This is a genomic window from Streptomyces africanus, assembly GCF_030816955.1.
Lineage (GTDB): Bacteria > Actinomycetota > Actinomycetes > Streptomycetales > Streptomycetaceae > Streptomyces > Streptomyces africanus.
This window is the reverse complement of the sequence record NZ_JAUSYP010000001.1, coordinates 8536586-8594256: the sequence shown is the minus strand read 5'-3', so window position 1 is coordinate 8594256 and position 57671 is coordinate 8536586. Positions and strand designations below refer to the sequence as shown.

Here is a 57671-nt window from a genome sequence, read left to right as displayed (position 1 = left end):
AGGTCGGCTGTGGCGCCGGGCGGCACCTCACCGGTGAGGCCGACCGTCTCGCCAGGCAGCAGCGGGAACAGTTCGTCGGTGCGCACGCCGAGGACGTCCCGGAAGGCTCCGGGATAGCCGCCGAGGCGGACGTGGCAGTTCTCGTCGACCGCGCCGCTGTGGAAGCCGACGGCCAGGGTGCCGCCGCGCTCGGTGAACGCCGCGAGGTTGGCCGCGCCCGCGTCGTCCACCAGATAGAGGGACGGGGCGAGGATGAGCCGGTAGCGGTCCAGGTCAGGGGCGTCGGGGCGTACGAAGTCGACTGCGACGCCTGCCCGCCACAGCGGCACGTACCAGTCCCGTACGAGGTCCTGGAAGCGCAGTGCGCCGCTGGGCTGGGAGGGTTGTTCGAGGGCCCAGCGGGCGTCCCAGTCCCAGACGATGGCGGTGCGGGCGGGGCTGGTGCTGCCCCGTACTTCGGCAAGTGCCTTGAGGTCTGCGCCGAGTTGTACGACGTCCTGCCAGATGCGGCTGTCGGTGCCGGCGTGCGGCAGCATCGCGGAGTGCCATTGCTCGGCGCCGGCCCTGGCGGCCCGCCACTGGAAGTAGGCGATGCCGTCGGCGCCGTGGGCGACGTGGGCGAGGGCGTTGCGGCGCATCTCGCCGGGCTTCTTGGCGCGGTTGACGGGCTGCCAGTTGACGGCTCCGGTGGAGTGCTCCATCAGCAGCCAGGGGCGGCCGCCGGCCAGTGAGCGCACCAGGTCGCCGCTGAGTGCGATGTCGATCTCGGATTCCGGGTCGTCGGACATCAGGTAGTGGTCGTTGGAGACGATGTCCAGCTCGGGTGCCCAGCGCCAGTAGTCCAGAGCGTCGAAGTTGCGCATGACCATGAAGTTGGTGGTGGCGGGAATGTCCGGGGCGGCGCGGCGAAGGACCTCGCGCTCGGCGGTGCACAGCGACAGGAGTTCGTCGGAGCAGAAGCGCCGCCAGTCGAGGCCGTGGGCGGGGTTGGGGTCGGCGCCGGTGGCGCGGGGCGGCAGGACCTCCTCCCAGGAGTAGTACCACTGGCTCCAGAAGGTGGTGCTCCAGGCGTGGTTGAGAGCGTTGATGTCGTCGGCGTAGCGGGCGCGCAGCCAGGTGCGGAAGGCGGCGGCGCTGGTGTCGCAGTAGCAGGCGGCGTTGTGGCAGCCGTACTCGTTGTGTACGTGCCACATGGCGAGGGCCGGGTGGTCGGCATACCGCTCGGCCAGGGCGCCCGCGATCCGCAGGGCGGCCTTGCGGTAGGCGGGGCTGGAGGGGCAGAAGGTCTGGCGGCTGCCGTAGGAGAGCGTGCGGCCGTCCCGGTCCACCGGCAGCGCCTCCGGGTACGCCTTGAAGAACCAGGCGGGCGGAGCGGCGGTCGGAGTGGCGAGATCGGCGGCGATGCCGTTCTCCTGGAGCATGGCGAGGATCTTGTCCATGCGGGAGAAGTCGTAGACACCTTCCGCGGGTTCGAGCAGTGCCCAGGAGAAGATCCCGACGCTGACCATGGTCACGCCCGCCTCACGCATGAGGCGCATGTCCTCGACCCAGACCTCCTCGGGCCACTGCTCGGGGTTGTAGTCCCCGCCGTAGGCGATGCCCGGCAGGCGGAGGTGGTGCTTGCTGCTCACTGGTCGTGCTCCGAAGGGTGTGGGTGTACGGGGGGGTGAGGTGGCGGTGGTACGGGGGAGGTGGCTCAGCCCTTGTTGGCGCCGAGCGTGAGCCCGCTCGCGAACTGGCGCTGGAGCACGAAGCACACGATCAGCGTGGGGATCGCGGTGAGCAGGGCGCCGGCGGGCGCGTTCTGACTCCTGACAGGGCAGTCGTGCTCGGGCAGGTGGCGTCGGCCAGAGGGTGATGAGGGGAAGCGGCCACCGAAGCGACCACAATCAAACGCGACCGAACAATTGTGATCGGCGGACGCCAGGAAGAGTGAACGTTCCTGGGAGTCATTGTCAAGGCTTCCCGTTCGACCCACGTGAATGCGAAGAAGTACTGTGACATGTCTTGACGTGCGCCCTGCGGATGCGTAGACATGACCGCGCGGTCAGGCCGCGTGGTCACAAAGCTTCCTTGTTCGACGCAGGCATACGGCCATCAGGAGACGTGATGACACCAGAGGTGGGGCGGAATGTGGACTCGCCTGCGCCGCGCAGTGCGGACGTGGCCCGCCTGGCCGGAGTCTCGCGCAAGACGGTGTCGCGAGTCCTCAACAACGAGCCGTACGTCTCCGAGAAGGCCCGGACAAAGGTCCTCGCGGCCGCTGAAGAACTCGGCTACCGGCTGAACCAGGCGGCCAGGACACTGGCCTCCGGGCGTACCGGCTCCATCGGCGTGGTCGCCCTGGGCACCGCCGGGTACGGAACCGCTTCCCTGCTCGTGCACATCGAGCGGGCCGTGCGCGACGCAGGGTACGCGCTCCGTGTGGTCAACACACCGGACGGCGACCCGAAGGGTATCGCCGGCGCCGTGGAGTCACTCCTCGAACAGGGCGTGGACGGCGTCATCGTCTCCGAACCCATCGTGGAAGGGGACGTCGGCGTCCGCGTCGGCGTCCCCGTCCTCTTCCTGGGGGCACCGCCGGCCTTCACCGCTACCCGCACAGTGACCATGGATGTGGGCGCCCACGCGCTGGCTCGGGCTGCCACCGAGCATCTGCTGGACCTGGGGCACCCGACCGTTCATCACCTCGCCGGCCCGCGGCGCTGGTACGCCACCAAGGACCGCATCGAAGGATGGCGGGCGGCGCTTGCTGCGCGGGGCGCGCACGAGCCGCCGCTGCTCAACGGTGACTGGTCGGCCGCCTCCGGCCATACCGTGGGCCGAGCGCTGGCCTCGGACAGGTCCGTGACCGCCATCTTCGCGGCGGGCGACGAGATGGCCATCGGCCTCATCCACGCCCTGCGGGAAGCCGGGCGTCGTGTGCCGGAGGACATCAGCGTCGTCGGCTTCGACGGCAACCCCGTCTTCGCCTACGTCTCGCCTCCCCTGACCACCGTGCGCCAGCCCTTCGAGGCCGCGGCCCGGGAAGGCATCCGCCTTCTGGTGCACGCCATCGAGAAGCCGGACACGGACCTGCCGCCTGCGAGCGCGCCGCCGGTAGAACTCGTCGTGCGCTCGTCGACCGCGCCCCCGCCGGCCATCCGCCGCTGAGGGACGCACTGCGTCATCGGAGCACCACCACGGCTCCGGGTCATCCACCTCGGTGAAGTGAGAAGAGACCTTCTGTGAGGAAGGTCGGGCACCAACCGGCGTAACCGCAGGCCATCCGCTCGTGCGCCGGCACCGATCCCTGCCACCAACGCGGCCGTCAGCAAGCCTGCCGGCCCGTCTCCCGGACCGTCCACCGGCTACTCCCCAGCCGGTCGACGCTGCTCCCCCGGACACCCGCCGCTTCACGCTGAGCCGATCCCCAAAGTGGCGGGCAATTCACAGCACCTCGTTCCCTCAGCTTGGAGCCGCACATGTCCCCCACGCAGACAGGCGCCAGACACCGCGCCGCTCCGCGTTCCCACCCCGTCCCCCTCATGCTTGTGCTGCTGGCCCTGGTCGCAGCCGTCGGCGGGCTCGTCCTTCCCGCCGCGGGCAAGGCGCACGCCATCTCACGCCCGTCGCAGACCCTGTACACCCCGCCGTCCGGCGCGCCCTCGCCCGGGTCGCTCTACCCAAGGGGCCTGCGCCTGCAGCACAGCGGCTCGTCCAACGGCACGATCCTCGCCACGTTCGAGCAGTACACGTCGGGCACCCCCGTCTTCCCGATCTACCGCAGCACCGACAACGGCAACAGCTGGACCAAGATCTCCAACGTCGCCGACACCCAGAACGGCTGGGGCATGCGCTGGGAACCGGAGCTGTACGAACTGCCCACCGCGATCGGCAACTACCCGGCCGGGACCATCATGGCCGCGGGTGCCTCCGTCCCCGCCGACCGATCCGCGATCAAGATCGACATGTACGCCAGCACCGACCACGGTGTGACCTGGAGCTTCGTCAGCAACATCGCCACCGGCGGCGAGGCCCAGAGCAGTAACGGCCACACTCCCGTATGGGAGCCGTTCCTGCTGGTCTCCGGCAACAAGCTGATCGCCTACTACTCCGACCAGCGCGACCCCGCCCACGGCCAGAAGGTCGTACACCAGGTCACCACGGACGGCGTCAACTGGGGCCCGGTCGTCGACGACGCCGCGGTGCCCGAGTACAGCAGCCGCCCCGGTATGCCGACCGTCGCGAAGCTCCCCAACGGCAAGTACGTCATGACGTACGAGTACGGCGGTGCGCCCGAGGGCGACTTCGCGGTGTACTACAAGATCTCCGCCGACCCGGAGGCGTTCGGGTCCGCCACCGGCATCCCGCTGAAGGCGACCGACGGGACCGTCCCCACCAGCTCGCCTTACATCACCTGGCTGCCCACCGGCGGCGCCAACGGCACCCTGGTGGTCAGCGCCCACAGCACTGACGACCTGTTCCTGAACACGCAGAACGGGGCTGCCAACACCTGGACGCGCATCGGCTCCCAGGTCCCCGGCGGGTACAGCCGCGGGATGGTCCCGCTGCCGGACGGCCACAGTCTGCTGGTGCTCAGCGGCGGCCGGCTCACCAGCACCGGCCTCAACCCCGTCACCTACGGCACCATCGACCTGGGCGGCGGCATCTCCGACGGCGCCACTTACACCGCGTCCAACGCGGGCAGCAACCTGAAGCTCACCATCGTGGGCGGCACCACGACCAACGGCACCAACGCCACCCAGCAGAACGCGGACAACGCGAGCGACCAGAAGTGGCGTTTCGTCCAGCAGACGTCCGGCTACTTCAAGATCTTCAACGTGGCCAGCGGCAAGGTGCTGGGCGTGCAGAACCAGTCCACCGCCAACGGCGCCAAGGTCCTGCAGTGGGACGACAACGGCACCCTCGACCACGAGTGGGCCGTCGCCCCGAGCCCGGCAGGTGGCTTCACCGTCCTCAACCGGCTCACCGGCAAGTACCTGGAGATCCCCAGCGCCTCCACCACCGTGGGCACCGCCGCCGGGCAGTGGGACGGCACCAGCTGCGCCTGCCAGCGGTGGAACCTCACCCAGACCGCTCTGCCGAACCTGTCCAGCGGCCAGTACTTCCTGGTCAACAAGAACAGCGGCAAGTACCTGGAGATCCCCAACGCCTCCACCACCGTGGGCACGGCCACCGACCAGTGGCAGGTCTCCGCCTCCGCCTGCCAGCTGTGGACCTTCCAGTCCCAGAGCGGCGGGGCGTGGACCGTGAAGAACGTCAACAGCGGCCTGAACCTGGACATCAGCAACGCTTCGACCTCGCCAGGCGCGGCAGTCGTCCAGAACACGTCCTCCACCGCCGGCTCCCAGAAGTGGACCCTGACCGACGCGGGCGGCGGCTACTACAAGCTCGTCAACGCGGGCAGTGGACTGGTGGCCGGCGTCGCCCAGTCCTCCACCACGAACGCATCCGTCATCCAGTGGAACGACGCCAGCGTCGACGACCAACTCTGGAACATCGTCCGGGTCAACTGACACACTCAGGATCCTCCGCTCATCCCAGTGCGCCCGCCCCTTGCTGCGAGGGGCGGGCGCCCGTTGAGGCCGTTGCCGCCGAAGGGCGCGGCGAGCTTGGTCTCGGCACCGGACGCGACGTCGACGACGAGGAGATTGCCGGTGATGTCGTGGCAGGCGAGCCGTGTGCCGTCGGACGAGAGGGCCGGGTTGAGCCGGCCTCCGGTGGCCAGGACCGTGTCCTCACCGGTGTCCGGCGAGAGATGGTGGACGGCGGCCAGACCGTCGCCGCCGGCGTCTCCGTCGTACGAGTAGACGATGCTCCTGCCGTCCCTGGCCCAGGAGGGTATCTGGACATACCGCGAGGGGGGCCGCCTGGAACAGCTTGCGGGGCCGCGCGCCGATGGGCATCAGCCACAGGGCGTTGAGGGCGGCGAAACGACGGATCCACCGTCGGGTGAGACGGTCGAGGCGGGCAGGCCCAGGATCGGGCCGATGCGGGCCGGGCCGAGCTTGCGGTCCTGCCGAAGACGGCACACCCGGGCCTCGATCGCCCCCGTCGTGCGGTGCGGTGTCGAGCGCGGACGGCTGGACCGGTCATGCAGTCCCTGCTCACCCTCGGCCCGCCAGCGGCGCATCCATTTGTCAGCGGGGACGCGGGAGATGCCCATCTCGGCGGCCACATGCGCGACAGGGCGTCCGGTGCGGACACGTTCGACCAACAACTGCCTGCCGTGAACGGTCAGCCGGGCATGACGGTGGGACACGAAGACCTCCGTGCGGTGAAGACTCGACACCTCCACCACACCGGAGGTCTTCGCCGTGATCAAGCCCGGCCGGTGTCAACAACGCTCGTGATCAATACATCTGGGCCAGGCCCACGACGTTGTTGACGGCCATCGTCGGCTCGTGGCTGTGCAAGTTGGCGAACACGGCGTGGATACGTCATCTTTCTCAATACATCTCGAAAATTTCGATCTTCGCGCGAGGTGGTGCCTCGGTGTCACCGTCGGTAGCGTCGTACAGGCAACTCGTGGGGCCGGAAGGCACATAGGGCGACCTTCGCCATCGGGTCGTCATCCAGGGGAGTCTGACTGCGCATGCGTTATCGGAAACTCGGCCGCACGGGGCTGACCGTGTCCCAAATCGGCTACGGAGCCTGGGGGCTGGGCCAAGGGGCCTGGGTCGGCGCGGACGACGACTCCGGGGTTCGCGCCCTGCACCGTGCGCTCGACCTGGGTGTCACCTTCATCGACACCGCCAGGGCGTACGACCGCAGCGAGCGCGTCGTCGGCCGTGCGCTCCGGGAGCATCCGGGCGCCGGTGACAATGTGCACGTGGCGACGAAGGTCGGGCCGAAGGTCCCGGTCTCGCTGACGCCCAGCGGGCTCGACCCCATGGCGGCGTTTCCCGGCTCGCACCTCCGCGAGAGCCTGGAGACCAGCCTCCGGGAGCTGGGCCGTGATCACGTCGACCTCCTCCAGCTGCATACCTGGGAGGACGAGTGGACCGGCCGCGGCGACTGGCTGGAGACGGTGGACGCCCTCAAACAGGAGGGCAAGATCAGGTTCTTCGGGATCTCCGTCAAGGACCACCAGCCCGAGAACGTGCTCACGGTGCTGCAGACCGGGGTTCTGGACACGGTCCAGGTCATCTACAACATCTTCGAACAATCCCCGTCCGACGCCCTGCTGCCAGCCTGCGAGGAGCACGGCGTCGGTGTGATCGGGCGGGTCGCGCTCGACGAAGGCGCCCTCACGGGCTCGATCCGGGCGGGTGTCACCTTCCCCGAGAGCGACTGGCGCAACTGGTACTTCAGAGACGACCGGCCCGCCCAGGTCGAGAAGCACGTGGACGCGCTCCTCGCCGACCTGGGAATCGGGATCGAGGAACTTCCGTCCACCGCACTGCGGTTCGCGCTCGCCGGTCAGGCGGTCTCCACCGTGATCGTCGGTATGCGCTCACTGGCGAACGTCGAACGCAACGCGGCGGTCGCCGACGCACCGCCACTGACCGACAAGGAGCTGTCGGTGCTGTCCAGGCACCGCTGGCCGAAGAACTTCTACAGCTGATCCGTCCCTCGAACACCGGCCAATGTTCGATCGAGTGGATGAGGGTGGGGGGCCTGGCGGCGGATGCCAGGCCCCGGATTCAAGCGAGGTGACGCTGGGCGGTTGCCTGCAGCCCTGACGGCGTGGGCGCCGCCGGAAGGGTGCCTACTGGACGAGCTCCCAGTCCTGGGAGCCGTCCGTGACCGCGTTCTGCAGGGTCAGCTGCGCGCCGGCGGTCGCTCCGGTCAGGTAGAGGCTGGTGTTCTTGACCGACTGCAGCTTGTAGAACCCGTCGCTGGTCTTGACAAGGTTCCAGCTGCCCGTCTTGCTGTTGTCGACCCACTGGCCGATCTTCTGGCCGACCGTGGCATTGCCGGTCCAGATGGCCGCCGCGCGGCCGCCGGACTTGTTCAGCAGGCTCACGCCGCCGTTCGGCTCGGTCGTCACGTGCCAGTACTGGGTGTCCGCGTTCGCAGCCGAGCCCGGGGCCTCGAGCCGGACGTCGGGAACGTCCCCGTTGCCGATGTTGGCGTCGTTGGTCTTGTTGCCGGTACCGATCACCTGGTCGGTCTTGCGGTTCACCAGCTGGTAGTAGGCACCGTCCGAGTGGCCGAGGTCGACTTCGGCGTAGGCGATCGTGGACGTGCCCTGGTTGTTGAGGATCGCTATGCGGCCGGTGGCGTCGACGTACTGCAGGTTGCGGCTGTAGCCGGCCTGCGAGGTGGTCTGGTACTCCTTCCACGTACCGTCGCTGCGTCCGCTCTCGTTGACCCAGACGTTGCCGCTGCCCGCCGCGTTGTAGACCAGGCGCCCCCCGGGAAGCCTGATGATCACCGGGCTGCCGTTCATCGCGAGTGCGCGCGAACCGGTGTCGAGGGGCAGGGAGTTGACCCCGGTGCCGGTGGGCGAGCCGGTGTAGAACTTCAGCGGGTCGTCGGCGATCCGGTAGCGGGTGTTGGCCCCGCCGCCCCAGTACTCGTAGGTGATCATCCACTTGCCGTCGGTCGTGCGGACGACGTTCGTCATGCCCGGGCGCCCGCCGCCGATCTCCGTCTTACCGCCGCCCATGTCCTGGGTCAGGCCGGCGATGTCGACGACGGGGGCGCTCCACTGCGCACTCCGGCCGTCCCACGTCTTGTGGACGAGGATCTGGCCCATCGAGTCCGTGGCGGTGTCGTTGGCGGGGTCCAGGGTCGGGACGCCGGTGGTCGCGTTGAAGCCGGTGTAGTCGTTCTCGTCGGAGTAGTAGCAGACGAGCTTGCCCTTGTGAACCATCAGGTACGGCTCCCAGAGGGGGTCCACCTGCTTGTTCGTGTTCGCGTTCGCGATGCTCTGCCCGAGCGCGCCCGCGCTGCCGCCCTGCCAGCCTCCGGTCGCGACGACGTTGAGGACCTTCCAGGTCGCGCCGTCGTCGGTGCTGGAGTACAGGGCGATCGCCAGGTCCTTGCGGTCTCCGTCGTTGGTCGGCGTCCAGTTGGGGTCGGCCGCCTTGTGCTCCTTGTAGTAGTAGTCGTCGCCCGACACGACGCTGGCGAGGAGGAGCGTGCCCTGCTTCAGGTTCCCGACGTCCTGCGGAAGCACGTAGAAATACGGGTTGGTCCAGTTGCTCGTGTACTTCGCGTACTGGGGGTCGCTGGAAAGGTACGCCGGAGCCTTGACCTCCGACAGCGGCTGCCACGTCGTTCCGTGGTCGTCGCTCTTGTAGACCGGGAGGGTCTGCTTGTCGGCGCTTCCCGTCTCCGTCACGACCGTGGACTTCTCGAACGACGCCACCAGACGACCGCTCGGCAGCTCGGCCGACTTCGGGTAGACCGCGCAGTTGAACCGCCCCTTCAGGCACGGTTCGCTGCCGAGCTGGTACATGGTCCCGCCCGTCGGGTCGTACGCCTGCGCGCCGCTCATGGGTATCGCGAGGATCGCGGATGTCGCCGCAAGGGTTCCGAGGGCTCGTCCAAGCCTTCTTCTCTGCATGGCCCCTCCTCAGGGGATGGATCAGGATGGGTTGGCTGCTTCAGGGGCCGACGCCCGGTCGGCGTCGGTGGAGACGAGGACGCGTACGTCCCAGGCGCCGAGGTCCAGCGTCGAGCCCGCGAGGATGGAGGTGCCCGTCAGGGCGTCGGAGAGGGCGACCGGTGCGGGGACGCTCGCGGGCTCCCAGCTCCAGTTGTGAACGATGTGGACGCGGCGGCCGTCGGGCGAGGTGCCGGTGGTCGCGGTGACGGACGCGGGAAGGTCGCGCCACCCGCTGCGCGCGGCCGGAGCCAGCCACTCCGCCAGGGTCCGGGCGAGATCGCGGCCCGGCACCGTACCGACGCAGGTGACGCGGCCCTCGCCGTGGCGGCGGGTGGTGACCGCGGGCCAGTGGCCGAAGTGCGGGTGCTCGTAACCGGCGAGCACGTCGGCGTCGACGACCGCGAGGCCCTCGATCCACTGCGTCGCCGTCGCGTCCGCGGGCACCTCGAGCGGGCTGCCGGGCATGGCGCGGACCGGGACCTCGTCCGTGAGGTTGCTGAACTCGTCGTACCGCACGCCCGCGGCGGGGACGAGACGTCCGGGTGTCGGCTCGTGGCGGGCGCGTGCCTCGTGGTCGGCGTAGGCGGTGCGCGGACCGAGCACCAGGTGGCCGCCCGCCCGGGCGTAGGCCTCCAGCCAGTCGAGCAAGGTGTCGTCGACGACGTACAGGGCCGGGGCGACCAGGACCGGGTGGCGCTTTACGGCCTCTTCCGGCGTCATCCCCTCCCTCCCCCAGCCTTCGGCCGAGGGGACCCCCACGCCGCGCGGGTCGTGCAGCTGGCGGGCGTGGACAATGCGCACCTGGCGGCCCGCGTCGAAGGCGCCGCGGTAGAAGGGGTCGAAGAACCGGTGGTACGCAGCGGCGTCCGGTCCACCGTCGGCGGTCGCGAGCGGCGGGTACTTCTGCATCAGCCACTTGCTCGGCATCGAGTAGACCATCGTGATGTCGGCGTCCGGCTCCAGCCCGGCGACGAGCGGGCCGGCGGCCTCGAACTCCGCGCCGAGACGGGCTATTTCGGCGTAGGTACGGCCGTGCTGCCCGCTGTGCGGCAGGACGCCGCCCCAGTAGGTCTCCGCGCCGAAGCGCAGCGTCTGCCACTGCCAGTACTCGATCATCCGCGCCCCGCGCGCGACGTGCGCCCAGGCGGCCTGCCGCCACTGGCCGTCGTAGCCGGGCCGGTTGTCCCACGCGAAACCGATGCTCTGGGCGTTGGTCTCCGTGACCAGGAACGGCTCCTGGCGGGAGGAGAACATCCAGTCCGCCGTCTGATACATCGACCAGACCCCGGTGGTCTTCCACTTCTGCTCGTGGGTGTCGGGCGTGGGGTCGGGCAACAGCAGGCCGTCCTGCATGTCGTAGTACGGGTTGCCCGAGGCGATGTCGAGGCGGTCGGTCATCTCGTCGTCCTCCACCCCTTGGCGGGTGTAGGAGATGCACGTGGTGACGAACTGGCCGGGGCGGGCGTACTCGCGGACCAGGTCGGCCTGCCAGCCGATGAACTCCGTGACCTGTCGGGCCTGGAACTCCCGCCATGCGACGTCGTACTGGGGCTGCTCGTTGCCGTCCGGCGTCCACAGGTCGGCCCAGGTCGACAGGCGGTGCGACCAGTAGACCAGGCCCCACTCGCGGTTCAGGGTCTCGACGTCCCCGTACTTCTCCCGCAGGTGGTCCACGAAGCGCTGGAAGACACCGCGGTTGTGGAAGAGGTGCAGGCCCGGCTCGTTGTCCACCTGCCATCCGATGACCGCCGGATGATCGACGTACCGGGCCACCATCTTGCGGATCACCCGCTCGGCGTGGAACCGGAACGCGGGGTGGGTGAAGTCGATCTCCTGGCGGGCGCCCCAGCCGAGGCGCTGCCCGGTGGCGGACTCGGCGGTGATCTCCGGGTACTGGCGGGCCAGCCACGGCGGCGCGGCGTACGTCGGTGTGCCGATGATGACGGAGATGCCGCGTTCGTGGGCGCCGTCGAGTACGGGCTGGAGCCAGTCGAGGTCGAAGCGGCCGTTCTCCGGCTCCCAGGTCGACCAGACCGACTCGCCCACCCGGATCACGGTGAAGTTCGCCTCGGCCATCAGGTCGAGGTCGGTCTTCAGCCGTTCGTCAGGCTGCAGCTCGGGATCATAGGCAGGCGTGTACTCGTGGTAGTACGCGGCGCCGAAGAGGACGCGGGCAGGCAGAGCCGCCATGAAGGGAAACCTCCGAGGAACAGGGGTGGATATGAGGAATGTGCGGGCTACTGCTTGACGCCGCCGGAGGCCAGGCCGCTCTGCCAGTAACGCTGGAGCAGCAGGAAGGCCACGACGAGCGGGATGATCGAGATCAGGGAGCCGGTCACCACCAGGGCGAGCATGTCGCTGCTGGCACCGGCTCCGCCGTTCTGGGCCTGCGCGGCCCAGGAGGAGAGTCCGACGGTGATCGGGTACAGGTCGGGGTCGTTGAGCATGATCAGCGGCAGGAAGTAGTTGTTCCAGGTCGCCACGAGAGTGAACAGCAGGACCGTCACCAGGCCGGGGCCGAGCAGCCTGAGAACGATCCGGAAGAAGATCCGGACCTCGCCCGCCCCGTCGATGCGGGCGGCCTCCAGGATGCTGTCGGGTACGGCGTCCTCGGCGTAGACGCGCATGAGGTAGAGGCCGAACGGATTGACCAGTGAGGGCAGGATGACGGCCCACGGGGTGTTGACCAGGCCCGCCTCCGCGAAGAGCAGGTAGGTCGGGATCGCCAGCGCGGTGGTCGGCACCATGACGGCGCCCACGACGAGGTTGAAGGCGGCCCGGTCGCCGCGGAAGCGGAACTTGGCGAACCCGTACCCGCCTGCCGCCGCGAGCAGCGCGGCACCGACAGCGCTGACACCCGCGTACACGGCCGTGTTGAGCAGCCAGTGCACGAAGACCCCGTCGTCCTGGGTGAAGGTCTCCGTGACGTTCGTCAGCAACTGCGGGGCGTGCGAGAACCACAGACCGAAGGTGTTGAACAGGTCCTGGGTGCTCTTGGTCGAGGCGACCAGCAGCCACAGCAGCGGCAGGAGGAAGTAGGCGAGGGCGGCCAGCATGGCGATCGTCAGCGGAGTGCTGCGGCGGTCCCTGCGGCGGTGGCGCCTTCTCGGCGGCACGGTGGGAGCCTGCTCCGTGGTCGAGATGATCGACGCCCTCGGGGACAGGGGCGCTCCCTGTGCAAGTGTGGCCGAGGACTTGGGGGAGGTCGTCACGAAGTCCTCCTGCGGTTCGCGGTGAGCAGGACGGCGTAGGAGGCGATCACGATGACGAGGCCGAGGAGGAAGGACACCGTGGCCGCGTAGTTGACCTGCTGGCCGGTGAAGGCGAGGGAGTAGGCGTAGAGGTTCGCCGTGTAGGAGCTGCTGATCACGTCCGGGGCGATGTTCATCAGCAGCTTCGGTTCGTTGAACAGCTGGAAGCTGCCGATCACGGAGAACAGCAGGGTGAGCAGGAGCGTCGGCCTCAGTGCCGGCAGCTTGATGGACCGGGCGATGCGCCAGGCACCGGCTCCGTCCATCGCGGCCGCCTCGTACAGCTCCTGGGGGATGGTGCGCAGGGCGGCGTACATGATGATCATGTTGTAGCCGACGAACTCCCAGGTCACGATGTTCGCCAGGCTGCCCAGCATCCAGCCGTCGCTGAGGAAGTGCGGAACCGGCAGGCCGAGATTCCGGCTCAGCTGGGCGAACGGGCCGAAGTCCGGGCCGTACAGGTAGCCCCACATAAGGGCGGCGACCACGCTCGGGACGGCGTACGGAATGAAGATACCCAGCCGGATCACACGTGCGAGCCGCAGCAGGCCGCTGTCGAGCGCGAGCGCGAACGACAGCGCCAGCAGCAGCATCACGGGCACCTGGATCACGAAGAACAGCGCGACGCGGCCGACACCGTGGATGAGTTGGGGATCGCCGAGAGCCTGGACGTAGTTGTCGAGGCCGACGAACACCGTCCCGCCGATCAAACGCTCCTGGTAGAGGCTGAGATAGGCGGCGTAGCCGAGGGGAGCCAGGAAGAGCAGGAGGAACAGCACCATGAAGGGTGCGACGAACAGCGGCCCTGCCGACCGGCGGTGGCGCCTGCCGCCACGCCGGGGGCGTGCCGGCCCGTCCCGGCGCCGGCCCTTGGGGTAGGCCGCGGTTGTGGCAGTCATCATCGGGCCTTTCTGAGGGGATGGGTCAGGGGTGACGAGACGGGTGGACCCCACGCCGCCGCGCGGGACCCGACGAACAGGTCAGGACGTCGTGACGGTGAAGCCCTGCTTCTTGGCGTACGTGGTGAGCCGCGACTGCCAGGTGCCGAGTGCGCGGACGGTGTCGGTCTTGTCGGCGAGCGACTTGCCGACCGTTTCGGTCCAGTCGGTCGCCGCCTGGTCGAGGAACGGCGGCCACTGGAAGCGGGAGTTGACCGTGGAGCTGATGTCGGCGAAGACCTGGTTGACCTTCTGGCCCCCGTAGAAGGACGGCGCGTCGTCCACGAACGCGGGGTCCGAGAGCAGCGCCTTCGTCGCCGGGAAGAAGAACTGCTCGGTGGCGAACATCTTCGCGCTGGCCGGGTCGCCGTTGAGGAACTGGGCGAACATCGCCGCCGCGATCGGATTCTTGGTGTTCTTGATGACGGCCGTCGTCGAACCGCCCCAGTTGCCCGAGGTCGGCTTGGCGGCGTCCCACTGCGGCAGCGGAGCCGCCCGCCACTTGCCCGCGGTGGCCTTGGCCGATCCCGAGAGGAACGCCGGGCCCCACGCGGCGGTGATCCAGGTGGCGTACTTGCCCTTGTTGAGCGCGGCATACCAGGAGTCGGCGAAGTCGGGTTCGGTGCCGATGACCCCTTCCTTCGCCAGGCCGCCCCAGAACTCGCCGAGCTTCCGGGATACGGGGGCATCGACGTCGATGGTGATGTCGCCCTTGCCCGAGGTCGCATAGGGCTTGGCGCCCGCCTGCCAGAGCAGACCGTGCCAGGCGGCGGCCTCGTTCGCCGCCAGGTTCGTCAGATAGACGTCCGGATCGGCCTTGTGGAGTTTGCGGGCCGCGGCCGCGAACTCGTCCCAGGTCTCGGGCACCTTGATGCCATGCTTGTCGAAGATGTCCTTCCGGTAGAGCATGCCCATCGGGCCGGTGTCCTGGGGGATCGCCCAGATCTCGCCGTTGCTGCCGCTGACCTGCGCCCACGTCCAGTCGACGAACGTGTTCTTGAGCGCCGTGGCGCCGTACGGACCCAGGTCGAGCAGGCTGTCCGTGATCGTGAACGTCGGGATCGCCTGGTACTCGATCTGCACGGCGTCGGGGGCGCCGCTGCCCGCCTTGAGCGCGGTGCGCAGCTTCGTGTAGTGGGCCACTCCCTGGCCGGCGTTGACGGGCTTGACCTTGATGGCCGGGTACTTCGCCTCGAAGAGCGCGATCTCCTTGTCGATGTTCGGGACCCAGCTCCAGAACGTCAGCTCGGTGGGCGTCTTCATCGCCTTGTCGATGTCGGCCTGGCTGACCCGCTTGGCGGAGGTGCCGCCGCTCTTGTCGTCTCCACCGCCGCACGCGGACAGTGTGGTCGCGAGCGTCAGGGCTCCGGTCGCGGCGAGGAAGCCGCGACGGCTCAGGGCGGCCGAGGAAGGGGCTGCGAAATATCTGGGCATGGTGGACTCCGCGAAAGGGCGTAGAGGATCGGCGCACCGGGCGACGGCGCGCTGTGTGGATGCCAAGAGGTGAGTTCGGGCGTGAGGAGCGGGGCGAGGCCGTGGGGTGACGGTGTTCCGCACGGATTCCGGGTCGGCACGTCACGCTCGTTGACTGAAAGGGGGGCGCGCCGGTGAAGGCCAAGACTGGGCGAAGGTCTGGACGAACAGTCGACTCAAGGGGAGGCGTCCAGGCCGAGGCGCTGGTTTGTGGCATGAGCGACGACCAGGTGCAGGCGGGTCGGCTCGGGGCACTCGACTGCGGGCGTCGAAGCGGGTGGCACGGGTGGACGAGCTGTGGGCGGGCGGACCTCCTATCAGGATCGGGGACTGGGTTCTTGCGGAGTCAGGCCGTGGTCCGCCGGAGTTACGGGGTCGTCCGGTTCGGCGGGGGTGCGGTCGACTCACGGACGACGAGGTTGACCGGCGGCTCCTGCACCGGAATCGGGTCCGCATCGGGGTGCTCGATGGCGTGCACGAGCCGCCTGAGGCCGTCCTGCGCCGTCGCGTCGAACGGTTGTCAGGGGAGGAGACACATACGCGGCGACCGGGATGTCGTCGAGACCGACGACACTGACGTCCTCCGGTACCCGCCGGCCGGCTTCCAGCAGCGCGCGGATCAGACCGATGGCCATGTCGTCGTTGGCGGCGAAGACGGCCGTCACGCTGTCGTCGAGGGCCAGCCGGCGGCCGGCCGCGTAGCCGGAGGCGGCCGACCAGTCGCCCGCGATGACAGGCGGTTCGCGTCTGCCGTGCGCGGCCAGCGTCGCTCTCCATCCCTCGAGGCGGTCCCTGGCCGCGTACCAGCGTTCGGGCCCGGCGAGGTGGTGGACGGTTGCGTGTCCCAGCTCCAGCAGGTGCTCCGTGACGGCCCGAGCCAACTGGTGAGAGACGAGCCCAGCGGTTACCACCCGGGGGGCCTCGAACGGCGGCGGCGCCCCAAGGACCAGGACCGGCACGTCGACGCGGACGGAGAGGTCCGCACCGCCCACCTCGTCGATCGGCTCGGAGATGACGATGCCGTCCACGCCCTGGTCGAGGAGCGAGTCGACGGCACCGGCGATGCCCGCGGCGTCACCCTCCATCGTGTTGACCACGCGGAGCGCGTAACCGGTGTCCCGGACGGCGCGCTCGACGCCCATGAGCAGCGAGGCGGGTCCGTACAGGGCCGTTCCGAGCGTCACCACTCCGATGGACCGGGTCCGCCCGGAGGCCAGCGCCCGGGCCGCATGGTTCAGCCGGTACCCGAGTTCGTCGGCAGCTTCCAAAACACGTCGGCGCACGCCGTCGGAGACGTACTGCTCGCCGTTCATGACCCGAGACACCGTCTTCTGCGAGACGCCCGCCAGATTCGCCACATCTATGCTGCGCGGTGCGGCACCGGCGCTGCGGCCTGCCAGTCCTGCCATGGGTGTCTCCTGATTTCCGGCAGTTGGCAATGAGGCCAGTCCTCGTATGACTGCGCTGCCATGACTGCGCTGACATATCTACGCAGTGGAAGGAGACACGTCAAGGCTTTGCACAGCATCTCTCTCATCTGGGGCGCGCTGTCGGGGTGGGGCCGTCAGCATGGAGGCAGCCGATGAGAGGCAGGGCGACGGCACCATCGGGTGCGGCGGAGGCGGCTCCACCGGCAGCGTCAGCCGACTGGCCGACGCAAGCCCCGTCGCTCACTGATTCCGGGCGCCGGCAGCCCCGACGACCTCGGGCCGGGCACGGACATCACGTGCAACCAGGGCCGGGCGACGGACCGAGTGTTCCACCGGACCACCGCTGGGGACCCGATGCGCCCGTCCCTGACAACCCTGGGCCCCTGCCGGGAGGCGTCCTGTCGAATCCGACCACGGCTCGGGCGAGGACTGCCTGTCTGAGCACAGGCAGAATCTCCGCGGTCGACGAGATTGCGCGCCATGCCGGTCACACTCATCCTCGTCGGCGTCGGCATCCCCACTTCGGGCCTGCTGCGCGAAGGCCGCCGCGACCCCAAGACACAGGAGTGGATCTACGAGCCGGTCAAGGATATCGGCCGCAGCCCCAACGACCACGCCGCCAGCCAGCACGAACGCCGCTTCCAGGTCGTCGACCTCGGCCCGTTCAGGTACTCCACACCTGCGGAGATGGAGGCCTGGATGGTCCATCTCCGCCGTCTGGAAGGCGAGTTGCGGTTGCTGAGCAACACCGACGGCATGCTAACCGACGGCGGCATGCCCGAGTACCTATTCGCCCGCACCAATGGCGTGGTCGGCATTCTGGAGAAGCTCATCCAGCACGGCTGCCGCCGCGCCATGGAGGACAAAAGCGAAGGCCTGACCAAGGACCTGCTCAACCAGTTCACCGTCACCCCCGGCGACATGCCCGACCTCGACGCCGAATCCGGCGAACAGCCCGATATCCCGGTGCACACGCCAACGCCGAAGAGGAATCCCAAAGGCCGCAACACCGTGTTCGACGACGACGGCCCGGAGGCCGCAGGGTCGGCGGGGTAAACCGGATGGAAAGCCGGGCACTACCCCGAAGTCTGGCCCCGTTCCCGGAGGAATCGCTGCCCGGCTTCCTCCTCCGACTCGCTTACCGGCTGGAACGGTCGCCTGCCCGCATCGGTGCGTTGTGCGGGCTCAGCACCATGCACCGTCGTCTGCCCGCCGACTTTTTGATCGCCTTGCCCCCGCAGCCTGCCAGGGCGCTCGCCAAGGCCGCGCGGCTCTCCTCCCCCGAAGCACAGTCACTCACGCTCGCCGGATCGGGGCTCACCTCCACATACGCGCCACTCGTCACGACCCGTCTGGATCAGGGCCGCAACCATGCGGCGGCGCGGCGGCGTTGGGCCATCAACCTGTCCAGCCGCTTCTACCCCCAGTGTCTGGCGGGCGACGGCAGCCCCGTACAAAACACGTTCGGCAGCGCCTGGAAACTCCGCTGGCACCTTCCCGTTGTATTCGCCTGCGCCCAGCACTCAATGCTGTTGTCCAGCACCTGCCCGCAGCACGACAACCTGCCCAATCGTCCTCCCGGAACCGAACGCTCCGGCCTGCTCATGCAGCGTGCGGCAGTCGGGCTCCATCCCGCACAGTGCCGTCATCCATTGCTGGGCACGCGCTCGACAGCGGCCGAGACCCGCTGTTGCGGAGCCCGACTCGATCAGTCACGCGGCAGCCAACCGATGATGACTCCCGAGGACCTGGATCGCGTTGTCACCCTGCAACTCCGCATTGACCAGCACCTGTTTGCCACGCCTTCCCCGCCCGCAAAGAAGGATCCCTACTTCTTCCTCGATCTGGTCGCCCTGGCTCATCTGATCAAATTCAGTTGGCCGCTAGGAGCATCGTTGGTCCGTTCGGCGCATCTCGCCTCTCTGACCGACAGCAATGCCACGGCGATCGCCCAGCGGCTGGATAGGCCGCTCGGCTCCGGGCCCGGCCCTCGACCGTCCAGCCCGTGGCCTGCCCCGGACAACCCCGCCCAGTGCGCAGCCTTGCTGGCCGCAGCCGGCGAGCTTCTCAGTCACCGTGATGAAGGCGATGCAGAGTTCCGGGACCGGGTTCAACCACTGGCGCGCACGGCCTTCGAACGGCTCCCCTCGAACCAGGCCGCAGGGTTCCGGCGAATGGACTTCTCACCAGTTCTCGCCCGTGCATTAGCTCGCAAGATCAACGGTTTCTACCACGCGGGCGGTCATCGTGGCTCCAAGCTCCGTACACCGTCACGGAAGTGTCTCTTCGGCATCGAGCACGTTCCGGCGCTACTACCCACAACATGGTCGGACGGCCACTTCGCCGAGCTTCGGGAACGCTTGGGAGCCATCACAGACTGGAACACCCGCCATCTGCGCCGGGCCACATCGCTGAAACTTGTCGAGATGGTCGCAGGCGGCACATGGTCCGAGTGTGCTGAGGCTCTCGGCATGCCCTTGACCACAGCACAGCAGAGCCTCAGAATCCTCAAGCGAGTACTGGGCGCCACGGAATCATGGGCGGAATTCGACCGAGCAGTTGAGCGAATCGCCTACGCTCTGGACTCTGATACCAATCGTTCGACTACGCTAACCGGCGCCGTGCTTTGTCACCCTGGCGCCTGTCGGATGCCGCCTGGACTGAACTCCACGATGGGTTCAAGACGTTCAGAGGCGGACCGACGTCACCGAGTCCGACAGCCGCGACCGCGCTGCTCTGGGCTCACGTCACTCAAGGCGACTATCTGCGCAGCCCTGTTCTCCATGCGCTGCGGGACTCCGGAAGTGACACCACGCCCGTGGTCGCCAGCGTGAACCAGCTCCTCCGAGCCGCTTGCCGGAGTCGAGGTGAGAAAGCCCTTTTAGCCGACCGGCTTGAGCACTACGCCGGCCGTCTGGCACGCGCGTGCGACCATGCGCACGGTAGCCAACTCGTTACAGGGTCTCTCATTGCTGAACGGGACTGTACGGTCAACGGTGGATCTTCGGGCAGAAAGTCACACCTGATGAAAGACGTGACCGTCTCCGCCGAGGCCGTGGAGGAGGTGCAGCCCGTGGGGGCTGCGGACGCCCTGGATGACCAGTTCAAGAACCAGCCGTCACCGTCCGGCAGTGATACCCGTGCACCTTCGCCGTCAGCGTCCCGCACGCGGGACACGGTACCGCCGCATCCCGAGTGCGAGCCGTGACCACCACCGCGTCACCACCGTCCGCCGCGTCCACGACGACCAGCACCGACAGCCCGGAAAACACCGTGATGACAAGGGAGTTGACATCCATCACAAGATCATGATCAAGGACGGCTACCCCGCGTCACCACCGACTACGGGCCAGAGCTGATTCATGACACTCCCCCCGGGGGGGATGCGCCCGCTGCGCGGGCCGGACGCCACCGATGAGGAGCGACGCCCGGCAACGGGCGGTCAGGTCAGGGGCGGCCGAGGGGGTGGTCGGAGCCCTGTCCGACGAGGTCGCCGAGGGCTTGGTCTCCGCCTCGGAGGCGGCGGTCGCGCTGGCTGGTGCCGAACGGACCGTAGGGGTAGTCGCCGGGTGTGGGGGTGCTGACCTGGTCGAGTGCGATGGTGGCTTCGTCGTCGAGGGTGAGGTCGGCGGCGGCGATGCTGTCGTGGAGCTGGTCGAGGGTGCGGGCGCCGAAGATCGGTGCGGTGACGCCGGGGCGGTCGGCGATCCAACTGAGGGCGACCTGGGCGGGGGTGGCGCCGGTCTCGTCGGCGATGCGGACGACTTCGGCGATGGTGGCCCAGTTACGGTCGAAGGCCGAGTACTTCGCGGACACGTACCGGTACAGCGGGTTGTCGGAACCGGCGCGGGTGTCGGGGGCGGGGGTGGTGTGGCGCTGGTATTTGCCGGTGAGGAAGCCGCCGGCCAGCGGGGACCAGGGCAGCAGGCCGATGTTGTTGTGGAGGGCGGCGGGGACCATCTCGAATTCGCTCTCGCGGGAGAGCAGGCTGTACTGATGCTGGAGGGTGAGGGGGACGTGGACGCCCATGGCCCTGGCGGTGGAGACGGTCAGCTGGAGCTGCCAGCCGGTGAAGTTCGACAGTCCCGCGTAGTGGATTTTCCCGGCGCGGATCGCGTCGTCGAGGAAGGACAGCGTCTCTTCGACGGGGGTGTGCGGGTCCCAGCCGTGCATCTGGTAGAGGTCGATCGTCTCCACGCCCAGGCGGTGCAGGGAGGCGTCCAGGGCGCGGGTGAGGTGGCGGCGGGAGAGGCCGAGGTCGTTGACGTCGGGGCCGGTGGTGTAGCGGCCCTTGGAGGTGAGCACGACGCGGTCGGTGACTTCGGTGGGGCGGGCGGCCAGCCAGCGGCCGATGATCTGTTCGGAGAGGCTGCCGGAGTAGACGTTCGAGGTGTCGAGCAGGTTGCCGCCGGCCTCGGTGAAGGCGTCGAGCAGCGCGAAGGCTTCCTCCTCGGTGTTCTGGCTGCCGAAGTACATCGTGCCGAGCGCCAGCTTGGACACGGTGAGACCGGAATTGCCGAGAGTGCGGTACTTCATCGTTTAAGTTCCTTTGATCGCTTTTTTGGGAGTTGGGCGGAGTACGGCCCGGAGAGGGCCGGCGACTGCGGGGAGTGGTCAGACTCCGGCATGGCGGGGGGCCTCCGCTGCGGGCCCGTTCGCGGGTGCGCGGTCGGTGCGGGTGGCGCGGATCGAGCCGAGGGCGGCCGGCGGCGCCAGGGCGAGAGTGACCATGGCGGTGCCCACCAGGGCTGGCCCGGTCAGGCCCAGGGAGGAGTCCGGTGCACTGCCTGCGATCCAGGAGCCGGCCGCGATGCCGACGTTGAAGGAGGGACGGCCAGTGCGGCGGTGGGGGTGGGCGCGTTGCCCGCGAAGCGCACCGCGAGGGAGGTGACGACCGGAGGTACGGACATGCCGGTCATGCCCAGCAGCACCACCAGGACGATGGTCGGTGCCGAGTGGTGGGAGAGCGGTATCAGCAGGATCAGGATCAGTGCGGCGTCGATGGCTGCGCCCGTGACGGTGGTCAGCGGCCTGCGGTCACCGAGCCGTCCGCCGAGGTTCGTGCCGGTCAGGGCGCCGATGCCGTAGCCGACCAGGACCAGCGGGACCGTTGCGGCGGAGAGGTCGGTCCGCTCGGTGAGCAGCGGGGTGAGGTAGCTGAAAGCGGCCATGGCGCCTGCTGTGATCAGGGCGGTGGCGCTCATCGACAGCCAGGGCCTGCCCTGGCGCAGCGCGGTGAACTCGGAGCGGACCGAGCTGCCGGCGGGTGGAGCCAAGGCTGTTGACGTCGGTGCCGGTACCGTAACAACCCTTGGTGGCCAGGACGACGCGGTCGATGCCGTTGCTGGCGTGGGTGGAGAACCAGCGGCCGATGATCTTTTCGCCGCTGCCGCCGCCGTAGACGTTGGAGATGTCGACGAGGCTGTCGCCTGCGTCCACGAAGGCGTCCAGGAAGGCGTCCAGGAGTGCGAACGCCTCGTCTTCAGGGGTGTGGACGCCGAAGTACATGGTGCCGAAGGCGATGCGGGAGACGGCGGTTCCGGTGTTGCCGAGCTTGCGGCACTCCATGGTGCTCCTTGTCGTTGTGCGGCTCACGCCACGGTGGTGGGAGCGCTGCGGCGGACTTCTGACGACCTGGACAGTCCGTGGCATCGGCCGGAGGCGTCGATCGGCTTCTGTGGTTCGGGGGGGACCATCCCCCTGAACCAACTGGCCGTCGTCGCCTCCGCGCCGGCTTGAGCCCGCTTGGCGGATTCTGGGGCTTCCCGGGCCGCCCAGTGGTGTCAGGGGCGTGCGGTGAGGGCGTTGAGGATGATGGTTCCGCGCTGCAGTTTCGGGGCGTGGGGTGCGTTGAATCCGGCGTTGGCGATGTACAGCTGGTTACCGTGTACGGCGGTGGTGGTGGGTGAGGCGAGTCCGTCGTCGACGGTCAGGACGGTCTCGTGGGCCCCGCTCGGGTGCACGATGCTGACCCTGTCGGTCGGGTCGTTCTGCGCGGCGAAGACGGTGTCGGAGTGGTTGTTGAGGAAGGAGAAGTCGTCGACGTCGGGGAGGTTGTCGGCGACGGTGTGGACGCGGCCGGGGGTCCCGTGGGCGGTGACCGGGATCCTCAGCAAGATGCCCTGGTTGAAGTTGCTCACCCATACGGCGCCCTTGTGGAAGCGGACGCCGTTCACGCCCAGCTTCAGGGATGCCTCGGCGTCGGGTGCGAGCTCCGGGCCGGTCAGCCAGACCCTCGCCGCCCCGCCGGAGACAGGCACGGCCCACACCGTGCCGTTCACGCCGTCGGCGGCGTAGAGGGTGCGGCCGGCCGGATCGATGGCCAGGCCGTTGGGCAGGCCGTCAGCGGGCAGGGCGGCCAGACGCTGGGGGCGGCCGTGCGGGGGCAGTTTCCATACGCCGGCCCGGGAAGTGTCGTCGGAGTCCACGTTGTAGTAGACGGTGCCGTCGCTGCCACGGGTGTTGCCGGTGATCTGATCGCCCTGGTGCCCGCCGACGAGGGTGGTGCGCTGCCCGGACGAGGTGATGCGCACGAGCTTCGGCGGCTTGTTCACGGGGACGCCCAGCATGGATACGGTCAGGGAGCCGTTCGGGTTGACGGTGATGTTCTCGGGTGAGTCGCCGGAGCCGAAGTCGAACGCGGCCGCGGTCTTCACCTGAGTGATGACGGGCTCGGTACGGTCTCCTCCGGTGGCCGCGGACGCGGCCGGGGCCGGGACGAGAACGGCCGCCACAGCGGGGATGGCCGCGACGTGGGCGAAGCGAATGCGCATGGTGTTTGCTTTCTGTGAAAGCGGGGGTGACTGGAAGGGACTGCGGGTGGGTGGCTACGGGAGGGAGGCGCGGCGGCGCCTCAGGTGTCGAACCGCACCCCGCCGAGCCCCGCGACGTTTTCGGGGTCGTGGTGGTCGAAGATGTGGCTGCGGCCCGTGTCCAGGCCGGCGATGCGTGCCATCTCGTCGGCGGTGAGCTGGAAGTCGAAGACGTCGAGGTTTTCTGCCATGCGTTCGGGCCGCACCGACTTCGGGATCACGACGATCTCGCGCTGGACCAGCCAGCGAAGGGCGATCTGCGCGACGGACTTGTCGTGGGCGCGGGCGATGTCGACGAGCACGGGGTTGTCGAAGAAGCCCTGACCGCCTTCGGCGAGCGGTCCCCAGGACTCGTGCTGGACGCCGTTCTCACGCATGAGTTGCTGGTCGTCCGCGCGCTGGAAGAACACGTGCGTCTCGATCTGGTTGACCGCGGGGACGATCTCGTTGTGGGTGATGAGGTCGGCAAGCCGGTCGGGGTAGAAGTTGCTGACCCCGATCGCCCGGGTACGCCCGGCCCGGTTGAGTTCCTCCATGGCCCGCCACGCGCCGTAGTAGTCGCCGAAGGGCTGGTGGATCAGGTAGAGGTCGAGGTGGTCGACACCGAGGCGGTCGAGCGAGCGGTCGAAGGCTCGCTCGGCGCTGTCGCGGCCGTAGTCCTGGATCCACAGCTTGGTGGTGATGAACAGTTCGTCGCGGGGGATGCCGCTGGCGGCGATGGCCCGGCCGACGGCGCGCTCGTTCTCGTACGCGGCGGCGGTGTCGAGCAGGCGGTAGCCGGCTTCGAGCGCGGCCTCCACCGCATGCTGGGTCCGGTCTTCGGGGATCTGGAAGACGCCGAAGCCGAGGATCGGCATCTGCACGCCGTTGTTGAGGGAAACCTGCGGGACCGTGCTGGTCATGGCTGAGATCTTCGCTTTCTGGCTGTGGGGGACGTCGGCAGGGAAACGGCCGCCTGGTCAGCGGTGGTTGACGCCCGCCTGGGCGGAAGTGACGAGGGTGGGTTCGGTGACGGGGACGTCGCCGAGCGCCTGGTCGGCACGGCCGTGCTGCCGCCCCCCGTGAGGGGTGCGACGGCCGACGGGTCCGGTTCCGTGGACGACGGGGGAACTCACTGACGGTCCTTTCGAGAGAGCCGGCGCGCCCCCGGTGGTCCGAAGGCGTTCCGGCAAAGCTGGAGGCGCGCCGAATATGGTGCGGACGGAGCGCTTCTGGCCCGCCGCACTCCACGAAATCAGCAGCCGAGCCCGGCAGACAGGCACGCTTGTGGGGGGTAACAGCAGGGACCCCCTCATGCCGAGAACGCGAGTGCGTACACGGTGAATCGGGGTAAACGGCCGCAGCACGCAGGTATGGGCGGCGTTGAGGGCGGGAGCTGACGGGGCGCCGGGTGCCGCGGACATGAGGTGCAGCGGGCCGAACGGCGTGAGGGCGGTGCTGGGGCCCCGGAGGGGCCGGCCGGGGTCAGCGCTCGGTGTCGGCCTGAGAGGCGGTCTCGTCCCGGTTCTGGCTCGCTGCCCAGCTGGCGAGGAGCTTCAGGGCGTCCGCGGCCGGGGTGCTGGGATCGGCGCTGTACACGGTGATGGACAGCCCCTGTTCGCCGGGCAGGTTCAGGCTTTCATGAACCAGCTCCATCTCGCCCACCGCCCGGTGGTGGAACCGCTTGGTTCCCTCGGTGAAGACGTGCACGTCGTGCGCGCCCCACATGGTGCGGAAGGCGTCGCTGCGGGTGGACAGCTCACCGATCAGGTTCGACAGCTCCCGGTCGTAGGGGTTCTTGGCGACCTCGACACGCAGCACCCCGACTCCGTCGCGGGCCACGCGTTCCCAGTCGGGGTACAGCCGGGTGGCGCGGGGGTCGAGGAAGACGAACCGGCAGGTGTTGACCGGCTCCGCCTCGAACACCTCACCGAGCAGAGCGCGGGCGAGCGGATTGGCCGCCAGGATGTCCAAACGGTTGTTGCGCACGTACGCCGGCTGGTCGTGCAGGCCCTCGACGATGCGCAGCACACTCGGCCGCACGGTCGCCTTCTTCGAGCGGCGCCGGACACGAGCCGGACCGGTGTTGGCCGCCCGGGCCAGGGCGTGGAGGTGATCCCGCTCGGTGTCGTCCAGCCGCAGGGCCTGGGCGACGGCGTCCAGGACGCTGTCGGAGACCCCGGTGAGGTTGCCGCGCTCCAGCCGCGTGTAGTACTCGACGCTCATCCCGGCCAGCATCGCGACCTCCCCGCGGCGCAGCCCGGGCACCCGCCGCTGCCCGTACACCGGCATGCCCGCCTGCTCCGGTGTGATCTTGGCGCGGCGGGACGTGAGGAATGCGCTGACTTCGGCCCGGTTGTCCATGCATCCCAGCGTAGGAAAACGAAGCGACCAGTGGGGGTCCCTGACAGTACCCCTCACGGCACGGACTCCCACAGCAGGGCCGGAGGCGATTCCCTGGGGATTGCCCCACGCCGCGGATCCCCGGCGGCGCCGCACCGCGGCTGCGAGTGCACCACACCGTCCGCACGCCGGGACGCGGACGCGCCGGCCGACGTTCGACCTTGGCAGCACGTCCCGAGGGAGCCCCGAGACAGTCGTCGCCTCGGTAGAGGATGTCGACGTCGCGCGGGAAGCTGCGGCCGGGGCCGGGGGCGAATTCGTCGGCGAGACCGAGGCCAGATGACGTAGCCCGCGAACGTGGCGTTCGGGCGCTCGGGGGAGACCAGGCCCTGGGCGTAGGAGGCGTCGTGGTGGAAGACCGCAAGGTTGCCCCAGGGCGCGTAGTAGGTCAGGTCCCCCGGCCTTCGCCGCGGTTCCCTCGGGAACCTGGTCGGTGAAGAGCTTCCTGGCAGGTCACTGATCTTCTCGGAAGACGCGAAGTCGCGCGGGGTTCAGCTGATGTCGAAGCCCTGGCGGCCGAAGCGGCGGGCGACGGCGGCGCCGAGTCCGGTTCCGGCTCCGATGAGGGCGAACGTGGTCACGAGGTACTCCTTGCGAGGGACTGACTGGGTTCGGTCAGCGGGGGGTGAGCTTGAGGGTGGTGGCGCGGGCCCGGTCGGCGACCATCGGTGGGACGTAGGCGCTGGCGGCGGCGTACTTGGTGCGGTAGGCGCCGTCGATGCGGTCGTTGAGCGCGCCGTCGTGGATCGGGGTCAAGGTGACGTCCTGGTCGATGCCGCCGCAGCGGATGTGTCCGGTGCCGCTGGCCTTCGCGGTGCGGAACCAGGCACCGTCTGGGCCGTTGTAGGAACGCACGTAGAGGTCGTCTCCTTCGCGCACCACCCAGATGGTGGTGGGCGTGCGCAGCCGGCCGTCAGCCCGCTGGGGCTGGATGTGCAGTTCTCCGGTCTGCTCGATCGTGTTGAGCTGGTCGCTGGTCCAGTGCGTCATCGCGGTGTCTCCTTCTACGCGCGGTTGTCCGTGGAGGGGGGAGCCGCAGGCCGGGGAACGGCCGACGGAGCGGCGGGGTCTTGGTCTTCTGGGGCGCCCGCTGGTGTGGGGCGGAGGTAGAGGCTGGCGGTAGCGGCGGCCAGGGTGGTCAAGGCGGCGAGGACGAGGCTGATGCGCAGCCCGGGTAGGAAGTGCGCCTGGTCGGCGATGAGGGCGCCGAAGACGGCGACGGCGAGTGCGCCGCCGAGCTGGCGGCTGGTGTTGAAGACGCCGCTGGCGGTGCCTGTCTGGTGGGCGGGGACGCTGTTGACTAGCAGCGCGGTGGTCGGGGGCATGGCGAGCGGGCCGCCGAGTCCGACCGGCAGCATCAGCAGGGCCAGCGCCCACGTCGGTGTCCCGGCCGGCACCAGGGCCAGCGAGAGCAGGCCGCAGGTCATGAGGTACATGCCGCACCCGATCGGCACCCGGGGCCCGAAGCGTTCGGCGGCGCGGGCGGAGAGCGGGTTGACGAACGCGGAGAGCACCGTCATCGGGACGAACGTGAGCCCGGTCGCGAGCGCGGACAGGCCGCGCTGCTGCTGGAGGTAGATGCTGAAGACGAACACCATGCCGTAGAAGGCAGCCATGAACGCGAACCCGGCGCCGCAGGAGATCGACACGGTCCGTCTGCGCAGGAGCTCCAGCGGCACCATCGGATGCCGGCCGCGGGCCTGGGCCCGGACGAACACCGCGGCTGCGCCCACCGTGAGCAGGGCGGCGGCCCAGACCTGGGGTGCGGCGAATCCGGCGGAACCCGCTTCGATCGCGGCGAACGTCAGCGCGCCCATCGCGAGGACCGCGCTGATCTGCCCGGTGACGTCGAAGGGCACGGCGCGGCCCGGTGAGCGGGCGGCGAAGGCCAGCAGAACCAGCGCGGCGACGCCGACCGGCAGGTTGATGAAGAAGATCGTCCGCCAGCTGATCAGGCTGGCCGCACCACCGGCGACCGGCCCGGCGGCGGAGGCGACCGCGCCGCCCACTGCCCATAGCGCCACCGCCCGGCCCCGTTTGACCGGATCGGAGTACGCCTCGCGGATCAGCGCCAGGCTGGTGGGCATCATCGCGGCCGCCCCGGCACCCTGCACCAGGCGGGCGGCGATCAGGGCGGGCAGGCTGGGGGCCAGCCCGCACGCGGCGGAAGCGGCCACGAACACCACCAGGCCCAGGGCGAACGCCCGGCGCGCGCCGACGCGGTCCGAGAGCGAACCAGCCGACAGCAGCAGGGCTGCGAACATCAAGGTGTAGCCGTCGACGACCCACTGCAGGCCCGTCATCCCGCCGCCCAGGTCGGTCCGGATGGCGGGCAGGGCGACGTTGACGACCAGGGCGTCCAGAGTGATGACGAAGAATCCCAGCAGCGCCGCTGCCAGCGCCGCGCCCGGCCGCACCCGCAGCACCGGCCCCGTCCCGGCCCGGATACGCCCGTTGACCGGCTGCCCGAGGACTGAGCCTGTGTCGTCGGCCGGCTTACGCCGGCGCAGAATGGAGCTTTTCAGCATGGTTGTTGCTCCGCCCTCGGGGCGGCTCATCCCTTCTGTTCGCGGCGAGGATTCAGCGGGCGACGTACCCGCCGTCGACCGGCAGCGCGGTCCTGACGACGAAGCCTGCCCCGAGGCTGCACAGCCACGGCAACGCCGTGGATCCGGGCCGGGTGCCGACCAAGACGGGCGGACCGGACGCACCGGATGATCTGCAGCTCGGCCATCAGACACAGGAGTGGCTCGCCTCCAGCGACGACCCCGGTCCGCCGTGTCCCGCATGGTGCGGCGGGATCATCCGTTCGGGTCTACCAGGCATACGCTTCGGGGGCTTCGCCGCCGGGGCCGGGCCAGATCTCGTCGAGCTTGTCCAGCGTTTCCTTCGACAGGTGCACGTCGAGGGCGTGCCGACTGGTCGCGAGCTGTTCGGGGGTGCGGGGGCCGACGATCGTGGCGGTGAGGACCGGATTGTGCAGCAGCCAGGCCAGAGCGACGTCGGCGGGCTGTTCGCCGATCTCGACGCACAACGCCTCGTACGCCTCCAGCTGAGGCCGGTGCCGCTCAATGGCCTCCTGCGTCTTCGGCGTCGCGCGGCGGCCTTCCTGTGCCTTCTTCAGTGCTCCGCCGAGCAGCCCGCCGCCCAGGGGGCTCCACGGGATCAGGCCGAGCCCGTAGTGGCGAAGTGCCGGGATCACTTCGAGTTCGATGGTGCGGGCGGACAGGTTGTACAGGCTCTGCTCGGACACCAGGCCGAGGAAGCTGCGGGAGGCGGCGGCGTTCTGTGCGGTCGCGATCTGCCAGCCGGCGAAGTTGCTGCTGCCGACGTAGATCACCTTGCCCTCGCGCACCAACTGCTCCATCGCCTGCCAGATCTCCTCCCAGGGAGTCGACCGGTCGATGTGGTGCATCTGGTAGAGGTCGATGTGGTCGGTCTGAAGGCGCCGCAGGCTGTCCTCCGCGGCTTTACGGATTTTGTACGCGGACAGGTACTTGTCGTTCGGGCCGGTGCCCATCGGCTGGTACACCTTCGTCGCCAGCACGATCTGCTCCCGCCGGCCGCCCTGGGCGAGCCAGCGCCCGATGATCTCCTCGGACAGCCCGTATCCCTGCTCCATGTCAGGAGACTGCGGCCCGCCGTAGACGTCGGCGGTGTCGAACAGGTTGATGCCGGCCTCCAGTGCGGAGTCCATGATCTTGAAACTGGCGGCTTCGTCCGTCGCGTCGCCGAAGTTCATGGTGCCCAGCGCGAGACGGCTGACCTTCAGGCCGGTGCGGCCCAGGTGTGCGTACTGCATGGCGTTTGCCCTTCTTGTGGGGGGCCGCGGACGGCTGCGTACCCGTGCCGCGAAGAACTGGTGGGTCAGGAGTTCGCCGTCACACGGTCGATCGGTCGCCCCGTGGCGACGGTGTGCTCAGCCACCCGTTCCGAGGCAGTGGTAGGCCGACGCAAGCTCAGCGGCTCCCGTTGACCACGGTCAGCGCCCGCTACCGTGCGACGTGACGGCCGTCGGCCGGTAGGGCGAACTCCGGCGTCCGGTCAGGGCTTCAGGAGGGCCTTGACGGCTCGGGTCTCGTCCATTGCCTTGTAGAACTCGGCCGGTGGATCGGGCCGGTGATCCGGGTCAGGGGCCGGCCCGTTCCCTGGTTGGCCTGGGCGATGATCTCCGCGGTGATGGAGACCGCCGTCTCCTCGGGCGTACGGGCTCCGAGGTCGAGGCCGATCGGAGAACGCAGCCGCGCCAACTCGTCTGCCGTGACGCCCTCCTGACGCAGGAGTCGCAGGCGCTCGTCGTGGGTGCGCCGGGAGCCCATGGCGCCCACGTAGGCGACGGGCAGGTCGAGTGCCAGGCGCAGCAGGGGGATGTCGAACTTGGCGTCGTGGGTGAGGACGCATACGGCGGTGCGCTCGTCCACCTCGGCGCGTTCGAGGTAGCGGTGGGGCCAGTCGACCACCACCTCGTCCGCGTGCGGGAAGCGGGCGGTCGTGGCGAAGACGGGGCGGGCGTCGCAGACAATGACCCGGTAGCCGAGGAAGCGGCCGGCCTGGCTGAGTGCGGCGGCGAAGTCGACGGCGCCGAAGACCAGCAGGCGCGGCCGGGACGCTTGCACGTGGACGAGGACGGACAGCCGGTCGGGGCATCCGTCTCCCTCCCCGCCGATGTCGACGCGGGCGGTGCGGCCGGCCCGCAGCAGGGCCCTGGCCTGGTCGGCCACCGCCCGGTCCGCCGACCCGCCGTCCACGCGCCCGTGGGCGGCGTGGTCACCGCCGAGCACGCTCAGCGTGGAGCCGAGGAGACGCTCCGGGCCGTCCACGACCTGTGCCACGGCGACCGGTCGCCCTCGGTCGATCTCGGAGAGAGCCGTGGACAAGTGCGGCTGGGCTGCGGGATCGATGCGCTGAACGAAGACGTCGAGTTCGCCGCCGCAGGTCAGGCCGACCGCGAAGGCGTCGTCGTCGGAGTAGCCGAACCAGGTCCGCTGCGGAGCGCCCCGGTCGTGCAGCACCTGTCGGCACAGTTCGTAGACCGCGCCCTCGACGCAGCCGCCGGAGATGCTGCCGACCGCGGTGCCGTCCTCGTCCACCGCGACCGACGTACCGACCGGCAGGGGTGCGCTGCCGTGCACGTCGACGACGGTGGCCAGGGCGAAGGGGCGTGCCTCGCGGCACCAGCGGTGCAGTGTGTCCGCGATGTTGAGCATGGCGGTTCTCCATGGCAGGACAGGATCGGAAAGTGAGCGGGCCGCCGCCACGACGCCGGGGAAAACGTCATGCGGCGGCGGCCCCTGGAGGTCCGGCGGCCGAACGGGGCGCGGGCCGCCGGACGAGCGGTGTGCACCGCGCCGGGGCGAAGCGCACGGGTCAGAGCAACGCCTCCGCGGTGATGGGCAGTTCGCGGATGCGGCGGCCGGTGGCGTTGAAGACCGCGTTGCCGATCGCGGCCGCCACACCCACCTGGACGACCTCGCCGAGCCCCTTGACGCCGAGCGCGTTGCCGTCGTTGTCCTCGCCGTCCAGGTAGATCGCCCTGACGTCGGGGACGTCGGCGTTGACGGGGACGAGGTAGTCGGCGAGGTTGGCGTTGACGATCCGGCCGTCGCGGTGGTCGGTGGCCGTGTGCTCAAGGAGGGCCGTGCCGATGCCGCCCACGATGCCGCCGATCGCCTGGCTGTCGGCGAGCTTGGGGCTGATGATGCGGCCCGCGTCGTACACGCCGAGCATGCGCCTGACCCGTACGAGGCCCAGGGTCGCGTCGACGGCGACCTCGGCGAAGGTGGCGTTGTAGGCGTGGTAGGAGTGCCGCTCGGGACTGGGCGGCCCGGTGTAGGAGCCGCCCGCTTCGAGGTGGGTGCGGTTGTTGCGGGCCAGTAGCGTCCGGTACGTCTCGCCGCGGGTCGGGTTGCCCTGCACGTGCAGCCGGCCGCCGCGTACGACCACGTCGTCCGCCTTCACCCCGTACAGCGGTGACTCGCGGTCCTCGACGGCCAGCTTGATCGCCTGCTGCCGCACCTGGTTGCAGGCGTCGTGGACGGCGGTGCCGACGCTGGCCATGGTCGCCGAGCCGCCGTGCGGCGAGGTCGGCGGGTAGAGGGAGTCGCCGAGCCGGAAGGTGACCGTGCGCATGGTCAGCCCGAGGGCGTCGGCGGCGACCTGGGTCTGGGAGGTGTAGGTGCCCGGCCCCATGTCGCTGGTGGCCGCCTCGACCACGGCGGTGCCGTCGGCATCGAGGCGGGCCCGGGCCTGTGCGGGGTAACGCCCGGGGTCGTAGACACCGGCGGCCATACCCAGGCCGATCAGCCAGTCGCCCTCGCGCCTCGAACGGGGTCGGGGGTTGCGGCGCTGCCAGCCGAACTCGCGGGCGCCGACGGTGTAGCACTCGCGCAGCCGACGGGTGGAGAACGGCAGGTTGCTCGACTCGTCCTCATTGGGTTCGTTGCGCAGGCGCAGCTCGATCGGGTCGACGCCCAGCTTGTGCGCGAGTTCGTCCATGGCCGACTCGATCACGAACGACGCCGAGGCGAAGCCGGGGCCACGCATCCAGATCGGGGTGTTCACGTCCAGGGGGACCGTCCGGTACGCCTGGCTGACGTTCGGCATGCTGTAGAGCATCTGCCCCGCGCCCATCACGGCCTCGGTGAACGTCTCGTACGACGAGGTCTCGGCGTCGATGTCGTGGATCGCGGCGGTCAGCCGGCCGCGCCGGTCGCTGCCGAGGCGCAGCCGGTACTCGTACGACGGCCGGAAGCCGGTGCCGAAGTACATCTGTTTGCGGCTCAGCACGAGCTTGACCGGACGCTTCGTCTCCCGCGCGGCCAGGGCGGCGACCACGCTGTGCGGCCAGCAGCGCAGCCCGCTGCCGAAGCCGCCGCCGACGAACGGGTTGATGACGCGCACCGACTCCGCGGGCAGGCCGAACACGGCCGCGAGCTCGTCATGCGTGCCCACCACCCACTGCGTCTTGTCCCACACGGTCAGCTTGTTGCCGTCCCAGCGGGCGATGGTGGCGTGCGGCTCCATCGGATTGTGGTGATTGCGCGCCAGTTGGTACGTCAGATCCAGCCGTACGGGAGCGCCGCGCAGGCCCGCTTCCGCATCGCCGCGCGCGTAGTTCGTCGGCTTGTCCCGCTCCCCATCGTGCAGGTCGGTCGAGGGCTGCTCGGTGTCGTACTCGACCTTCACCAGGCTCGCGCCGTGCTGCGCGGCCTCCAGGGTGGTGGCGACCACGACGGCGACCGGCTGGCCGTGGAAGAGCACCCGGTCGTCCTGGAAGACCCGCTGCCGCCGGCCCGGCGGGTTGTTCGACCCGGCGTTGTCGCGGTACGGCAGCTTCGGTGCGTTGCCGTGGTGGATCACCCGCAGCACGCCCGGCTGGGCCTCGGCGGCGCCCGTGTCGATGCCGGTGATACGCCCGCGGCCGATGCTCGCGTCCACGATGACGGCGTGCACCGCCCCGTCGACATCGAACTCGGCGGCGTACTGCGCCTTGCCCGTGACCTTCAGCCGACCGTCCACCCGGGACAGCGGCGCACCCACGGCTGCCTGCGGCTGGGGGCTCACTTCGTACCTCCTACGATGCGCAGCTGGCGTTCGACGGTCCGCTGGAGCAACTCGACCTTGAACCGGTTGTGTTGCAGGGGACGGGCGCCTTCCGCCGCCTTGGCGGCAGCGGCCGTCCACAACGAGTCCGAGGGGCGCTCGCCGACGAGGTGCCGCTCGACGGCCGGCAGCTTCCACGGCACCGTGCCCACCCCTCCGGCGGCCACTCGAGCCTCGCGGATCACCCCGCCGCGCACATGCAGCGCGACGGCCGCCGAGGTCAGGGCGAACTCGTAGGACTGCCGGTCCCGCACCTTCAGGTAGCCCGACTTCAGCGGACGCGGCACCGCGGGGATCTCCACCGCAGTGATCAACTCGCCCTTTCTCAGGGCCTGTTCACGGTTCGGGGTGCTGCCCGGCCGCAACAGGAAGTCGGCGAAGGGGACCTGGCGCTCCCCGTCCGGACCCAGCAGGCGCACCTGCGCCTCAAGCGCCGCGAACGCCACGGCGACGTCGGAGGGGTGGGTGGCCACGCAGGCGTCGGAGGTGCCCAGGATGGCGTGCGTACGGTTGACGCCCTCCAGCGCCGCACAGCCGGAACCGGGCTCGCGCCTGTTGCAGTCGGCGGTCACATCACGGAAGTACGTGCACCGGGTGCGCTGCATGATGTTGCCGCCGATGGTGGCCATGTTCCGCAACTGGGCCGACGCGCTCAGCTCCAGCGCCTCGGAGATGACCGGGAACAAGGTGCGCACCTTGCGGTGGGCGGCGGCCTCGGACATGGTCACCAGCGCACCGATACGCAGCCCGCCGCGCTCGGTGACGGTGACCTCGTCCAGCGGCAGCCCGCTGATGTCGACCAACGCCTCGGGGCGCTCGACGGTCTCCCGCATCAGGTCGACCAGCGTGGTGCCGCCGGCGATGTAACGACCGCCGCGGCGACCGGCGTTGAGGGCTTCCCGCGTGTCGGACACGCGGGTGTAGGTGAAGGGATGCATGACGGCCGCTCCTTACTTCCGGGCGGCGGTCTGCTCGACCGCGCGCACGATTTTCACGTAACAGCCGCAGCGGCAGATGTTGCCGCTCATCCACTCCCGGATCTCCTCCGGAGATCCGGTGTGGCCCTCCTGGATGCAGCCGACACCGGAGACGATCTGGCCGGGGGTGCAGTAGCCGCACTGGAAGGCGTCCTCGTCGATGAACGCCTGCTGCAGCGGGTGGAGTCGGTCGCCGTCGGCCAGGCCCTCAATGGTGGTGATCTCGGCGTCCTCCAGGCGAACGGCCAGCGTCAGACAGGCATTGACCCGCCGGCCGTCGACCAGCACGGTGCACGCGCCGCAGGCCCCGGCGTTGCAGCCCTTCTTGGAGCCGGTCAGGTCGAAGTGCTCGCGCAGCAGGTCCAGCAGCGACGTGCGGTTGTCGACCGTCACGGTCCGGCGAGTGCCGTTGACCGTCAGGGACACGCGGCTGGAGGGCGGCGCCTCGGCGGCGGCCACCTCCTCCGGGGCCGCGAGGAATGATCCTCCGATCACGCCGCCCGCGACGACCGCACCACCGACCGCCGTGCTGGTGGCGATGAAGGTGCGCCGAGTGGGCGCCGGGGAGGGCTCGCCGGCTCCGTTGGGGGGTGGAACGGCAGACTCAGGGAGTTCAGTGGACATACGTACGCCTTCGTATCGCGGACGGATCGGCCGTACTCGACAGCGGGACGGGAGACTGGATCGTCGTCACCGCGGGGAACCGGGCAACCGCGCACCTTGGCAGCGGAGACCGGTCACTCGGGAGTCTTGCACCACCAGCAACGCTCGTGGCAGGGAGACTTTCCTCCCCCTTTACGCTCCGTCAGGAGCGAATGGCCGACGTCATCGGGGGCACTTTCGCGCGGGATACGGCAGGGAGGAGCCGCGTCGCCCCGTTCGTGGACGCGTCCGGGGCCGTGACGTCCTGAGTCGGCCCGGCCTGCGTGATCGAGGGGCCGGGGCTACCGGTTGCGGGTGCGGGGGCCGTTGTACTGCTGGTCGGTGACCGGCTCGGCCCAGGCGGTCTCGGGGCTGCCGTCGCCCGTGCCCTCCCACAGGGCGATGTGCTCCATGAACCGGTCGGGGACGGCATCGTGCCAGTGCTCCTCGTTCGGCGGACACGCGACGGTCTCACCGGGGTGGGCCTCGAAGACAGTGCCGTCCCGGGTGCCGATCAGGGCGATGCCGGAAACGACGTGCAGGGTCTGGCCCACAGCGTGGGAATGCCAGTTGGTGCGGGCGCCCGGCGAGAAGCGGACCAGGTTGGCGCGCATCCTGGAGGGTTCCTGGCCGGCCACGATGACGTCCCACCACACGTCGCCGGTGAACCAGTTGGCCGGGGCCTTGCTGCTGGGCTGCTGCTTGATGAATCCATGGTGTCTCTCCAGAGTTGTCGGTGCGCGGATCGTCTCTAGCGGGCGACGTAGCCGCCGTCCACGGGGAGGGCGACGCCTACGACGAAGCCCGCTCCGGGGCTGCACAGCCACAGGACGGCCTGGGCGATCTCCTCGGCGGTGCCGAGCCGGTTGATGGGCTGGTTGGCCTCGGCCTCGGCGCGGTCGAGTTCTCCCTTGGCGATCATGTCGCTGACCATGGGGGTGTCGATGGTGCCGGGGCAGATCGCGTTGACGCGGATGCCGCGCGGGGCGTATTCGAGTGCGGCGCTGGTGGTCAGACCGATCACGCCGTGTTTGGAGGCGTGGTAGGAGGCGCGGCCGGGGAGGCCGACGAGGCCGCCGAGGGAGGAGCAGTTGACGATGGCTCCGCTGCCCTGGGCACGCATGTGCCGCAGTTCGTGCTTCATACAGGCCCACACGCCGCGGAGGTTGATGGCGTTGACGCGGTCGAAGCGTTCGGCGGGTTCGTCGGCGGCGTCGCTGGGCGGGATCTGGATGCCGGCGTTGTTGTAGGCCATGTCCAGGCGACCGAAGGCCTCCACGGTGCGGTCGACCGCGGCGGCGACCTGGTCCTCGTCGCTGACATCGCAGGTGAGGGCGAGGACTTGGTGGCCGGCGTCGGTGAGTTCCTTCGCGGCCGCGTCGAGGGCCGCTTCGTCGATGTCGGTGAGGGCGACCGCGGCTCCGGACTCGGCGAACGCGCGGGCGGTCGCCAGGCCCATACCGGCGCCGGCCCCGGTGACGAGGGCGACCTGGCCGGTGAAGTCGTAGCTGGGGTTCATGTCGGGTTCTCCCTTCGAGCATTGAGCTGTGGCAGCGCGCGTGTGGTGCCGGGCTGCTTGGCTTCCGCCTTGCTGCGGTGGCGCTGCGCCTTGCCGTGGGCCGCCGTCAGACGGTTTGGCCGCCGTCGATGACCAGGGCATGGCCGGTGGCGAAGGAGGCGGCGTCCGAGCAGAGCCAGAGCACGGCGGCGGCGATCTCGTCCGGTGTGCCGAGGCGTCCGATGGGCTCGTCCGCGATCAGGACGTCGCGTCCTCCGGGTGTGCTTTCGGCGAAGCGCTGGATCATCTCGGTGTCGATGATGCCGGGGCAGATGGCGTTGACGCGGATGTCGGATGCCGCGTAGTCGAGGGCGGTGGAGCGGGTCAGGCCGATGACGCCGTGTTTAGCGGCGGCGTAGGCCGCTTGTCCCTCGAAGCCCTTGACGCCGGCGCCGGACGAGGCGTTGACGATCGCGCCGCCCCCTGCTGGAGCATGAGGGGGATCTGATGCTTCATGCACAGGAACATCCCGGTCAGGCTGACGCCGATGACCCGGTCCCACTCGTCCTTCTCGATGTCCGCGGCCGGCTTGACCGGCTGCTCGACGCCGGCGTTGTTGAACGCGGCGTCCAACCGTCCGAACGCCCGAATGGTGGCGTCCAGCGCGGACCGTACGTCGTCATCGCTGGTGACGTCACAGGTCAGGGCCAGGGCCTGGCCGCCCGCTTCCTCGATGAGCCGAGCGGTCTCCCGCAGGCCGTCCACGGACAGGTCGGCGAGGGCGACGCGGGCGCCAGCGCGAGCGAAGGCAACGGCGGTGGCACGGCCGATGCCGGAGCCGGCTCCCGTCACGAAGGCCGCCTTCCCGGTGAAGGCCGCGTTGGTCACGGTCATGGGCGGAGTCCTCTCGCTTGCGGATACGTCGTCGGTTCGCATTCGGCAGGACGCGGATCGGGGCATGGGTCAGTGCTGCGACGGCACCTGCGCGGGTTCGTCGTGTCGCGTCTGCGTGGGCGGGCTGCTCTGGGCCACGATCCGGCCCTTGCCGGAGACGCCGTGGACGGCGAGGGCGATCAGCGGGAGGAGGGTGAGGGCGGCGATGACGGTGCCGACCAGGGGCGGGCCGGTCAGGCCGAGGGAGGAGTCCAGGGCCGTACCGGCGATCGCCGAGCCGGCGGCGATGCCCGTGTTGAAGGCGGAGGTGGTCAGCGCCGAGGTGAGGGTGGGCGCGTCGCCGGCGAAGCGCATGGCGAGGGCGGTGACGACCGGGTTGACCGTGAAGCCGGTCAAGCCCATCAGGAAGACGAGCAGGGTGGCTGTCACCGGGTTGCCGGACAGCGGGATCAGCAGGAGCAGGACCAGAGCGGTGGCCGCGGCGGCCGTGATGGTGGTGACCATGGGACGCCGGTCGCCCAGGCGGCCGCCCGTGGTGGTGCCCCCCAGGGCGCCCACGCCGAAGGCGATGAGGACGAGCGGTACGGCGCCTGCGGGGATGCCGGCGCGGTCGGTCAGCAGCGGCGTGACATAGGTGTACGTCGCCAGCACACCGCCCATGATGAGCATCGCGGCGGCGAGCGCCAGCCACAGCCGGCCCTGACGCAGAGCCCGGACCTCGGCCCGGATGGACACCTCGACGCGCTGCCCCTGGGCCGGGATGAAGCGGCCGATGAACACGGCGGCAAGCCCGGAGAGGACGGCCAGGGCCCAGAAGGGGCCGCGCCAGCCGGTGAACTGACCGGCGAAGGACCCGATCGGCACGCCGACGACGTTGGCCAGGGTCAGACCGCCGATCATGACGCCCGTGGCGCGGGTGGCGTTGTTCGGGCCCGCGGCGGTGGTGGCGACGACGAAGCCGACGGACCAGAACGCTCCGGTGGCCAGGGCTGTGACGACGCGGGCGGCGAGGACGATCGTGAAGGAGGTACTCAGGGCGGCGACGAGGTGTCCGAGGCAGAAGACGGCCAGGGCGAGGATCAGAGTCCGGCGCTGGGGAAGACGCAGGGTCGCCAGGGCCATGGTCGGCGAGCCGATGATCATGCCGATGGCGAAGGCGGTGATCAGCAGGCCGGCGTGGGAGACGCTGACTCCGAGGTCACCGGCCAGCTCCGGCAGCAGGCCGGCGACGACGAACTCGGTGGTCCCCATCAGGAACGTGCCGGCGGCGAGCACCCAGACGACGAAGGGGAGCTTGCCGGGGGTGGTCCCGGATGCGGAAGGCATAGGTGTGGTCTCTCCTTGCGTGGAATTCGGCGGATCATGGTGGCGGCTGAAGCCGTCGCGGCAGACAGTGGACGGCGCGGCCACGTCTTTCACGGTTCCACGGAGCGAACCGGACGAAAAGGGGAGGATCTCCTCCCCCCTTCCTGCGGGGGGCGCCACGTGAGGAGCGGTGGGGCGGGTCAGGGCGCGGCTTCGATGGTGATCTCGTCGGCGGTGGCGAGCTGCTCGGCGCCGCCGTCGGCCATGTGCCCGAGGATGACCAGGCCGGTCGCGTACGGGGCGTCGCGGTAGTAGGTGGCGAGATGGTTCCAGGGCGCGTAGTAGGCGAGATCACCGACCTGAGGGTCGGCGCCTTCCGGGGCGCCGGTGGTGGACAGCTTCCGGGGCAGATCGGCGGTCTTCTCGGCCTGGTTGAAGTCGCGCACAGACAGGGTGAGAGGGAGCTGGGCGGCGAAGTCGCGGGCGGTGGGGCTGTCGTTCAGGGTGGCGTCGAAGCGGTGGCCGTTGATGGTGAGCCGGATGTTCATGGCGGTAGTCCTGGCGGACGGTGAGGTGGTGGCCGGGGCTGTCGAAGCCTGCGGCGACGCGGGCTTCGATGAGGAGGATGGGGAGTCGTAGTTGCAGGCGGTCACAGCCAGCAGCAATGCGGCTGCCGGGACCACGCGGGCGAGAGTTCGCAAGGGTGCCGGGTTCACGAGTTCGTCCAGGGGATTAGTCAGGCAGGGGCTCGGCGTAGTGGCGGAAGCCGTCCCGCAGCTGGTGGATGTCGAGCAGGCGCTCGGCCAGGACGTCGGGGCTGCTGTGCTCGGCGTCGGGCCGGATGGCTCCCGGGATGATCAGCTGCGCGACGTGGACGTTCTCCGGGGCGAGCGCGTCGTACAGCATGCGGGCGTAGGCGCTCTCGGCGGCGAAGGCGATCGAGGTGCCGGCGGCCTTCGGGTTGGGGCGTACGGCGCTGGCGCCGTTGACGAACAGCAGGGTGCCGCGGCCGAGTTCGCGCATGCCGGGCAGGACGGCGTTGACCGCGGTGACCGGGCCCTTGACGGAGAAGGACAGGGGCGCGTCCAGGTCGTCGGCGCTCGTGTCGAGGACCGGCTTCATGAAGTCGGCGCGGGGCACGGGGCTGTACTGGAGAATCTCGACGGTGCCCAGGTCGGCCGCGGCTGCGTACAGGGCCGAGGTCAGGGACTCGATGTCGAGGACATCGGCCGTGTAGCCGCGCGCCTGGACGTCGTCACGGGCGAGGGTGGCCGTCAGACCGTCCAGCTTCTGCGCGTCGCGGGCGATGAGGGCGACGGTGTGGCCGGCGGCGCCGAAGCGGCGGGCGGCGGCAAGTCCGAGACCGGGTCCGGCACCGATGAGGGCGAAGGTCGTCATGGTCAGTCCTTGTGCGAGCGGGTGGTTGCCGTCCTGGGGCCGCACCGCATCGGTGCGGCCCCAGGTGTGGACGCGTCTGCGCTCAGGGCTTGAGCAGGGTCTTGATGGCGCGGCGCTCGTCCATCGCCTTGTAGCCCTCGGCGACCTGGTCCAGGGGCAGGGTGAGGTCGAAGACCTTGCCCGGGTTGATCCGGCCGGACAGGACCCGGTCGATCAGGTCGGGCAGGTAGCGGCGCACGGGGGCGGGGCCGCCGCGCAGACCGACGTGGGAGAAGAACAGCTCCTGGCCGTCGATGGCCACGTCGTGCGGGACGCCGACGAAGCCGACGTTGCCGCCGGGCCGGGCGGAGTGCAGGGCCTGCCGCATCGACTCGGCGGTGCCCACGCACTCCAGTACGGAGTCGGCGCCGATGCCGCCGGTGAGGTCCTTGACGCGGGCGATGCCTTCGTCGCCGCGTTCACTGACGATGTCGGTGGCACCGAACTCCAGGGCCAGCTTCTGGCGGGTTTCATGGCGGCTCATGGCGATGATCCGCTCGGCGCCCAGTTCCCTGGCCGCGATGACACCGCACAGACCGACCGCACCGTCCCCGACCACGACGGCGGTGGAGCCGGGCTGCACTTCGGCGGCGAGGGCGGCGTACCAGCCGGTGCCCATCACGTCGGAGACGGCCAGCAGGCCGGGCACCACCTCGGCGTCCGGGTGCTCGTCGGTGGCGACCAGGGTGCCGTGCGCGTTGGGGATACGGACGTAGTCGGCCTGGCAGGTGCTCATGAACTCGCGGTGCAGGCAATTGGACTGCCAGCCGTTCAGGCAGTTCGCGCAGGTGTTGTCCGAGGTGGCGAAGGAGCCGACCACGAACTGGCCCGGCCTGACGTTGGTGACCTCGCCGCCCACCTCCTCGACGATGCCGACGTACTCGTGCCCCATCGGATGGGGTTCGCCGACGGGTTCCGCGCCGCGGTAGGGCCACAGGTCCGAGCCGCACACGCAGGTGGCGACCGTACGGATCACCGCGTCGGTCGGCTGGAGGATCTTCGGGTCGTCAAGGGTCTCGAAGCGCACATCGCCGGGGGCGTGAATGACTGCTCCGCGCATGGGGGTGCTTCCTTCGGTACGAGGGTCGGTGTGCCGCAGCCGGTGGTCGTGACCGGCTGCTCGACAGCGAGCCTCACACGCGAGGGCGGGCGCGAAAAGCGGAGAAATCCATCCCGGGAGGGGAACATCCTGGGAGTAAATTCTCCCCCCTTTCTCGAGTGGAATCGGTGTCATGCTGGGAAGCATGACCGCCAACGTCCCCCTCAATGAGCTGGGAGAATTCCTCAAGAAGCGCCGCTCGGAGCTGAGCCCGCGCACGGTCGGACTACCCGAGACCGACCGGCCCCGCCGGGTGGCCGGGCTGCGCCGCGAGGAGGTCGCCCAGCTCGCCAGCATCAGCACCGACTACTACACCCGGCTCGAACAGGGCCGTATGCAGGCATCGGCACCCGTGCTGGACGTCCTCGCCCGCGTCCTCCACCTGGACGACGACGAGCGCGGCTACCTCTTCCAGCTCGCCGGCAAGACCACCACCCGCACCCGGCGGCGCGGCCGGCAGCAGGTCCAGCCCCAACTGCAGCGGGTCCTGGACGACCTCACCGCCACCCCGGCCATCGTGCAGGGCCGGCGCGGTGACATCCTCGCCTGGAACGCCCTGGCCGCCGCCCTGGTCACCGACTTCTCCCACCTCCCGGAAAAGCACCGCAACTATCCCCGGATCATCTTCACCGATCCGGCCATGCGCACCCTGTACGCCGACTGGGAGACCTCCGCGCACATCGCCGTGGCCCAGCTGCGGATGGAGGCCGCGAAGTATCCCGAGGACCCCCGCCTGATCGAGCTGGTCGGTGAACTGTCCCTGCGGGACAAGCAGTTCGCCCGATGGTGGGGCGACCACCGGGTGGCCGCCCGCACCGTGGGCACGAAGACCCTCAACCACCCGGTCGTCGGCGAACTCGTCCTGGACTGGGACACCCTCACCGCCAACACGGACCCCGACCAGAACCTCACTGTCTGGACCGCCGCCCCCGGCTCCCCCACCCATGAACGACTGCGCATCCTCGCCTCCTGGGCCGCCGACCAGCACCTGCCCGCGTCGCCACCACTCACCTGACCCCGTCGGCCGCCTCCACGACTCCGGCGACAGACGGCCGAGGGCGTTCACCGTGCCCCTCAGCCGCTCTGACTCTCGCGCCATGAACGGGCGCTTCCCGCGCCTGAGCCGGGCTTTCGTTCACCCTCACCCGCCACCGCGCAAGGAGCACCGCGATGCACACCCGCACCCTCGGCCAGGGCCTCGAGGTCTCGGCGATCGGACTGGGCTGCATGGGCATGTCCCAGAGCTATGGCCCAAACCCCGGAGACCGGCAGGACATGATCGGTGTGCTCCGCGCCGCCGTCGACCGCGGCATCACCTTCTTCGACACCGCCGAGGTATACGGCCCCTACGCCAACGAAGAACTCGTGGGCGAGGCGCTCGCCCCGGTGCGCGACCAGGTCGTCATCGCCACCAAGTTCGGCTGGCGCATCGAGGGCGGCACGTCGGTGGGGCTCGACAGTCGGCCCGAACAGATCAAGCAGGTCGCCGACGCCTCGCTGCGCCGGCTGCGCACGGACACCATCGACCTCTTCTACCAGCACCGGGTCGACCCCGACGTCCCCATCGAGGACGTCGCGGACGCGGTCGCAGAACTCGTACAGGCGGGCAAGGTACGCCACTTCGGCCTGTCCGAAGCCGCCGCGGCGACGATCCGCAGGGCCCACGCCGTCCACCCCGTGACCGCCGTGCAGAGCGAGTACTCCCTGTGGACCCGCGACCCCGAATCCGAGGTACTGCCCACACTCGCCGAACTCGGCATCGGATTCGTGCCGTTCAGCCCGCTCGGCAAGGGCTTCCTCACCGGCACCGTCGACACCACGACCGCGTTCACCGAAGGCGACATCCGCACCACCATCCCCCGGTTCAACGAGGACAACCTCGCAGCCAACCAGGCCCTGGTCAACCACGTCATCACGCTCGCCCGCGCCAGGAACGCCACCCCCGGACAGATCGCCCTGGCCTGGCTCCTCGCCCAGCAGCCCTGGATCGCCCCGATACCCGGCACCCGCCGCATCGAACGCCTGGAAGAGAACGCCGGCTCCACCCAGGTCGCTCTGTCCGCCGACGACATGGCCGACCTCGACGCCACGGCGGCCCGCATCGGCGTGCACGGCGACCGCTACAACGACCAGCACATGCGCCTCGTCGGCAAGTGAGACGATCGCATGCTGGGGACATTGGTCGAACTCGGAGTCACGTGACGACACAACCGTGACGGGTGAGGGCCTCCGGGAGTCAGTGTGGAGCCGTCTGACGGCCTCCCACCGACCTCCAGGAGGTCCTGGCGTCCCACGCTGACGCGGCTCCGAACCCACGTGCCCGTCTGCGGCAGGCACGAACGGTCGCGACGGCGTGCGGTTGAGCCCTCTGTGGGGGTAGGGCGAGTCCTTCGTAGCCCTGGGCCGCACCCCCGCCTTGCCCGAGGAGTTCATCCGACAGTTCACCCTCGAAAACGCTGCCCTGCGCGCCGACGGCGAGGACACCGCGTACATGTGTCAGTGCGGCGCTGACCCCTCCGATCGAGCCTGTGTCGCGGCGCCTGGCGGGCCTGTGGACGTTCACGTATTTCCCCGGGGCTGAGTTCACGTAATTCCCCGGGTCTGTCAAACGAGCGGTGTAACCGGGGTTGACGGTTACTGACGGGCGGCGGGGTCAGGCTTTCGCCAGCCGCAGCAGAAGCAGTTGTTCCGGGTGGAGGTTGGGGATCTGGATGCCGACGTGTTCCAGGACTGTGCCGGGCAGGGTGATGCCGCCCTTGGCGCACCATGCGGGGGTGCCGCGTTCCATGCCGGGTGCCTGGTCGGCGGGCGGCAGCGAGCGCAGGCGGTAAGTGGCGTCGGGATCGAGGCCGCGCAGTCGTAGCGTGCCGGGCTGGGCGGAGATCGGGGTGGCCATGGCGGTGAGGGCGAAGATGGCTTCCGTGCGGTCGTGGGAGATGACGCCGTGTGCCCACAGGGCCGGGTCGGGGTGGTCGATGCGTACGACGCGGCCGGTGTGCAGCAGCCCGCGCAGCTGTTTGTACAGGGTGATCCATCTGGCCAGTTCGGTGCGTTCGGTCTCGGTTGTGCGGGTGAGGTCACATTCGATGCCGAGGTGACCGAAGAGCGCGGTGCCCGCCCGGAAGGCCAGGTCGTGGGTGCGACCGGTGGTGTGAGAACGGGCGGCGCCGATGTGCGAGCCGATGAGTTCGGGCGGCAGGAGCAGCTGGGTCCAGCGATTGATCGACTGGCGTTCCAGGGCGTCGTTGCAGTCGCTGGCCCAGACGCGGTCGGTGCGCTCCAGGATGGCGAGGTCGACGCGTCCGCCGCCGCTTGCGCAGGACTCGATCTCCAACCTGGGGTGGCGTCGGCGCAGTTCGTCCAGGAGGGCGTAGACGGCGAGGGTCTGGGCGTGCACGGCGGGCTCGCCGCCCGGTGCGTGGCCGGCGTCGACCAGTTCGCGGTTGTGGTCCCACTTGAGGTAGGCGATGTCGTACTCGCTGAGCAGGGCGTCGAGGCGCTGCAGGATGTGGGCGTACGCCTCGGGGTGGGTGAGGTCCAGGACCTGCTGGAAACGGCGGTCGGCGGGGGTGCGGCCACCGGTGCCCAGGATCCATTCGGGGTGGGCCCGGGCCAGGTCGGAGTCGGGGTTGACCATTTCCGGCTCGACCCACAGGCCGAACTCCATGCCCAGGCCGCGAACGTGGTCGATGAGCGGATGAAGTCCCGTCGGCCAGACGGTCTCGTCGACGTACCAGTCGCCGAGTCCGGCCCGGTCGTCGCGACGGTGGCGGAACCAGCCGTCGTCCAGGACGAAACGCTCCACGCCGACCTCGGCGCCGCGGTCGGCAAGGTGGGTGAGCCGGTCGAGATCGTGGTCGAAGTAGACGGCCTCCCAGGTGTTGAGCACCACCGGGCGAGGGCGGTCGGGGTGGCCGGGACGGGCGCGGAGGTGGTCGTGGAAGCGGGCGGAGAGGCCGTCGAGCCCCTGGCCGCTGTGGGAGGCGTACAGCCACGGGCCGGTGTACTCCTCGCCCGGGCCGAGGATGACCTCACCCGGCAGCAGCAGTTCGCCGGCAGCGATGACCGGACGGCCGGTGGGGAGTCGCTCGGCCAGTACGCGGTGGTTGCCGCTCCAGGCCAGGTGCAGGCCCCATACCTCGCCGGTGCCGAAGCCGAAGCCGGGTGTGCCGGCCACCAGGACAAGAGGGGCGTCGTGGCCGGTGCGCCCACTGCGAGTCTCGCGCAACCAGGTGCCGTGGGTGAAGGACCGGCGTTGCGGGACCCGTTCGCGGCACCAGCGGCCGGTGAGGTCGAGCAGTTCGGTGGCGGAGTCGGGTACCGGCAGGGCGAGCAGCAGGCCGTTGAGTGTGTAGCCGCGGTTTGGGTCGTCGTTGCGTGCGGCGGCTCGCATGCGCACGAGGCCGGACGTGGTGAGTCCGGCTTCCAGTACCAGGCTGAGCCTGGCTGCGGCGTCGGTGGCCCGCACCTTCACGGATTGTGCTGCGGTATCCAGTTCCAGTGAGTCGCGGGTGAACAGGGGTGACCAGTCGGCTCCCTGACGGTGTCCCGTGAGTCCGGGCTGTCCGGGCCAGCCGGTGCCGTGTTCGGGCAGCAGTGCGGCACGCGGTACGGCGTCGGGGAATCCCGCGATCGGCGGCATGGTGACGGCCTCGGCCAACCGGTGCAGGTCCTGGCGGCTGAGGTCACCGAGGTCGGCGCCCCAGTGCAGAACGGCGGGCAGACCGTTGCCCCGCAGGTCGAGTACCAGGCTCACACCTGCTGCGCGGAGATGAATGACGCCCTCGGCTGCGGCTTCGGTCGGAGTGGTCACGATGGCCCCTCTCGGCAGTCTCACTACGGGGATCTGTAGGTGCGGCTTCGTCACCCCACCCGGGCTCGACCACGGGGTGAGGGGTCGCTGGCGGCGGCGTGGTCGTCAGATCGGGTGGCGCGCATCAGCGCGAGTGCGGTCAGCGGTACGAGGGTCAGGGCGGCGGTCACCGTGCCGACCAGCGGAGGCCCGGCCTGCCGCAGTGGTGAGGCCAGGGCGATGCCTGCCGCCCAGGAGCCGACGGCGACGCCCACGTTGGACGACGAACTGGCCAGCGCGGAGGCGAGCGTGGGCGCGGAACCGGCGAAGCGCCTGACCAGCGCGCCGAGCACCGGGGAGGCGGCGAACGCGGTCACCCCCATGACCGTCACCAGGACGACGGTCGCCACGGGGCTCGTGGAGAAGAACACCAGCAGGAGCAGGATCAGGCTGCTCGCGGCGGCGGCTGTGATGAGGGTGGCGAGCGGCCGACGGTCACCCAGGCGCCCGCCGACCGTGGTGCCCAGCAGGGCGCCCGCACCGTAGCCGGTCAGGACCAGGGGCACGGCCGCGGCGGGGATCTGGGCCCGCTCGGTGAGCAGGGGCGAGATGTAGGTGTAGGTCGCCAGGACACCTCCCATGAGCAAGGCGATGGCGCTCAGCGCCAGCCAGACCCGGCCCTGGCGCAGCGCGGCGAACTCAGCCCGGACAGAACGCGCTTCGCGCTGCTCCTCGTCGGGGATGTACCGGCCGATGACCGCCGCCGCGGCGGCCGACAGGGCGGCCAGCACCCAGAACGGCCCCCGCCAGTTGGATACCTGCCCCAGCCACGAGCCCAGCGGTACGCCGGCGATGTTGGCCATGGTCATGCCCCCGAGCAGCATGCCCAGGGCCCGGGACGTCATTGCCGGTCCTGCCGCGGTTGTCGCCACGACTGCGGCGACGCACCAGAAGGTACCTGTGGCCAGTGCGGTCACCACGCGAGCCGCGAGCACGATCGCGAAGGACGGACTGAGGGCGGCGACCACGTGGCCGAGCGCGAAGACGGTGAGCGCGAGGACCAGCGTGAACCGCCGCGGCAGGCGCAGCGTCGCGATCGCCATCGCCGGTGCGCCGACGATCATGCCTGCCGCGAAGGCCGTGATCAGCAGCCCCGCGTGGGACACGCTGACGCCCAGATCGTCCGAGATCTCGGGCAACAGGCCCGCGATGACGAACTCGGTGGTGCCCATCAGAAAGATCCCGGCTGCCAGCACCAGGACGACGAAAGGCAGCTTGGCGGATCGGTCGTCGGTCAGGGGTGGCATCTGAGTGGTGTTCTCTTTCCGGAGCGAACCGCGACTGGCCGCGGGGAGTGCTGACGCCGCACAGCTTCGCACCGGATATCCGTTCTGTGAGGGGGAGGAAATTCTCCCTTGCCGGATGCAAAGAGTCCGCGTATGCGAATTCATCCGTCCAACAGTTACTGGGAGAGCGTCAGGGGTGGCGTCCCGCCAGGGGCGTAGCCGGGCAGTTTCGCGGCCTCTCGTGGCGGCGATCGGCCCCACACGGGAGCGTCAGGGCGCGCGTGCCCGCCCTGCGGGAAATGCCTGGAAATCCCCGGTGGCTCCACCGCCGACGGTGCGACGGCCGATCAGTGGACCTGCGACGGCGGCACGCATCAACTCTGGCGCAAGACGGCGGCGATAGGCGGTTACGTCACGTTCACCAACGTCAACAGCGGTTTGTGCCTCCAGGTCGCCGGAGCATCGACCACCAATGGAGCCGCCCTCAGTCAGTCGAGCTGCAACGGCGGCGTGAACCAGCAGTGGCTCGTCGTCGGACGATCAGGGAGGGACGTCTTCACTGCAGCAGCAGAGCGAGCGGGCCGAAGAGCACCTCAGACCCGCTCGCCCCGTTGCGGAACCGCTCGCTGTCATTGAAGGAGCGGGGTCGGTCATAGCGGCTGTCCTGTCCGTCTTTCTGTCGTCTTTCGGCTGGTTGAGGTCAGCGTGACGCACGGCCCGACGCCAAGATCGCGCGCCAGGGGCAGGAGTGTAAAGCTGTTTGCCTCGCCCCGACGCTGGGGTCACGCGCTCGACAGGCTCGGGTGTTGATGATCCCTTCGCGGGCACGCGTCCAGCCGGCGGGCTGGACGAGCCTCTGCATGGGGCGTTTCGCGACGGCCGACGGGATCTGATCAGAATGACGGCCACGCCGCCGCGGCGGAAGCCAGACCGAGAACGATGGCGCGCCGGCCGTGTCCCGGCGTGCCCATGCCGTGAGAGTCTTCGTCAGGCAGGACTTCGCCGTCGCGCAGGTCGTAGAACCCGGAAGAGCAACGGTGGACGAGGTCCAAAGGGCTTCTGGACCTTCCACCAGGCATGGCTCCAGATCGAGGCCACAACCGTCGCAGGCCCCTACGCAACCCTCGTGGCCACGGCGCGAGCGGAGGCCGGCGCGCAGATGAGCCTCGCCTGGCAGCAGCCACCGATCGACGCAGACAGCGGCATGAACCTCGGAAACCCGTACCCCCGGGATCGATCGAACGCGGCCCGAGCCAGGTGCATCGAAGTGATGCGCCGTCACCTCTGAGAATGACGGTGATCTTGATGCCAACTATCCCTCTTTTGTGCCAACTATAAATCCTCGTCACAGGTCGTCAGCGTCGCACCCGCGGCATCCCCAGCCCGATCCACGAGATGATCTCCCGCTGGATCTCGTTGTTGCCGCCGCCGAAGGTGAAGATGACCGCCGAGCGGTAGCCGCGTTCCAGCTCGCCGTGCAGGACCTCGCCCGCCGAGCCCTCCTTCAGCGCGCCGGGGGCGGCGACGATCTCCATGAGCCAGGCGTAGGCGTCGCGCCGGGCCTCGGAGCCGTAGACCTTGACGGCGGAGGCGTCCTGCGGGGTGAGGGTGCCGTCCTGCACCGCGCCGACCATCCGCCAGTTGAGCAGCTTCAGCGCGTCCAGCCGGGCGTGGGTCCGGGCCAGGAGGCGGCGTACCCAGGGCAGGTCGGCGACCCGGCGGCCGTCGGCGAGCTTGGTCTCCATCGCCCAGCGCTGCACGTCGTGCAGGGCGCGGATCGCCATGGTGCCGTGGGCGGCCAGGGTCACGCGTTCGTGGTTGAGCTGGTTGGTGATCAGCCGCCAGCCCTGGTTCTCGGCGCCGACCCGGTGGGAGACTGGGACGCGGACGTTCTCGTAGTAGCTGGCCGTGGTGTCGTGCGAGGCGAGGGTGTTGATGAGGGTGCAGGAGTAGCCGGGGTCGGTGGTCGGCATGAGCAGCATGGTGATGCCCTTGTGGGGCGGGGCCTCCGGATCCGTACGGACCGCCAGCCACACCCAGTCCGCCGTGTCACCGTTGGTCGTCCAGATCTTCTGGCCGTTGACGACGTAGTCGTCGCCCTCCCGTACCGCGCGGGTCCGCAGGGACGCGAGGTCGGTGCCCGCGCCGGGCTCGCTGTAGCCGATGGCGAAGTCGATCTCGCCGGAGAGGATCCGCGGCAGGAAGTACGCCTTCTGCTCGTCGGTGCCGTACTGCATGATCGTCGGGCCGACGGTGTTCAGCGCCATGAGCGGCAGCGGGACGCCGGCCTGGGCGGCCTCGTCGAAGAAGATGAACTGCTCCATCGCCGTCAGGCCGCGCCCGCCGTACTCCTCGGGCCAGCCCACGCCGAGCCAGCCGTCCGCGCCGAGCCGCCGGATGGTCTCGCGGTAGAACCGCTTCCGGGCGGCCGGGTCGCCGTGCCGGGCGTACGCGTGGTCCGGGACCAGTTCGGCGAAGTAGCCGCGCAGTTCGGTGCGCAGCCGCTGCTGCTCGGGCGTGTATTCGAGGTGCACGGCGCCTCCAGGCTCCCAAGGCCGGTCCTGTCGGCGCACACCGTAGAACGTGTTACAGAAATTGGGAATGGCGAGCGACGGGGAACATCCCCGGGCCGGCCCGCTGCAAAAAGCCTCCTCAGTTCAACGTCGAGAGGAAGTCCGTGCACGCCCGCGCGCACGTCCGGCACGCCGCCGCCGAGTCCTCCGCTCCCGGCTGCCGGTCGAAGACATGCGCGGCCTCCAGGCACACGGTCCGACACCACTCCACCTGAACGCGGATGGTCGACTCGTCCACCTGGTTCTGCTCGGACAGCACACGGCAGGTCGCGTCGCAGACCTCCGCGCACATGATGCCCTTGCGTCGTACGAGTTCCTGGTTCTCGGTGCCGTCGGGGTCCACGAGGCTCGCACGCAACGCGCACGCCCGGGCGCACTCGGTGCACGCCTGGGCACAGGCGAAGCGGTCCTCCAGGAACCGGAACAGCTCCTGCTGGGATGTCGTCACACCGCGCGGGTAGCCCCCCCGACGCCGGTCAAACCCGGTGCCGCCAAGGGTTCCGTACGGTTTTCCGGCCTTGCCGACCGGGCACCCGGCAGCCCGGGAACGACGACGCACGGAGGTGAGTCACATGCCCGGGCGACAGGAACTCCCGTCGACCCTGGAGCGGTCCGCCGAGGAGGCGCAGCGCACCTGGATCAAGGCGCACGACTCTGCCGTGGAGCAGTACGGCGAGGGGGAGCGCGCGCACCGCGTGGCCTTCGGCGCGCTGAAGCACACCCACGAGAAGGTCGGCGACCACTGGGAGCGCAAGGAGGGCGGCCGGAAGGCCCCGTCGGACCCGCGCTCGGCCCGGCCCCGGCAGCAGGGCGGCCGCAGCGGCGAGGGCGTCGACGAGCGGGCCTCGAAGGAGCACCTGTACGACCTCGCGAAGCGGCTGGGCGTCGAGGGGCGGTCCCGCATGTCGAAGGCGGAGCTGCTGGACGCCGTCCGCAAGGAGAACCGGTCGAAGACCCGGTCCGCCCGGTCGGGGTGAACAGGTTCATGGTGAGGACCAGGGGTACTCGCGTGCCATGACTAGCGCATGGATGGAGATGGCCGCGGGCCGCGGGGCCCTCGGCATCGGGCTGATCGTGGCGGGTGTGGTGGTCGTGGTCCTACTGCTGGGGGCCTTCGTCCTCGGCGTGCGCGTCAAGCGCAGGGAGCTGCCCACGCCGCGGCCCGACGAGCAGCCGCGACTGCCCGACGGCGGCCCGGTCCGTGAGACGAGTGAGCGTCGGGAGCCCGACGAGGTGCCGAGAAGCCAGGACCGTCTGACGCCGCACGAGCTGAAGACCCACGGCAACCAGAGCGACCGCAGGAGCGCGACCCAGGAGCGTCCCCGCTGGAACGAGGGCAGCAGCGGCTCGTTCGGCAGCGGCGGCCCCGGCGGCCGCTGAGCCCCGCTCCCCAAGGCACTGCGCTCCGTACCCCAGGTCGTACGTGAACACGCCGGACCCACGTCGTACACAGGGAAGTGAGAACCATGGCCGATCCCGCCCGCAACACGCTGCCGCTGCCGGACTACGACCACCTGCCGATCGGCGGCCTGGAGAGCCGTGTGCGGTCGCTGTCCGCGGACGAGGTGGAGGAACTGCTGGCGTACGAGCGTTCGCACGCCGACCGGCTGCCGGTGACCGAGCTGCTGGGCTCCCGCCTGGAGCAGCTGCGCGAGGGCGCGGAGCCGACGTCCGGCGATCCGGGCGCGCTGCGTCCCGAGGCGGGCGAGGGGCACGGGGGCTCTCCGGTGTCGCCCGCCACGTCTCCGCAGCCGTTCAGCCCGCCGCCGCACGGCACGCCCGACCAGCGGGGCAAGCCGAAGGGCGACCGCACGTAGGCGTCACCGCCGGACAGAGCTGACCAGAAGGGCCCGTGCCTGTGCACGGGCCCTTTTCGCGCGCAGTGCGTCTTTTCAGTGGTGCAGGGGGTCACTGAGACGCGGGGCGACGCGTCCCTCTACACGGCCCTCGCCGCATGGGCCTGTCACGCCGTCATGTCCCGCCGCTGGCTCACCGCGGGGCTGCTGACCTGCGCGGCAGGACTCTGCCGGCCCACCGCCGCCGCGCTGGTCGCCGCCCTCGCGGTCGCCGCCCTGCTGTCCCTGCGCCGGCGCGAGGACGGGGTCTGATGGCCGTCCCTGGCCGCGGTGCTCGGCACGGCCGCGCTGGCCTCCGGGTCGTACGCGGGGTATGTGCTGTTCGAACTCGGGGTGCCGTAGAACGGCCTTCGGCCCTCGCGCGATGCCACCGAAACATTCCCTTCACGCAGGAAGTATTTAGGGGTAACGACCGCTGCCTACCGTGCCTGCCTTGTCAGTCCCCAACCCGCAGCAAGGAGGCGTGGCATGAGTACCGAGCCACGACTGGCCGAGGTCACCGAGCCGGAACCCGCGCAGAAGGCAGCACCGGGCGCCGACCAGGCCGTCAAGGAGACCCTCGAGGACTACACGCTCCGCTTCGCGCCGCGCAGTTACCGGCGCTGGACCCCGATGGTGGTGGCGACGACCGCGCTCGGCGGCATCGCCTACATGGCCGACTTCTCCATCGGCGCCGGCATCGGTCTGGCCCACGGGACGGGCAACGCGCTGCTGGCGATCGCCGTCGCCGCCGTCGTCATCTTCGTGACCGGCTTCCCGCTGGCCTACTACGGGGCCCGCTACAACATCGACCTGGACCTGATCACGCGCGGCTCGGGCTTCGGCTACTTCGGCTCGGTCCTCACCAGCGTCATCTTCGCCAGCTTCACCTTCATCTTCTTCGCCCTCGAAGGCTCGATCATGGCCCAGGGCCTGAAACTTGGCCTCGGACTGCCGCTGTGGCTGGGCTACTTGGTGTCCACGCTCATGGTGATCCCGCTGGTCGTCTACGGCATGACGGCGCTGAGCAAGCTCCAGGTGTGGACCACCCCGGTCTGGCTGCTGCTGATGGTCGGCCCGCTGGTCTACCTGGTCGCCACCGACCCGGGGACCGTCGACCGCTTCCTCGCCTACGCGGGCACCGACGGGGACGGCGGCGTCAACACCGCCTCCGTGCTGCTGGGCGCGGGCGTGTGTCTGTCGCTGATCGCGCAGATCGGCGAGCAGATCGACTACCTGCGTTTCATGCCGCCCAAGACCGAGGCGAACAAGCGGAGTTGGTGGACGGCCGTGGTGATGGCCGGCCCGGGCTGGGTGGTGCTGGGCGCGCTGAAGCAGGCCATCGGCGTGTTCCTCGCGGTCTACATCATCGCCGAGGTCGGCCCCACCGCCGCGCCGGAGCCGATCCAGCAGTTCAAGCACGCCTTCGACGCGATGATGCCGTCCTGGCTCGTCCTGCCGCTGGCCGTTGCCCTGGTCGTGATCAGCCAGATCAAGATCAACGTCACGAACGCGTACTCCGGCTCCCTCGCCTGGACCAACTCCTTCACCCGCCTCACGCGGCGCTACCCGGGCCGGCTGGTCTTCGTCCTGGTCAACCTGGGCTTCGCGCTCGCCCTGATGGAGGCCGACATGTTCAGCTTCCTCAACAGCATCCTGGGCTTCTACTCGAACTGCGCGATCGCCTGGGTGGTCACCGTGGCCACCGACATCGGCATCAACAAGTACGTGCTGAAGCTGTCCCCGCACGCCCCCGAGTTCCGCCGCGGCATGCTCTACGCCGTCAACCCGGTCGGGGTCGTCGCCTTCGCCGCCGCCTCCGGGCTGTCCATCGCCATGTACTTCCACGCGCTGGGCGACACGCTCCAGCCGTACTCCCCCGTCGCCGCCGCCGTGATCGCGTTCGTCCTCACCCCACTGATGGCCATGGTCACCAAGGGCAGGTACTACCTGCGCCGCACCGACGACGGCATCGCCGAGCCGCTGCTCGACGAGGACGGCAACCCCAGCGCCGTCACCTACGAGTGCCATGTGTGCCGGCAGCAGTTCGAGCGGCCGGACGTGGCCGCCTGCCGGACGCACGATGCCGTGGTCTGCTCGCTCTGCCTGAGCACCGACAAGGTCGGCGACCACGTCCTACCGGAGGCACCCGCCGTCGTCTGACCACCGAGGGGGCGGAGGCCGCGTAGCGCCTCCGCCCCTCGACGCGTACTCCCGCGGCGACTGCGCTGCCCTCTGCACGCCGGGGCCCGGAGGGGCGAGGGCGTCCAGGGCCGCTCGCCCGCCCCGGCGGCCTTCGTCACCGGCGCGCCGGACCCTCCTCACCCCGCGCACGGGGGTACCAAGTCGGTCTCGGACTCCCTTCGCCGGCCCCCCGTGAAGGGGCGCTCTCGCGCACCGGACGGCATACTGATCTTGTGTTGCGCAGTGCTGCGGGCCGATGGTCGGAGAGGAGATGACGGGACGTGACCAGCGAAGGACCGGGCGGCGGACGGGGAACGCCCGACGAGCCGGTCGGCACTCCCCCGGTCCCGGACGACGTGTGGCTGAGGTTCCTCACGGACAGCGAGCACGCCATACGCGCCTCCGCGCCCAGGGAGCCTTCCGCGCAGGAGCGGGCGGCGGGACGGCGGCTCCAACCCCCGTACGCCGTCGGTGACCTGTGGCAGCCGGAGGACCTGTGGATCCGCGTGTCCTGGGGCGACCTGGACCGCCGTGCCAAGGTCCGGCGCGTGGGACGGGTCGTCGCCACCGCCGCCGCGGTGGCTCTGGCGCTGGGAGCCTGGTCCCAGTTGTCCGCCGGCGCGGGCACGGACACCCGGCCGGGGACGGGCACCGTGCGGCAGGTGGAGGGGGCGACCGCGAGGCTGCCCACGGCCACTCCCTTCCCGTCCGGATCCCCCGTCCCGGCACCCTCCAGGTAGCGCACGCGAGACGGGTACGGTCCCGCACGGCCGCCTAGGATGAGCTCACAGGCCTGATCCGGGCGCTCGTCCGGGCGCGGCCCCCGCAGGCGAGTCATCAGGAACGCGCACGCCGACGAAAGGGGGACAGACATGAGCGCGCCCCGCCTCAGCAGTACGCCGTTGCCGGGCATAGGTGTCCGCTACGACCTGACGACCCGGGAGAGCCGCCGGCTGTCCGTGGTCGCCCACCGCGACGGCCACCGGACCATCAGCGCCTACCGCGAGGACGACCCGGACGCCTGCGACCTGTCGGTGCGTCTGACGGCGGAGGAGGCGGCGATGGTCATCGACGCGATGATGCCCGCGCACCACACGCCGAACCTGCTGTCCACCACCGACCTGGGGCTCGTCGCCGAGCGGATCGAACTGTCCGGCACCTCGCACTGGAACGGCCGGCTGCTGGGCGAGTCCCGGATCCGCACCGACACCGGCGCGTCCATCGTGGCGGTGCTGCGCCGGGCCGAGGCGATCCCCTCCCCCGCGCCGGACTTCCGGCTCGCCGGCGGTGACACGCTCATCGTCATCGGGACCCGCGAGGGCGTGGAGGCCGCCGCCGCGATACTCGGGCGGGAGTGACCCGCCATGCACTCCTCCGCGGTCTTCCTGATCGAGTTCGGCTGCCTCATCCTGGGGCTCGGGCTGCTCGGCCGCCTCGCCGGGCGCTTCGGCTTCTCGCCGATCCCTCTCTATCTGCTGGCCGGGCTGGCCTTCGGCGAGGGCGGACTGCTGCCGCTCGTCGCCAGCGAGGACTTCGTCGCCATCGGTGCCGAGATCGGTGTCATCCTGCTGCTGCTCATGCTGGGCCTGGAGTACACGGCCGCCGACCTCGTCTCCAACCTCAGGACCCACTACCCGGCCGGGGTCGTCGACGCCGTCCTCAACGCCCTGCCCGGTGCGGTGCTCGCCCTGCTGCTCGGCTGGGGACCGGTCGCGGCCGTCGTACTGGCCGGGGTCACCTGGGTCTCCTCCTCCGGCGTCATCGCCAGGGTCCTGGGCGAGCTGGGGCGGCTCGGCAACCGCGAGACCCCGGCCATCCTGAGCATCCTGGTCCTCGAGGACCTCTCCATGGCGGTCTACCTGCCGATCGTCACCGCCCTGCTGGCCGGGGTCGGCCTGGCCGCGGGCGCCGTCACGCTGGCCATCGCCCTGGGCGTGGCCACGCTCGTGCTCGTCCTCGCCGTGCGCTACGGCCGCCATGTCTCCCGCTTCGTCTCCAGCGACGACCCCGAGAAACTGCTGCTGGTGGTGCTCGGCGTGACCCTGGTGGTCGCCGGGCTCGCGCAGCGACTCCAGGTGTCCGCGGCGGTGGGCGCCTTCCTGGTGGGCATCGCCCTGTCCGGCGAGGTCGCCGAGGGCGCGACGAGCCTGCTCGCGCCGCTGCGGGACCTGTTCGCCGCGGTGTTCTTCGTCTTCTTCGGCCTGCACACCGACCCCGCCAGCATCCCGCCCGTGCTGGTGCCGGCCCTCGCCCTGGCGGCCGTCACCACCGCGACGAAGATCGCCACCGGCTACTGGGCCGCGCGCCGCGCCGGGATCGGGCCCAAGGGGCGCTGGCGCGCCGGCGGCACGCTCGTGGCCCGCGGCGAGTTCTCCATCGTCATCGCCGGGCTCGCCGTCACGTCCGGCATCGAGCCCGCCCTCGGCCCGCTGGCCACGGCGTACGTCCTCATCCTGGTCCTGCTCGGCCCCCTGACCGCGCGCTGCACCGAGCCCGTGGCGACCGGCCTGACCGGCCGACTGCGCCGGAGGAGGACCACATCCGGCGCACTGTCGCCACCTGCTCCCCCGGGCGCCCGCGAGACCATCGACGACCAGGACATCGTCGGGCGCACGTGACCGACCCGGCCGGGGCAGTCCACCGACCGCGCGCTTCGCTTCCAGCATCACGCCCCCTGCGGGGGGACGGGGTACGGCTGCGCTCCCGTGCCGGGGTCAGCCCGTCTTCCAGCCGCGGCGTGTGTCGATCCGTTCCCATTCCGCGGCCCACTGGGCCATGCGCCGCCGGTCCAGGGACAGCCGGGTCAGCCAGGCGGCGCCCAGGACCACCCCGCCCGCGAGGACTCCTGCCAGACCGCCGCCCACGGTCGTGTGCAGCCAGGCCTCGCCCCCGGACACCGGTGGGATCGTGATGTCACCGCTCCGGTTCACCCACAGGGGGATCGTGCTCCCGGCGGGAGTCCTCGGCGGCACCCGCGCCTGCTCCGTGTGCGTCGAGCCGTCCGGCGCGGTCCACCGCACCTTGGCCCACACCCGGTGGTCGCTCGCCGCCCGGGCCGGTGACGGGCCCGGCGCGTCCTCGACGGCGACCGCGGAGACCTGACGGCTCTCCGCCTGCTGGTGTTCGACGGCCCGCTCGACCGCGCCCGCCGCCATCAGCCCGGCGCACACACCGGCGAGCAGGGCCAACGCCCAGCCGGCGAGCACGACCCAGGCTTCGACGACGTCGATACGCCGTTTGAGCGCATTGCGCCGCCACCGCCACCACCGCACGGTCACACGCTCTGAGGTTTCCATCGGCCGACACCCCCTCGTGAGCACCGGCAGCACCCTTCCAGTGTGCGCCTGAATGCTCCTGTCGGCGTATCGCTCAGCCGGAGGACGAGGTGATCCGTACCCGGTCGCTCTCGCCACCGGAGAGGAAGGACGCCACTGCCCGCCCTTCCTCGGCGACGGACGCGCGGTCGGCCCGAGAGAAGCGGCGCAGCAGGGTGACCAGGACGGTGTCCGCCTCGACTTTCCAGGTCGCGGCGACCCGGCCGTCGACCAGGACGACGCGGGCGCCTTCGACCGACAGGCCGCGGTGGGCGTCGTCGATGATCCGGCCGCGGTCGTGGTAGCCGAGGATCGCGTTGTCGAACGCCGGCAGGAACCGCACCGGCACGGGGGTGCCGAGGTCGGGGCGCGGCGCGTCGGGGAG

The 57671-nt window shown here is 70.0% G+C and carries 48 protein-coding genes and 7 pseudogenes (2 of these 55 running past the window's edge); 16 read left to right on the top strand and 39 right to left on the bottom strand.

The annotated features are described in order from the left end of the window. A protein-coding gene (locus QF034_RS39085; protein ID WP_307179386.1) for a beta-galactosidase crosses the window boundary here: on the bottom strand, nt 1-1631 show its 5' portion. 388 nt of this gene lie to the left of the window's left edge; the window shows 1631 of its 2019 coding nt (coding positions 1-1631); its start codon is at nt 1629-1631; the stop codon falls past the left edge of the window. A gap of 65 nt (nt 1632-1696) precedes the next feature. Then, a pseudogene (locus QF034_RS39080) lies at nt 1697-1795 on the bottom strand (carbohydrate ABC transporter permease); the annotation flags it as partial. A 314-nt stretch (nt 1796-2109) separates the two neighbouring features. On the opposite strand from QF034_RS39080, the gene QF034_RS39075 reads away from it, so the two are divergent. Beyond that, complete coding sequence (locus QF034_RS39075; protein WP_307179385.1) at nt 2110-3153, top strand: LacI family DNA-binding transcriptional regulator; 1044 nt, start codon at nt 2110-2112, stop codon at nt 3151-3153. A gap of 311 nt (nt 3154-3464) precedes the next feature. Continuing rightward, entirely contained in the window at nt 3465-5519 is a 2055-nt protein-coding gene (locus tag QF034_RS39070) for an RICIN domain-containing protein (RefSeq protein WP_307179384.1), read from the top strand. 440 nt (nt 5520-5959) lie between these two features. Here QF034_RS39070 and QF034_RS39065 read toward each other — a convergent pair. Beyond that, nucleotides 5960-6265 (bottom strand): annotated as a pseudogene (locus tag QF034_RS39065) (leucine zipper domain-containing protein); the annotation flags it as partial. A gap of 333 nt (nt 6266-6598) precedes the next feature. Here QF034_RS39065 and QF034_RS39060 point away from each other — a divergent pair. Continuing rightward, on the top strand, nt 6599-7570 hold the full coding sequence (locus tag QF034_RS39060; RefSeq protein ID WP_307179383.1) for an aldo/keto reductase: 972 nt from the start codon (nt 6599-6601) through the stop codon (nt 7568-7570). A 144-nt stretch (nt 7571-7714) separates the two neighbouring features. Here QF034_RS39060 and QF034_RS39055 read toward each other — a convergent pair whose 3' ends face one another. The 6 genes and pseudogenes from QF034_RS39055 to QF034_RS39030 all read right to left on the bottom strand — a co-directional run bounded on the left by QF034_RS39055 (nt 7715) and on the right by QF034_RS39030 (nt 16633). Beyond that, complete coding sequence (locus QF034_RS39055) at nt 7715-9520, bottom strand: RICIN domain-containing protein (protein ID WP_307179382.1); 1806 nt, start codon at nt 9518-9520, stop codon at nt 7715-7717. Between the two features lie 21 nt (nt 9521-9541). After that, nucleotides 9542-11752 (bottom strand): beta-galactosidase, encoded by a 2211-nt coding sequence (locus tag QF034_RS39050; RefSeq protein WP_307179381.1) that lies wholly within the window; start codon nt 11750-11752, stop codon nt 9542-9544. A gap of 47 nt (nt 11753-11799) precedes the next feature. Continuing rightward, a complete protein-coding gene (locus QF034_RS39045) occupies nt 11800-12705 on the bottom strand; it encodes a carbohydrate ABC transporter permease (RefSeq protein WP_370880988.1) in 906 nt (301 codons plus the stop codon). A gap of 65 nt (nt 12706-12770) precedes the next feature. Beyond that, complete coding sequence (locus QF034_RS39040; protein ID WP_370880987.1) at nt 12771-13712, bottom strand: carbohydrate ABC transporter permease; 942 nt, start codon at nt 13710-13712, stop codon at nt 12771-12773. Nucleotides 13713-13793: 81 nt separating this feature from the next. After that, on the bottom strand, nt 13794-15185 hold the full coding sequence (locus QF034_RS39035; RefSeq protein WP_307179379.1) for an ABC transporter substrate-binding protein: 1392 nt from the start codon (nt 15183-15185) through the stop codon (nt 13794-13796). Between the two features lie 406 nt (nt 15186-15591). Then, nucleotides 15592-16633, bottom strand: a pseudogene (locus tag QF034_RS39030) (LacI family DNA-binding transcriptional regulator). Between the two features lie 501 nt (nt 16634-17134). Between QF034_RS39030 and QF034_RS39025 the strand changes: the two are divergent. Both QF034_RS39025 and QF034_RS39020 read left to right on the top strand, forming a co-directional pair. Next, a complete protein-coding gene (locus QF034_RS39025; protein WP_307179378.1) occupies nt 17135-17710 on the top strand; it encodes a hypothetical protein in 576 nt (191 codons plus the stop codon). A 5-nt stretch (nt 17711-17715) separates the two neighbouring features. Further along, nucleotides 17716-19488, top strand: a complete 1773-nt coding sequence (locus QF034_RS39020; protein WP_307179377.1) for a TniQ family protein — start codon at nt 17716-17718, stop codon at nt 19486-19488. Nucleotides 19489-19758: 270 nt separating this feature from the next. Here the strand turns inward: QF034_RS39020 and QF034_RS39015 are convergent, their stop codons facing one another. The 24 genes and pseudogenes from QF034_RS39015 to QF034_RS38900 form a co-directional block, all read right to left on the bottom strand. Continuing rightward, complete coding sequence (locus tag QF034_RS39015) at nt 19759-19953, bottom strand: hypothetical protein (RefSeq protein WP_370880916.1); 195 nt, start codon at nt 19951-19953, stop codon at nt 19759-19761. Nucleotides 19954-20101: 148 nt separating this feature from the next. Further along, nucleotides 20102-21190: an aldo/keto reductase gene (locus QF034_RS39010; RefSeq protein WP_307179376.1), complete on the bottom strand. Its 1089-nt coding sequence runs from the start codon at nt 21188-21190 to the stop codon at nt 20102-20104. Between the two features lie 221 nt (nt 21191-21411). Continuing rightward, nucleotides 21412-21930, bottom strand: coding sequence for an MFS transporter (locus QF034_RS39005; RefSeq protein ID WP_307179375.1), 519 nt, complete (start codon nt 21928-21930; stop codon nt 21412-21414). Between the two features lie 79 nt (nt 21931-22009). Next, nucleotides 22010-22162: pseudogene (locus QF034_RS41675) on the bottom strand (aldo/keto reductase); the annotation flags it as partial. Between the two features lie 275 nt (nt 22163-22437). Beyond that, entirely contained in the window at nt 22438-23427 is a 990-nt protein-coding gene (locus tag QF034_RS38995; RefSeq protein WP_307179374.1) for an SMP-30/gluconolactonase/LRE family protein, read from the bottom strand. A gap of 80 nt (nt 23428-23507) precedes the next feature. After that, entirely contained in the window at nt 23508-24368 is an 861-nt protein-coding gene (locus QF034_RS38990; protein ID WP_307179373.1) for an aldo/keto reductase, read from the bottom strand. A 57-nt stretch (nt 24369-24425) separates the two neighbouring features. Then, a complete protein-coding gene (locus tag QF034_RS38985; protein WP_307179372.1) occupies nt 24426-24581 on the bottom strand; it encodes a hypothetical protein in 156 nt (51 codons plus the stop codon). 349 nt (nt 24582-24930) lie between these two features. Next, the gene (locus QF034_RS38980) at nt 24931-25809 is read right to left on the bottom strand and encodes a helix-turn-helix transcriptional regulator (RefSeq protein WP_307179371.1); all 879 of its coding nucleotides are present in this window, start codon (nt 25807-25809) and stop codon (nt 24931-24933) included. A 53-nt stretch (nt 25810-25862) separates the two neighbouring features. Further along, nucleotides 25863-26321 (bottom strand): annotated as a pseudogene (locus QF034_RS41670) (cyclophilin-like fold protein); the annotation flags it as partial. Nucleotides 26322-26342: 21 nt separating this feature from the next. Next, nucleotides 26343-26429: pseudogene (locus tag QF034_RS38975) on the bottom strand (SDR family NAD(P)-dependent oxidoreductase); the annotation flags it as partial. A 34-nt stretch (nt 26430-26463) separates the two neighbouring features. Beyond that, complete coding sequence (locus QF034_RS38970) at nt 26464-26838, bottom strand: DUF2255 family protein (RefSeq protein ID WP_307179370.1); 375 nt, start codon at nt 26836-26838, stop codon at nt 26464-26466. Nucleotides 26839-26852: 14 nt separating this feature from the next. Beyond that, nucleotides 26853-28376, bottom strand: coding sequence for an MFS transporter (locus tag QF034_RS38965; protein ID WP_307179369.1), 1524 nt, complete (start codon nt 28374-28376; stop codon nt 26853-26855). Between the two features lie 287 nt (nt 28377-28663). Next, a complete protein-coding gene (locus QF034_RS38955; RefSeq protein WP_307179368.1) occupies nt 28664-29650 on the bottom strand; it encodes an aldo/keto reductase in 987 nt (328 codons plus the stop codon). Nucleotides 29651-29900: 250 nt separating this feature from the next. Then, nucleotides 29901-31055 (bottom strand): XdhC family protein, encoded by a 1155-nt coding sequence (locus QF034_RS38950; RefSeq protein ID WP_307179367.1) that lies wholly within the window; start codon nt 31053-31055, stop codon nt 29901-29903. A 160-nt stretch (nt 31056-31215) separates the two neighbouring features. Continuing rightward, on the bottom strand, nt 31216-33411 hold the full coding sequence (locus QF034_RS38945; protein WP_307179366.1) for a xanthine dehydrogenase family protein molybdopterin-binding subunit: 2196 nt from the start codon (nt 33409-33411) through the stop codon (nt 31216-31218). Beyond that, nucleotides 33408-34388, bottom strand: coding sequence for an FAD binding domain-containing protein (locus tag QF034_RS38940; protein ID WP_307179365.1), 981 nt, complete (start codon nt 34386-34388; stop codon nt 33408-33410). Before QF034_RS38940 ends, QF034_RS38945 begins: the two co-directional genes overlap by 4 nt. A 12-nt stretch (nt 34389-34400) precedes the next feature. Continuing rightward, nucleotides 34401-35051 carry a (2Fe-2S)-binding protein gene (locus QF034_RS38935; protein WP_307179364.1) on the bottom strand — a complete coding sequence of 217 codons (651 nt, stop codon included), beginning with the start codon at nt 35049-35051 and terminating at the stop codon, nt 34401-34403. A 320-nt stretch (nt 35052-35371) separates the two neighbouring features. Further along, nucleotides 35372-35797: a (R)-mandelonitrile lyase gene (locus tag QF034_RS38930; protein ID WP_307180082.1), complete on the bottom strand. Its 426-nt coding sequence runs from the start codon at nt 35795-35797 to the stop codon at nt 35372-35374. Nucleotides 35798-35820: 23 nt separating this feature from the next. Continuing rightward, complete coding sequence (locus QF034_RS38925; protein ID WP_307179363.1) at nt 35821-36588, bottom strand: SDR family NAD(P)-dependent oxidoreductase; 768 nt, start codon at nt 36586-36588, stop codon at nt 35821-35823. 106 nt (nt 36589-36694) lie between these two features. Beyond that, nucleotides 36695-37461: pseudogene (locus QF034_RS38920) on the bottom strand (SDR family oxidoreductase). Nucleotides 37462-37530: 69 nt separating this feature from the next. Beyond that, the gene (locus tag QF034_RS38915) at nt 37531-38787 is read right to left on the bottom strand and encodes an MFS transporter (RefSeq protein WP_307179362.1); all 1257 of its coding nucleotides are present in this window, start codon (nt 38785-38787) and stop codon (nt 37531-37533) included. A gap of 179 nt (nt 38788-38966) precedes the next feature. After that, a complete protein-coding gene (locus QF034_RS38910) occupies nt 38967-39314 on the bottom strand; it encodes a cyclophilin-like fold protein (protein WP_307179361.1) in 348 nt (115 codons plus the stop codon). A 184-nt stretch (nt 39315-39498) separates the two neighbouring features. Continuing rightward, entirely contained in the window at nt 39499-40164 is a 666-nt protein-coding gene (locus QF034_RS38905) for an SDR family NAD(P)-dependent oxidoreductase (RefSeq protein WP_307179360.1), read from the bottom strand. 82 nt (nt 40165-40246) lie between these two features. Beyond that, the gene (locus QF034_RS38900; RefSeq protein WP_307179359.1) at nt 40247-41263 is read right to left on the bottom strand and encodes a zinc-dependent alcohol dehydrogenase family protein; all 1017 of its coding nucleotides are present in this window, start codon (nt 41261-41263) and stop codon (nt 40247-40249) included. 172 nt (nt 41264-41435) lie between these two features. Here QF034_RS38900 and QF034_RS38895 point away from each other — a divergent pair, with 172 nt between their 5' ends. Continuing rightward, nucleotides 41436-42317, top strand: coding sequence for a helix-turn-helix domain-containing protein (locus QF034_RS38895; protein ID WP_307179358.1), 882 nt, complete (start codon nt 41436-41438; stop codon nt 42315-42317). A gap of 155 nt (nt 42318-42472) precedes the next feature. Continuing rightward, nucleotides 42473-43459 carry an aldo/keto reductase gene (locus QF034_RS38890; protein WP_307179357.1) on the top strand — a complete coding sequence of 329 codons (987 nt, stop codon included), beginning with the start codon at nt 42473-42475 and terminating at the stop codon, nt 43457-43459. Between the two features lie 496 nt (nt 43460-43955). Here QF034_RS38890 and QF034_RS38885 read toward each other — a convergent pair whose 3' ends face one another. Both QF034_RS38885 and QF034_RS38880 read right to left on the bottom strand, forming a co-directional pair. Further along, on the bottom strand, nt 43956-46115 hold the full coding sequence (locus QF034_RS38885) for an alpha-galactosidase (protein ID WP_307179356.1): 2160 nt from the start codon (nt 46113-46115) through the stop codon (nt 43956-43958). Between the two features lie 50 nt (nt 46116-46165). After that, entirely contained in the window at nt 46166-47401 is a 1236-nt protein-coding gene (locus tag QF034_RS38880) for an MFS transporter (protein ID WP_307179355.1), read from the bottom strand. 282 nt (nt 47402-47683) lie between these two features. Here QF034_RS38880 and QF034_RS38875 point away from each other — a divergent pair, with 282 nt between their 5' ends. Next, nucleotides 47684-48016, top strand: a complete 333-nt coding sequence (locus tag QF034_RS38875; RefSeq protein WP_307180081.1) for an RICIN domain-containing protein — start codon at nt 47684-47686, stop codon at nt 48014-48016. Between the two features lie 719 nt (nt 48017-48735). Here the strand turns inward: QF034_RS38875 and QF034_RS38870 are convergent. Further along, complete coding sequence (locus QF034_RS38870) at nt 48736-49914, bottom strand: acyl-CoA dehydrogenase family protein (RefSeq protein ID WP_307179354.1); 1179 nt, start codon at nt 49912-49914, stop codon at nt 48736-48738. Nucleotides 49915-50032: 118 nt separating this feature from the next. After that, complete coding sequence (locus QF034_RS38865; protein WP_307179353.1) at nt 50033-50401, bottom strand: four-helix bundle copper-binding protein; 369 nt, start codon at nt 50399-50401, stop codon at nt 50033-50035. Between the two features lie 124 nt (nt 50402-50525). Here QF034_RS38865 and QF034_RS38860 point away from each other — a divergent pair, with 124 nt between their 5' ends. The 8 genes from QF034_RS38860 (at nt 50526) to QF034_RS38825 (ending at nt 56590) form a co-directional block, all read left to right on the top strand. After that, nucleotides 50526-50930: a ChaB family protein gene (locus QF034_RS38860; protein WP_307179352.1), complete on the top strand. Its 405-nt coding sequence runs from the start codon at nt 50526-50528 to the stop codon at nt 50928-50930. Between the two features lie 37 nt (nt 50931-50967). Continuing rightward, nucleotides 50968-51333, top strand: a complete 366-nt coding sequence (locus QF034_RS38855) for a DUF6479 family protein (RefSeq protein ID WP_307179351.1) — start codon at nt 50968-50970, stop codon at nt 51331-51333. Between the two features lie 86 nt (nt 51334-51419). After that, complete coding sequence (locus QF034_RS38850) at nt 51420-51770, top strand: DUF8129 domain-containing protein (RefSeq protein ID WP_086563054.1); 351 nt, start codon at nt 51420-51422, stop codon at nt 51768-51770. A gap of 81 nt (nt 51771-51851) precedes the next feature. Next, nucleotides 51852-52061, top strand: coding sequence for a hypothetical protein (locus tag QF034_RS38845; RefSeq protein WP_307180124.1), 210 nt, complete (start codon nt 51852-51854; stop codon nt 52059-52061). A 216-nt stretch (nt 52062-52277) separates the two neighbouring features. Next, complete coding sequence (locus QF034_RS38840) at nt 52278-53951, top strand: purine-cytosine permease family protein (protein ID WP_307179350.1); 1674 nt, start codon at nt 52278-52280, stop codon at nt 53949-53951. Between the two features lie 302 nt (nt 53952-54253). After that, a complete protein-coding gene (locus QF034_RS38835; protein ID WP_307179349.1) occupies nt 54254-54712 on the top strand; it encodes a hypothetical protein in 459 nt (152 codons plus the stop codon). A gap of 132 nt (nt 54713-54844) precedes the next feature. Further along, nucleotides 54845-55330 carry a cation:proton antiporter regulatory subunit gene (locus QF034_RS38830; RefSeq protein WP_307179348.1) on the top strand — a complete coding sequence of 162 codons (486 nt, stop codon included), beginning with the start codon at nt 54845-54847 and terminating at the stop codon, nt 55328-55330. Between the two features lie 6 nt (nt 55331-55336). Beyond that, entirely contained in the window at nt 55337-56590 is a 1254-nt protein-coding gene (locus tag QF034_RS38825; protein ID WP_307179347.1) for a cation:proton antiporter, read from the top strand. A gap of 96 nt (nt 56591-56686) precedes the next feature. Here the strand turns inward: QF034_RS38825 and QF034_RS38820 are convergent, their stop codons facing one another. Together QF034_RS38820 and QF034_RS38815 are read right to left on the bottom strand one after the other, a co-directional pair. Beyond that, entirely contained in the window at nt 56687-57268 is a 582-nt protein-coding gene (locus QF034_RS38820; RefSeq protein WP_307179346.1) for an Rv1733c family protein, read from the bottom strand. Between the two features lie 73 nt (nt 57269-57341). Next, nucleotides 57342-57671, bottom strand: partial view of a winged helix DNA-binding domain-containing protein gene (locus QF034_RS38815; RefSeq protein WP_307179345.1) — the final stretch only. It continues 771 nt past the right edge of the window; only the last 330 of its 1101 coding nucleotides appear in the window; its start codon lies off the right edge, out of view — the gene reads right to left on this strand; its stop codon occupies nt 57342-57344.

What these genes read in the sequence shown, in the direction of transcription:
- QF034_RS39060 (WP_307179383.1), top strand. Translation starts at nt 6,599, where the DNA reads ATGCGTTATCGGAAACTCGGCCGCACGGGGCTGACCGTGTCCCAAATC.
- QF034_RS39015 (WP_370880916.1), bottom strand. Translation starts at nt 19,953, where the DNA reads ATGGATGTCAACTCCCTTGTCATCACGGTGTTTTCCGGGCTGTCGGTG.
- QF034_RS38880 (WP_307179355.1), bottom strand. Translation starts at nt 47,401, where the DNA reads ATGCCACCCCTGACCGACGACCGATCCGCCAAGCTGCCTTTCGTCGTC.
- QF034_RS38840 (WP_307179350.1), top strand. Translation starts at nt 52,278, where the DNA reads ATGAGTACCGAGCCACGACTGGCCGAGGTCACCGAGCCGGAACCCGCG.
- QF034_RS39025 (WP_307179378.1), top strand. Translation starts at nt 17,135, where the DNA reads ATGCCGGTCACACTCATCCTCGTCGGCGTCGGCATCCCCACTTCGGGC.
- QF034_RS39055 (WP_307179382.1), bottom strand. Translation starts at nt 9,520, where the DNA reads ATGCAGAGAAGAAGGCTTGGACGAGCCCTCGGAACCCTTGCGGCGACA.
- QF034_RS38860 (WP_307179352.1), top strand. Translation starts at nt 50,526, where the DNA reads ATGCCCGGGCGACAGGAACTCCCGTCGACCCTGGAGCGGTCCGCCGAG.
- QF034_RS39070 (WP_307179384.1), top strand. Translation starts at nt 3,465, where the DNA reads ATGTCCCCCACGCAGACAGGCGCCAGACACCGCGCCGCTCCGCGTTCC.
- QF034_RS38830 (WP_307179348.1), top strand. Translation starts at nt 54,845, where the DNA reads ATGAGCGCGCCCCGCCTCAGCAGTACGCCGTTGCCGGGCATAGGTGTC.
- QF034_RS38955 (WP_307179368.1), bottom strand. Translation starts at nt 29,650, where the DNA reads ATGCAGTACGCACACCTGGGCCGCACCGGCCTGAAGGTCAGCCGTCTC.
- QF034_RS38915 (WP_307179362.1), bottom strand. Translation starts at nt 38,787, where the DNA reads ATGCCTTCCGCATCCGGGACCACCCCCGGCAAGCTCCCCTTCGTCGTC.
- QF034_RS38910 (WP_307179361.1), bottom strand. Translation starts at nt 39,314, where the DNA reads ATGAACATCCGGCTCACCATCAACGGCCACCGCTTCGACGCCACCCTG.
- QF034_RS39010 (WP_307179376.1), bottom strand. Translation starts at nt 21,190, where the DNA reads ATGAAGTACCGCACTCTCGGCAATTCCGGTCTCACCGTGTCCAAGCTG.
- QF034_RS38970 (WP_307179370.1), bottom strand. Translation starts at nt 26,838, where the DNA reads ATGACGCACTGGACCAGCGACCAGCTCAACACGATCGAGCAGACCGGA.
- QF034_RS38935 (WP_307179364.1), bottom strand. Translation starts at nt 35,051, where the DNA reads ATGTCCACTGAACTCCCTGAGTCTGCCGTTCCACCCCCCAACGGAGCC.
- QF034_RS38980 (WP_307179371.1), bottom strand. Translation starts at nt 25,809, where the DNA reads ATGGACAACCGGGCCGAAGTCAGCGCATTCCTCACGTCCCGCCGCGCC.
- QF034_RS38905 (WP_307179360.1), bottom strand. Translation starts at nt 40,164, where the DNA reads ATGACGACCTTCGCCCTCATCGGTGCCGGACCCGGTCTCGGACTTGCC.
- QF034_RS39020 (WP_307179377.1), top strand. Translation starts at nt 17,716, where the DNA reads ATGGAAAGCCGGGCACTACCCCGAAGTCTGGCCCCGTTCCCGGAGGAA.
- QF034_RS38850 (WP_086563054.1), top strand. Translation starts at nt 51,420, where the DNA reads ATGGCCGATCCCGCCCGCAACACGCTGCCGCTGCCGGACTACGACCAC.
- QF034_RS38950 (WP_307179367.1), bottom strand. Translation starts at nt 31,055, where the DNA reads ATGCTCAACATCGCGGACACACTGCACCGCTGGTGCCGCGAGGCACGC.
- QF034_RS38940 (WP_307179365.1), bottom strand. Translation starts at nt 34,388, where the DNA reads ATGCATCCCTTCACCTACACCCGCGTGTCCGACACGCGGGAAGCCCTC.
- QF034_RS38825 (WP_307179347.1), top strand. Translation starts at nt 55,337, where the DNA reads ATGCACTCCTCCGCGGTCTTCCTGATCGAGTTCGGCTGCCTCATCCTG.
- QF034_RS39050 (WP_307179381.1), bottom strand. Translation starts at nt 11,752, where the DNA reads ATGGCGGCTCTGCCTGCCCGCGTCCTCTTCGGCGCCGCGTACTACCAC.
- QF034_RS39075 (WP_307179385.1), top strand. Translation starts at nt 2,110, where the DNA reads ATGACACCAGAGGTGGGGCGGAATGTGGACTCGCCTGCGCCGCGCAGT.
- QF034_RS38995 (WP_307179374.1), bottom strand. Translation starts at nt 23,427, where the DNA reads ATGCGCATTCGCTTCGCCCACGTCGCGGCCATCCCCGCTGTGGCGGCC.
- QF034_RS38900 (WP_307179359.1), bottom strand. Translation starts at nt 41,263, where the DNA reads ATGCGCGGAGCAGTCATTCACGCCCCCGGCGATGTGCGCTTCGAGACC.
- QF034_RS38965 (WP_307179369.1), bottom strand. Translation starts at nt 28,376, where the DNA reads ATGCTGAAAAGCTCCATTCTGCGCCGGCGTAAGCCGGCCGACGACACA.
- QF034_RS38890 (WP_307179357.1), top strand. Translation starts at nt 42,473, where the DNA reads ATGCACACCCGCACCCTCGGCCAGGGCCTCGAGGTCTCGGCGATCGGA.
- QF034_RS38925 (WP_307179363.1), bottom strand. Translation starts at nt 36,588, where the DNA reads ATGAACCCCAGCTACGACTTCACCGGCCAGGTCGCCCTCGTCACCGGG.
- QF034_RS39040 (WP_370880987.1), bottom strand. Translation starts at nt 13,712, where the DNA reads ATGACTGCCACAACCGCGGCCTACCCCAAGGGCCGGCGCCGGGACGGG.
- QF034_RS38990 (WP_307179373.1), bottom strand. Translation starts at nt 24,368, where the DNA reads ATGACCAGCACGGTCCCGCAGGTTTCCCTCAACAACGGCGTGCAGATG.
- QF034_RS38820 (WP_307179346.1), bottom strand. Translation starts at nt 57,268, where the DNA reads ATGGAAACCTCAGAGCGTGTGACCGTGCGGTGGTGGCGGTGGCGGCGC.
- QF034_RS38855 (WP_307179351.1), top strand. Translation starts at nt 50,968, where the DNA reads ATGACTAGCGCATGGATGGAGATGGCCGCGGGCCGCGGGGCCCTCGGC.
- QF034_RS39035 (WP_307179379.1), bottom strand. Translation starts at nt 15,185, where the DNA reads ATGCCCAGATATTTCGCAGCCCCTTCCTCGGCCGCCCTGAGCCGTCGC.
- QF034_RS38895 (WP_307179358.1), top strand. Translation starts at nt 41,436, where the DNA reads ATGCTGGGAAGCATGACCGCCAACGTCCCCCTCAATGAGCTGGGAGAA.